The organism is Kitasatospora sp. NPDC057692 (assembly GCF_042799475.1).
Classification (GTDB): domain Bacteria; phylum Actinomycetota; class Actinomycetes; order Streptomycetales; family Streptomycetaceae; genus Kitasatospora.
In genome coordinates this window covers 1-55073 of record NZ_JBHVIV010000046.1, presented here as the reverse complement: position 1 = coordinate 55073, position 55073 = coordinate 1, and the positions used below count along the sequence as shown (strand labels likewise).

Here is a 55073-nt window from a genome sequence, read left to right as displayed (position 1 = left end):
GCCCGCCGGCGATCCAGCCGAGCCGCCGGTTGACCAGGAAGAGCGCCACCGCGATGCCCATCGACATCGTGGAGTGGTCGCTGACGAAGGAGTGCGTGCCGGCCTTGCCCTCGACCAGCACCTCCAGGCCGGAGTGGTCCACGAAGGGCCGGGGGCGGTCCACGATGGCCGAGATCGGCAGGTTGGCCAGCTCGGCGATGCCGACCGCGAGCGGGGCCCAGAGCAGCCCGGCGACCGCCACCGGGGCGTCCGGACGCCGCCGGGCCCGCAGCCAGCCCACCAGGCCCAGCAGGGCGAGGCCGATCAGGATGCCGTACTCGCCGGTCCAGGAGACCACCCGGTCCAGCGAGGCCGGGGCGTGTCGGGCCAGGCCGTTGACGGCGTAGAGCAGGCCGAGGTCGGGGTTGGTCGTGTCGGCAAGCGGCGTCGACACGCCGCACCTCCTTCTGGGTCCGCTGCACCTGGTCGTTGCGCCGTGGCCCCGCACGCCGCTGCCCGGCGCGGGGCGGTTGACGGGGGACCAACGAACACAACGTCATCACCGGTGTACAGCGTTCCACGGGAACGCCCGGTTATCGAAACTTGACTCAGCGTCCACACCGCGCGCACACCCGGCGGTTGGGCGGGCTCAGTTCTTTGCGGGGAGTTGACCTGAACCTGCCGTCCCGGTGCCGGTCGCGGCGACGGCGGTGGGGCGGCCGGGCGGGGCGGCCTGGACCGCCGCCTGCGCGGCCGGGGCGGGCGGGTTCGGGGTCGGGGTCGGTGCGGGTGTCGGGGCCGGTTCGCCGGGGCGGCTCGGGGCGATCACCGTGCCGTTGTCGTTGCGGTCCGGCAGGGCCTGGGCGCCGTCCGAGGTGACCCGGGTGGCGCCGATGTACTCCCGGGTGTCGATCTTGTCGTAGCGGATCACCGCACCGGTGCGCGGTGCGTTGATCATGTACCCGCCGCCCACGTAGATGCCCACGTGGTGGATGCTGCGCGGATCGGTCAGGTCGGTCGCCCAGAACACCAGGTCCCCCGGGCGCAGCTGATCGCGCGACGGGTGCGGCCCGGCGTACCACTGGTCGTTGGCGACCCGCGGCAGGAGGATGCCCACACTCTCGAACGCGGCCTTGGTGAGCCCGGAGCAGTCGAAGCGCCCGTTCTGCCACGGCTTTCCGTCGCCGCCCCACATGTACGGGGTGCCGAGCTTGGTCTGGGCGAAGTAGATCGCGGCCGCCGACTGGGCCGAGACCTCCACCGGGGCTGCCGGATCGGCCGGGGCGGCGAAACTGCGGGCGGTCGCCAGGATGTTCCGGACGTACCCCTGGGTCTCCCGGTACGGCGGCACGCCCTGGTACTTCGCCACCGCGCCCGGCCCGGCGTTGTAGGCGGCCAGCATGTTGGACTGGCGGTCGCCCGGGACCTTGGCGACGTCCCGGGCGAGCGCACAGTCGAAGGTGGCGGCCGAGGCGATGGCGTCCAGCGGGTCCCAGGGGTCGCGCCGGCCGTCGTTGTTGCCGTCGGTGCCGTACGACGCCCAGGTGCCCGGCATGAACTGCGCCAGGCCCTCCGCCCCGACGCCGGAACGGGCCCGCGGGTCGAAACCGCTTTCCTGGTACAACTGCGCGGCGAGCAACGGGGGGGAGAGGTCGGGGCAGAGCCGGCCCCACTGTTCGATCGGCCCCTGGTACGCGGCCGGAACGGTTCCCGGCGAGAGTCCGGCGGCATTGCCCTGCTGCTGCGGCGTCCCGCTCGCCGCATACGTCCCGAACGTCACCAGGCCGACGAAGCCGGCGAGCACAACTCCCGCAGCAGCGGCGGCCGTACCGCCCTTCCGGAGTACCATCAGCACCATCCCGACGAATCGTCAGTCGAAGTGTCCCGGAAGGCGTTGCTCACCGCAATCATCAGAGATACAAAGAGTGAGCGCTATCCTTCGTACGGTGGACATCCTCGCGTACGTGTCCGATGCCTCACGACCAATCCGCGAGAAGTAGCCAAGTCGACATCAGATCTGGCCAAGAATAGGTACCGACCCTTCGCGCGGGCGGGGTCTGGGCCCTTGAATTTGCCTGATCGGGCGGTGAGATGGAAATGAACCAGAGCAGCGTGCACAGCATCGCGATCGGCCACCTGGCCGAGGACCCTCCAAAGAAGCCGAATATCGACACCATCATCGGCGGGATCGCCCCGGACTGGGGCCCGTTCGCGAGCCTCGGGTCGGAGGCCCGGGTGATGGTCCAGGTCGTCATGGCCGTGGCCATCCTGGCCTGCCTCGGCATCGCCGTCTGGGGCGCGGCCAAGCAGCGGATCGGCGCCACCGCGATGCGCGACAGCTTCGGCGCCGAACAGGGCAAGGGGCTGATCATCGCCGGGCTGACCGGCGTGTTCATCATTGGATCACTCGGCACTCTGTTCACCATTGTGTACGGCATGGCGATCTGACGGTCGAACAGTTCGGGCAGATCGGACGGATCGGGCTCTTCGGGCCCTTCCGGCCGCTGCGACGTGACGTGGGATTGCGGTGGACGGCGGGACGTCCGTGCCCGCGAGCCTGTCCGATCGCCTGACCTTCCGACCTCCTGTCCGGGCATCCGTGCATGTCCGGAGCCCCGCCGGGAATCCATCCACCACCCCTTCCCTCCGCGCCCGCCCACGGCCGGAGGGGCCCCCGGAGCCGCCAGCCGGCTCCCCGCACCAGGAGGGCCGCCGTGCCGTTGTCCGACGACCAGCCGCACACCCGTACGCGGCTGCCGGTCGGCGAACAGCCCGCCTCCCAGCCGAGCCTCCGTCAGGCGCGACCGCTGCGGACCCTGCTGACCGTCGTGCTGGTCATCGCCCTGCTCGTGCTGGCCATCTCGATCGCCAACCGGGGCAAACCCGACCCGGGCAGCGCCGGCGCCGGCCGCTCCGCCGACCGGGCCGCCGCCACCGCCGCCACCGGCGCGGGCCCCGCCCCCAGCGGCGACCAGCCCGTCACCACCACCGTCAACGGCATCGCCTCCGGCTTCCCGCACACCGACCAGGGCGCCCAGTCCGCCGCCGCCAACTACGCGGTGGCCATCGGCTCCGCGGACATGTTCCGCACCGACACCCGCCACACCATCGTCACCACCATCGCCGACCCCGCGGCGGCCCCGGCCCTCCAGTCCCGGCTGGACCAGGGGTTCTCGCCGGAGACGGCGGCCAGGTTCGGGGTGGACGCGCAGGGACGCGCCCCGAAGGGGATGACCTTCGTCAGCCGGACCGTGCCGGTGGGGACGAAGAGCAGTGCCTACACGGCCGAGAGCGTGAAGGTGGAGGTCTGGTGCACGGGCCTCTACGGGATCGCGGGTGAGCGCTCGGTCCGCCCCGTCTCGGAGGAGTGGTTCACCCTCACCCTCAGCCTGCGATGGGTGGGCGAGGACTGGAAACTCACCGACTACAGCCGGGCCTCGGGCCCGGCACCTGTCCCGCCGGACCAGCAGGCCGCGACCGCTGAGGAGATCACAGGTGCCGTCGAGCAGTTCGGAGGCTTCCGCTATGCGCGCTGACGGTGGCCGGACGATGATTCCGCGTGCGCTGGCGAGAATTTCCGGAGGAGCGGCTCTGGGCCTGCTGACGGTGCTCCTGACAGCACAGCAGGCACTCGCCGAGCCCTCGCCCACGGCGACCCCGACCCCGAATCCCAGCACCCCGAACTCGAACTGCCCGGGGATCCCCCTCCCCGGCAACGATGTCTACTGCGCCCCCGGCGGCGGCGGTGGGGCCTCGCTCCCCGGGAGTGGGACCGTGGGGACGGTGGCGGATCCGCTGGGGTCGTTGGCGAAGGGGTGTGCGCAGGCGGCGTCGTGGGTGGTGCGGAAGTTGTCGGGGGCGATCGACGGGACGACGGAGGTGGACTTCACCAATGCGTCGTTCCTGCAGCAGTACGCGGTGGTGTTCGCCGCGTCGACGATCATCACGCTGGTGCTCTGGCTGCTCGCGGTGACCAAGCGGGCGGTGCGCGGGGCGCCGTTGGCGACGGCGATCTCGGAGGCGATCGGGTTCCTGTGGCTGACGGTGATCGCGTCGGCGTTCACGCCGTTGATCCTGTACACGGTGGTGAGCGCGACCGACGGGCTGACCAAGGCGATCGCGGTGGGGACGAAGTCGGACACCGGGACGTACCTGGGCGGGTTCGCGGACACCCTGGAGAAGGGCGACATCGGCGGCGGGCCGCTGATCCTGATCATCACCTCGCTGGTGGCGGTGCTGGCGGCGGCGGTGCTCTGGATCGAGCTGCTGATCCGGGCGGCGATGCTGTACGTGGGCGCGCTGCTGGGGACGGCGGTGTACGCGGGGCTGGTGGACAAGCAGTTGTGGAAGCACGTGCGCCGCTGGGCGGGGGTGATGGTGGCGGTGGACCTGGCGAAGCCGATCATCGTGATCATCCTCGGGCTGGCCGGTGCGGTGTCGGCCGGGGCGGGGGCGAGCGACGACTTCGCCCGGGTGCTCTCGGGGCTGGCGATCCTCTTCCTGTCGATCTTCGCGAGCGCCGCCGTGTACCGGTTCGTGCCGGGCTTCGGCGACGAGATCATGAACATGCGCAGCGCCCGGGCGAGTGCGGTCTCGGCCGGACAGGCGATGATCAACGGGACCGCGAACTTCATGCGGCAGGGCATCAGCACGCACGGCGACCGCGGCCCGCAGCCGGGCGGCGGGGGCGGGGGCGGTGCGGGCGGCGGCTCGGTCGCCCCGGGCATCGCCGCCCACGCGGCGCGCACGCCCGCGCCGCCGCCGCAGGCCGGGCCGCCGGCCCAGGCCGCGGCTCCGATCCGCGACAGCAATCCAGCGAAGGGAGGGTGACGGGTAAGTGAGCAGCGAACCACTCGGCCAGTACGGCGGCCCGTACGCCCAGCCGTACGTGCACCAGCGCCGTACCTATCTGATCGGCAAGGCCCGCCCGAACGCGCCGATCGGCCGGAACCGGGAGTCCGGCGAGATCGTGCTGATCATCTTCGGGGCCTTCCTCGGCATGGCCTGGGGCCTGATGATGCCGATCCTGCCGTTGCGCCTCGCCGGCCTGGTCGGTCTGCCCGCGCTGGCGATCGCGGCGGTGTACGTGCCGTACCGGCGCCGGACGTTCTACAAGTGGGTGGAGATCAACCGGACCTACCGCCGGACGGTGCGCAGCGGCCGGGCGGTGTGGAAGTCGGACGCGATGGACGCCGGGACGCGGCTGGACGGCCGCGAGGTGGAGATCGGTCCGCCGCCCGGGGTGGGGCGGCTGCGCTGGCTGTCCGCGCCGTTCGGGCCGGACGAGGTCGGGGTGCTGATGCACCTGGAGCGGCGCACGGTGACGGCGGCGATCGAGATCGAGGGCCCGGGCGTCGGGCTGCGCGACTCGGAGGACCAGGAGGCGCTGGTCGACCGGTTCGGGACGCTGCTGAAGCACGTCGCGAACGGGGACGGCTTCGTGACCCGGCTGCAGATCCTGGCCCGCACCCTGCCGGCCGATCCGGACGCGCACGCCAAGGACGTGGAGCGGCGCGGGGACCCGCAGGCGCCGCGCTGGCTGATGGAGTCGTACGACCAGCTGCAGTCGATGGTGTCGACCTCGTCGGAGCAGCACCGGGCGTACCTGGTGGCGTGCATGCACTACACCCGGGACCTCGCGGCCGAGGCGCACGCGATGGGCCGCACCGCGACCGACCGGCGGGCCCGGGACGACGAGGGGCTGGCCGCGGTGATGGCCCGTGAGCTGACGGACATCTGCGCGCGGCTGGCCGAGGCGGACATCCGGGTGCGGCAGCCGCTGGGCCAGGCCCGGCTCTCCTCGCTGCTGCACTCGATGTACGACCCGGACCACCCGATCGACCACATCCAGGCGATGTCGAAGCGGAACGCCTGGCCGGCCGAGCTGGACGCCACCAACCCGCAGTACTTGGAGGCGAAGACCCGGGAGTCGGCGACCCGGGAGCCGTGGTGCCACGCCACCGCGTGGATCAAGGAGTGGCCGCTGACCCCGGTCGGCGTCAACTTCCTGGCGCCGCTGCTGGTGCACACCCCGGACGTGATCCGGACGGTGGCGGTGACGATGGACCTGGAGCCCACCGACGTCGCCATCGAGCGGATGCTCACCGAGAAGACCAACGACGACGCGGAGGCCAGCCGCGCGGCCAAGATGAACCGCACGGTCGACCCGCGCGACCTGGCGCACAGCGGCCGGGTGGACCAGCGCGGTGACGACCTGGCGTCCGGTGCGGCTGGCGTCAACCTGGTCGGGTACATCACGGTCTCCTCGCGCAACCCCGACGCGCTGGCCCGGGACAAGCGGACCATCCGGGCGTCGGCGGGCAAGAGCTACCTGAAGCTGGAGTGGTGCGACCGCGAGCACCACCGCGCGTTCGTCAACACCCTGCCGTTCGCCACCGGTATCCGCCGCTGAGCGGGCACCGGCCGAGCGACTGATCTGGAGGCCCCCGTATGGCGATCGGCAACCTCACCGACGCGTTCACCGCGCTGATGTTCGGCAAGGTGGAGACCACCCGGCTGCCGGTGCGCACGTCCACCGGCCAGGCGCAGGCGGTGTACCTGCCGACGGCCGCGCCGGGGCTGGGCGACTCCGGGGTGATCATCGGGCGGGAGGTGTACAGCGGGAAGGGGTACGTGTACGACCCGTTCCAGCTGTACGGCCAGCAGCTGCCGGCCCCGCACTGGCTGGTGCTGGGGGAGTCCGGCAACGGCAAGTCGGCGCTGGAGAAGACCTATGTGCTGCGCCAGCTGCGGTTCCGGGACCGGCAGGTGGTGGTGCTGGACGCGCAGGGCGAGGACGGGGTCGGCGAGTGGAACCTGATCGCCAACGCCCTGGGCATAAAGTCGATCCGGCTGGACCCGATGGCGGCCCGGGACGGCGGGGTGAAGCTCAACCCGCTGGACCCGGCGATCACCCAGACCGGGCAGCTGTCGCTGCTGCGCACCATCGTCGAGGTGGCGATGGGGCGCGGGCTGGAGGAGCGGGCCGGCTTCGCGCTGAAGGCCGCGCACGCGCACGTGGTGGCGACGGTCCGGGACCGCCAGCCGGTGCTGGACGACATCATCGACACCCTGCGCAGTCCCGAGCTGTCCTCGGTGGAGTCGCTCGGGGTCGCGGTGGACGAGGTGCAGTCCTGGGGCCTGGACGTCGCCCTGGTGCTGGACCGGCTGGTCGACGGTGACCTGCGGGGCATGTTCGACGGGTCGACCACCGAGGGCATCGACCTGGACGCGCCGCTGATCGTCTTCGACCTGTCGCACATCGACCGCAACTCGATCGCGATGCCGATCCTGATGGCGATCGTCGGGGTCTGGCTGGAGCACACCTGGATCAGGCCGGACCGCAAGAAGCGGATCTTCCTGGTCGAGGAGGCCTGGCACATCATCAACAGCCCCTTCGTGGCGCAGCTGTTCCAGCGGCTGCTGAAGTTCGGCCGCCGGCTGGGCCTGTCCTTCGTCGCGGTGGTGCACCACCTGTCGGACGTGGTGGACGGGGCGGCGGCCAAGGAGGCGTCGGCGATCCTCAAGATGGCCTCCACCCGGACGATCTACATGCAGAAGGCCGAGGAGGCGCGGGCCACCGGGCGGGTGCTCGGCCTGCCGCGCTGGGCGGTGGAGATCATCCCCACACTTTCGCCGGGCATCGCGGTGTGGGACGTCAACGGCAACGTGCAGGTGGTGAAGCACATCATCACCGAGGCGGAGCGTCCGCTGGTCTACACCGACCGCGCGATGACCGAGGACGCGGTGGCGGAACGGGCGCGGGCCGAACGGCAGTTGGCGGCCGAGCCGGGGGTCTGAGGGCGGCCCCGGGGCGGGGGCGGGGCGAGGCCGCGGGCGGCCGTCCCGGCGGGCGGCGGGCCGTGCCCCGGGAGCGGTCCGGCGGAGAAAGTCCGACGACGATTCGTCAGTAGGTAACCCTGTCGTTACGTCCGGGGGCCTGACAGCTACGCGCGTTGACTCTAGGCTGCACTCGCGCAACGACACTCGTCTCGCGCGCCCGGGCCTGTCCACAGCTGGGCGCTCTCACAGGTGCAGGGGACCCCCTACATGCTCTCCGTCAGAACCCGACGGTCGGCGCTGGCCGTCGTCGCCGCGGCCGGCCTCGTCGGCACGGTGGCCATGCCGTCCGCGGCCCAGGCCGCGACCGCGAAGAAGCCCAAGACCGTCAACCTCCAGTTGCTGGCCATCAACGACCTGCACGGCAACCTGGAGCCCCCGGCCGGCTCGTCCGGCACCATCCGGGAGATCGACCCGGCCACCGGTCAGCCGGTCAGCACCCCGGCCGGCGGTGTCGAGTACCTCGCCACCGCGCTGCGCCAGGCCCGCATCCCCGCCGACGACTCGATCACCGTCGCGGCCGGCGACCTGGTCGGCGCCTCCCCGCTGACCTCGGCGCTCTTCCACGACGAGCCCACCATCGAGGCGCTGGACAAGCTCGGCCTGGACGTCAGCTCGGTCGGCAACCACGAGTTCGACGAGGGTTCGGCCGAGCTGCTCCGCCTCCAGAACGGCGGCTGCCACCCGACCGACGGCTGCTACGAGGAGGGGCGCACGTTCAAGGGCGCCAACTTCAACTACCTGTCGGCCAACGTCACCAGCGAGAAGACCGGCAAGCCGGTGCTGGCCCCGTACTGGGTGACCAAGTCCCAGGGCGTGAAGATCGGCTTCATCGGCGTCACCCTGGAGGGCACGCCGAACATCGTCACCGCCGAGGGCGTCAAGGGCCTCAAGTTCGCCAACGAGGTCAGCACGATCAACAAGTACGCCGCCGAGCTGAAGGCCAAGGGCGTCAACTCGATCGTCGCGCTGATCCACGAGGGCGGCCTGCCGGCCAGCAGCACCTACAACTACGACTGCGGCGCGGCCGGCCAGGGCATCTCCGGCCCGATCGTCGACATCGCCAAGAACGTCGACCCGGCGGTCGGCGCCATCGTCACCGGCCACACCCACAACGCGTACGCCTGCACCATCCCGGACCCGCAGGGCGTGCCGCGCTCGGTGACCAGCGCCGCCTCCTTCGGCCGGCTCTACACCGAGATCGACCTGAAGCTCGACAAGACCACCGGCGCCATCGTGCGCCCGTCGGTCAAGGCCGAGAACCACATCGTGCGCCGGACGGTCGAGAAGGCCCCGGACATGACCCAGCTGATCGACCGCTACTCGAAGCTGGCCGCGCCGATCGCCAACCGTCCGATCGGCTACATCGCCTCGGACATCAACGGCCGCGGCAACAGCGACCCCGAGAAGCCGCTGGGCGACGTCATCGCCGACGCCCAGCAGGCCGGTCTCGCGCCCGCCGACAAGGGCGGCGCGCAGGTCGCCTTCATGAACCCCGGCGGCATCCGCTCCGACCTCGTCTACAAGGCGAGCGGCGCCGAGGGCGACGGCGTGGTGACCTACGGCGAGGCGTTCACCGTCCAGCCGTTCACCAACATGATGCAGGTCAAGACGCTGACCGGGGCCCAGCTGATCCAGCTGCTCCAGCAGCAGGTCAGCGGCTCCAACGAGGCCTCGCCGAAGATCCTCCAGCCGTCCAAGTCGCTCAGCTACACGCTGGACATGCGCAACAAGGGCGCGGACCGGATCGTCGTCGACTCGATCCGCCTCAACGGCGCGCCGGTCGACCCGGCCGCCAAGTACCGGGTCGCGGCCAATGAGTTCCTGGCCGGCGGCGGCGACGGCTTCCCGGCCTTCGCGGCCGGCACCGACAAGCTCGTCGGCGCCTCCGACCTGGACGTCTTCGCGGCCTACCTCGGCGCCAACAGCTCGGCCTCCGCGCCGCTGAAGGCTCCGGCGCAGGACCGGATCAAGGTCGTCACGGCGGGCGGCACCACCGGCTGAGCCGGGGGTCGCCGGCCGTGAGCCGGTCGGGGGGCGGGGCGCTGTCGGGGCGCCCCGCCCCTTCTCCTTTTTCCCCGGGGCGGGCCGTCCGGGAGGGCTTCCTAGGCGGGCGTGGGGCCGCCCGGCAGGCGGACGGTGGCCAGGGTGCCCGGGCCGCCGTCCGGGGCCGGGCCGAGCGAGACCTCGCCGCCGGCCTCCCGGACGCTCTGCGCGACGATCGACAACCCCAGGCCCGAGCCGGGGAGTTGGCGCGAGGACGGGGAGCGCCAGAAGCGGTCGAAGACGTACGGGAGCTCGTCCGGCGGAATGCCCGGGCCGTGGTCGCGGACGGTCAGCACGCCCCCGTCGAGCCGGACGCCGATGGTGCCGCCGGGCGGGCTGTACTTCACCGCGTTGTCCAGCAGGTTGATCACCGCGCGCTCCAGGGCGGCGGCGTCGGCGTGCACGTACCAGGGCGCGGCGGCGGTCTCGAAGACCAGCCCCGGGCCGCGCAGCTTGGCGCGCTCCACGGCCCGCTCGGCGATCTCGTGCAGGGCGACCACGGCGAGCGTGCGGACCGGCTTGGGGGAGTCCGGGCGGGAGAGCTGGAGCAGGTCGCCGATCAGCACGGTGAGCTCCTGCATCTGGGCCTTCATGTTGCCGAGCAGCTTGGTGCGGGTGGCGGGCGGGAGCGGGCGGCCGGTGTCGTCGCTGCGGATCAGCAGGTCGACGTTGGTGCGCAGCGAGGTGAGCGGGGTGCGGAGCTCGTGGCCGGCGTCGGCGATCAGCCGGGTCTGCCGCTCGCGGGAGTTGGCGAGCGCGGTGCTCATGGAGTTGAACGAGGTGGAGAGCCGGGCGATCTCGTCCTCGCCCTGGACGGGGATGGTGGTGCCGACCTCCTCGGTGCGGGCGATGTGCTCGACGGCGTCGGTCAGCTGGTCGACGGGCTTGAGCGCGGACCGGGCGACCAGCCGGCCGGTGACACCGGCGAGGGCGATGCCGCCGAGGGCGACCCCGCCGAGGAGGAAGGCGAGCCGGTTGAGGGACTCGTCGACGGCCTTCGTGGAGGTGGCGACCATGACGAGGGTGGGCGGGAGCGCCTTCGGCTTGGTCCAGGAGACCCGGACCAGGGCGGGCTCACCGTTGGTGTAGTGGCCTTCCCGGATGATGAACTCGGTCGGCTTGAGGGTGAGGACGGCGGTGTCGCCGGGATCCGGGACGATGGCTTTGGTGGCCGTGGGCGGCAGGCAGTACAGCGGTGCCTGCCCGGTGATCACGTACTGCGTGTCCCGTGGGGCGGAAGCACCGGCCGGCGGTAGCGGGATCGTGCCCTGCACCGCCTTGAGCGCGCTCTGGAGGCTCGGGGAGCAGTCGTCGATCTGAGCCGGCGGACCGCCCCCCTGCGGCACGTTCTGCAGGTCGCTGCGGACCACTCCGTAGAGCTGCTTCTCCACGATGAACCAGCACGCCAGCGCCGACAGCGCGATCGCCACCGCCACCGCCGCCGCCGCCAGGAAGGTGAGCCGGGAGCGCAGCGAGCGGGCGCGGTACCAGGTGGTGAGGCGGCCGCGGCGCGGGATGCGGGGCGGGGTCAGCGGGGGCGGCGGGACGGTGGGGCTCACGCGGTGGTGCCGGCGGCGGGGCGGAGCGCGTAGCCGACTCCGCGGACGGTCTGGATGAGCCGGGGCAGGCCGCCCTGCTCGGTCTTGCGGCGCAGGTACATCACGTACACGTCCAGCGAGTTGGACGAGGGCTCGAAGTCGAAGCCCCAGACCGCCTTGAGGATCTGCTCGCGGGTGAGCACCTGGCGGGGGTGGGCGAGGAACATCTCCAGCAGCATGAACTCGGTGCGGGTCAGTTCGACCGTCCGGCCGGCCCGGGCGACCTCGCGGGTGGCGGTGTTCATCCGGAGGTCGGCGAAGGCGAGGACGTCGGTCTCCTCCTCGACGGCGGCCGCCCGGGCGGCGGCCTCGGAGGCGAGCGCGCTGCGCCGCAGCAGGGCGCGCACCCGGGCGAGCAGCTCGTCGAGTTCGAAGGGCTTGGCGAGGTAGTCGTCGGCGCCGACGTCGAGGCCGGTGACCCGGTCGCCGACGGCGTCCCGGGCGGTGAGCATCAGCACCGGGACGGTGTCGCCGCGCGAGCGCATCCGGCGGACGGCGGTGAGGCCGTCCATCCGGGGCATCATGACGTCGAGCAGGACGAGGTCCGGCCGGTCGCGTTCGACCGACTCCAGGGCCTCGTAGCCGTCGGTGGCGGTGGCGACCTCGTAGCCCTCGAAGGCGAGGCTGCTCTCCAGGGCGTCCCGGAGCGCGGGTTCGTCGTCGACCACGAGGAGCCGGGCGGCGGTCTGCTGCCCGGGCTCGGCGGGGGTGCGGTCGTCGGCGGACGGGGTCATCGGCGGTTGCCCTTTCTGGTGGCGGGAGGGCCTGCTCGGGTCAATTGTCGGACGTGGTCAGACGTTCTGGCCGGACTGCAGCTTCGGCAGCACCTGCTTGATGTCGTCGATCGGGATGGCGAAGCCGAGGCCGACGCTGCCGGCTCCGCTGCCGCCGGCGGTGGCGCTGGACCCGCTCGGCGAGTACATGGCCGAGTTGATGCCGATGACCTGCCCGCCGGCGTTGATCAGCGGGCCGCCGGAGTTGCCGGGGTTGAGCGCGGCGTCGGTCTGGAAGGCCTGGTAGGTGGCCGTCTCGCCGCCGCTCCGCGGGGCGGTTCCGGTGCTGCCGCGCAGCCCGGGCAGGTCGGGGAAGCCGAAGCCGCCGTTGCCGCTGGTGGTGCCCTCGTCGAGCCGGACGGTGACCTCGCGGTGCTCGGCGCTGATGATGCCGGAGGTGACGGTGCCGGTGAGGCCCTCGGGGTTGCCGATGGCGACGACCGGGTCGCCGACCGCGACGGCGGAGGAGTCGCCGAGGACGGCGGGGGTGAGGCCCTTGGCGCCGGTCGCGGTGATCACGGCGGCGTCCAGGGCCTTGTCGGTGCCGGTGAGGGTGGCCCCGGCGGTGGAGCCGTCGTGGAAGGTGACGGTGATCCGGCCGCCGCCGGCCGCGCCGGAGACCACGTGGTAGTTGGTGAGGATCTGCCCGCCCGCGGTGAGCACCACGCCGGTGCCGGTGGCGGTGCCGTTGGCGGTCTGCACGGTGATCTGGACGGCGCTGGGCGCCACGGCGGCCGCGACGGCGGCGACGTCGGCGCTGCCGTCCGTGCGGGCGGCGACCGGGCTGGCGACGGTGCCGGTGCGGCTGGCGGAGCCGTGGTCCCGGGCGGCGACGGCACCGCCGGTGACCCCGCCGAGGACGGCGGCGATCGCGGCGACGGCGGTGACCAGGGCGAGCCGGCCGCGCAGCAGGCCGTTGCGGGCGCGGTGGCCGGGACCGCCGGGGGCGGCCGGTGTGTCCGGTGTGCCAGCCTCGGGCGGGAACGGCGGGGCCGGGGGAGGGGGCGGGGTCCCGGCGGCGGGGTGGGCGGCGCTTCCGTACCCGGGGCTCCCGTGGCCGGCGCCGTCGTACCCGGTGTCGCCGCCGCCTTCGTACCCGGCGCGGTCCCGCGGGCCGCGGTCCCGGGTGGTGCTGTCGAGGACCGTGCCCGGGATGATCCGGGCCTGCGGGTACCCGTACGGGCCGTCGTCCTGCCCGTCGTCGGCGGGGTGCTGCCACTGCTGGTGATCGCTCATGGCGACCAACGTCCGCCCGGCGGGTGAGAATCCGATGAGAGCCCGCTCAGAAGGCCCCGAGAAGCCCGTTGACTTCTCATAAAGCCTGGTCAGGCTACGATCCGGCGCCGTCCGGCGAGCAGCCGCAGGAACGCCGCACGACCAGGCGCGACGGGAAGACGCGGACCCGTTCGGTGTCCGAGCCGGGCACCATCAGCGAGTCGTCCAGCACCAGGTCCACCGCGGCCCGGGCCATCGCGTCGCGGTCGGAGGCGACGGTGGTCAGCGGCGGGTCGGCGAGCGCGGCCTCCGGCACGTCGTCGAAGCCGGCCACCGCGAGGTCCTCCGGCACCTGCAGACCCAGCTCGCGGGCGGCCCGCAGCACGCCGATGGCCTGGTCGTCGGTGGAGCAGAAGATCGCCGGCGGGCGGTTCTCCGAGCGCAGCAGGTCGAGCGCGACGTCGTAGGCGCCGTAGCGGTGGAAGGGCGCGTCCACGAGGTACGGCGCGGTGGGCAGGCCGTGCGCGTCCATCGCGCGCTGCCAGCCCTCGACGTGGTCGATGACCGGGTCGCCGGGCGCGGGGGACTCGACCGGGCCGCCGAAGCAGGCCACGTACGGGTGCCCGTGCACCTCCAGCAGGTGGCGGACGACCGTCTCGGCGCCGGCCACGTCGTCGGTGACCACCGCGACGTCGTCGATCGCCTCGGGCCGGCGGTGCAGCAGCACCACCTTCGCGCCCTCCATGGCGGCGAACTCCTCGGCGGCCCGCTGCGAGGGGCCCTGGCTGACCAGGATCAGGCCGGAGACCCGCATGCCGAGGAAGGCGCGGACGTAGTGGACCTCGCGGTCGTCGACGTAGTCGGAGTTGCCGATCAGCACGAGCTTGCCGCGCTCGGAGGCGGCCCGTTCCACGGCGTGCGCCATCTCGGCGAAGAAGGGCTGGCGGGCGTCCGGGACGACCATGCCGATCAGGTTGGTGCGGCGGGAGGCCATCGCCTGCGCGACGCTGTTCGGCCGGTAGCCGAGCTGCTCGATCGCGGCGAGCACCTTCTCCCGGGTGGCGGGCGCGACCGGGCGCGGCCCGTTGTTGATCACGTAGCTGACGACCGCGGTCGAGGTACCAGCCAGTCGGGCTACATCGTCGCGCGTCACTTTGGCCACGGGGGGAGTCTACGCGTGTGGCGTGCGCCCGGGCAGTGGGGGACCCGCGCCCGGGGGGCGCGGCGCGCGGGCCCGGGGCGCGCGGCCGGGGCGAATCCGGGCAGACCGGACGGGGTGGCGCGGCGGCGGCCCCGCCCGGTCGGCCGGTCAGGTGTCCAGGACGGCCGGGGAGCGCCGGGCGGGCGGCTCGGTCCGCTCGGCGCGCTCGCCCTTGTCCCCCTTGTCGGGGATGACGAAGCGGTAGCCGACGTTGCGCACGGTGCCGATCAGGCCCTCGTGCTCGACGCCGAGCTTGGCGCGCAGCCGCCGGACGTGCACGTCGACCGTCCGGGTGCCGCCGAAGTAGTCGTAGCCCCAGACCTCCTGCAGCAGCTGCGCCCGGGTGAAGACCCGGCCGGGGTGCTGGGCGAGGTACTTCAGCAGTTCGAACTCCTTGAAGGTGAGGTCGAGCACCCGGCCCTTGAGCCTGGCCGAGTAGGTGGCCTCGTCGACCGAGAGGTCGCCGCTGCGGATCTCCATCGGACTGTCGTCGGTGGTGACCTGGAGCCGGCCCAGGGCGAGCCGCAGCCGGGCCTCGACCTCGGCGGGGCCGGCGGTGTCGAGCAGGACGTCGTCGATGCCCCAGTCGGCGGTGACGGCGGCCAGGCCGCCCTCGGTCACCACCAGGATCAGCGGGCAGCCGATGCCGGTGGAGCGCAGCAGCTGGCAGAGGCTGCGGATCTGCGGCAGGTCGCGCCTGCCGTCCACCAGGATGACGTCGGCACTGGGCGTGTCGACCAGGGCGGCACCCTCGGCGGGGGCCACCCGGACGTTGTGCAGCAGCAGGCCGAGTGCGGGCAGGACCTCCGCGGAGGGCTGCAGCGCGTTGGTGAGGAGGAGCAGAGAACTCATACCCGGTAGTCCCCTTTCCGGGTCGTCGCGGTCGCGTTCCGGCTGCCGCCACAGCCGGATGGCGCTCGTGCTGGTAGGGGGGAGGAGACGGACGTCCGAAGGGAGGCGGGGGACCCGGCGGCGCGCGCGGGCGAACGGGGCACGCCCTGGGGGTCCCGCAACCCCCGGTGCACCGTTTCTGCCCTGCTCATCCGCGAACCTTCCGGTCCTGGCCCGGCCCGGGCGGCGGCCCGGAGCCGGGGGTGTCCGACGCCCCGGCCCGGTCCCGGCACCTCGTCGTGCCGTGTCTGGCGGGGCGGTCCCTGCGACCCGCCGGGGGTGGGCCGACGATTCGCAAGGACGTCCGTACTGGCGTCCTGAAAGCACAAAAGGATCCGGGGGCGACTCTGCCCGGATCCCTCGGGGATCGAGGATAACCGACCGGCCCCCGCACCGGGAGGGCTCGAATCCGGCGGTTCGGCCTTTTCGGGCGCGCCCCGGGTGAGCCCCGCCACAGCTTCGCGACGGCGCCGCCGGGCGTCGGGCCAGGGCGATTGCCGCTCGCGCGGGCGAACACGCCATCATGGGGGACGCATCGGCGGCACCGTGCGCGTACCCCTTTCGGGGGAGGCGCGGGCGCTCCGGTGGTGGACCCGGCCGGGACACCCGGGCCCGGGCGAGGACGAGGAGAAGGGGTTGCCATGGGCGCGACCACCGGGCACGACCCGGCGGCCGCCGTTCGGGTGAGCGGGACGATCCGCTACTGGGCGGCGGCGAAGTCGGAGGCCGGGCTGGCCGAGGAGCCGTACCTGGCGGTGACCCTGGCCGAGGCGCTGGCGCAGGCCGCGGAGCGGCACGCGGACCGGCCGGCGCTGGTCCGGCTGCTCGGCCACTGCTCCTACCTGGTGGACGGCTCGCCGGCGGGTGGCCGTGACCACGCGACCGTGGCCCTCACCGAGGGCGGGACGGTCGAGGTCCTTCCCCCGTTCGCGGGCGGGTGATCGGGATGACCGGGATGAACGGAACCCCCGAGGGGCAGCAGCCCCAGCAGCAGCCGCAGCCGCCGTACCAGCCGCAGTACCCGTACGGGCAGCCGCAGCCGCAGCCGCAGCAGGGACCGCAGCAAGGGCAGCCGCAGCAGGTACCGCAGGGCTACCAGCCCGGGCAGGCGCCCTATCCGTACGCCCCGCCGCAGGCGTACGCGCCGGATCCCTATGCGCAGCAGGGGCACGCGGCGCAGCCGCACGCCCCCGGCATGAGCCATGCGCCCTACGGTCAGCAGCCGTACGGCCAGCAGTTCCACCCGCAGCCGCCGTACGGGGCCGGGCCGGGCGTGGACGACGCCGCGACGGCGCTGCTCCCGCCGGTACCTCCGATGGACGACGCGGCGACGGCGCTGCTGCCCCCGGTTCCGGCGCTGGACGACGCGGCGGCCACCACGCTGCTCCCGCCCGTTCCGGCGTCGGGCCCGATGCCGCCGGTCGCACCGGGGCAGCCTTCGGCCCAGCCGCCGGCCCAGCCGCCGGCCCAGGGACCGACCCGCCCCTACACCGAGCCGCGGCGCGGCCGCTCGCACCGCCGGGCGCAGCCCGCCGCGCCCGCCGAGGCTCCCGCCCAGGCCTTCGCCCCGGCCCCCGTGTCGGCCCCGGACCAGGGACAGGGCCTCGACCAGCCGACCATGACGCTGAAGCGCCCGGAGCCCCCGGCCCCCGTGCTGACCGACCCGGCCGCCGCCCGCGCCGCGCGGGCCGCCCGGGCCGCGCAGAACGCCCACGCCGCGCCCGCCCGCCCGGCCGCGCCGTTCCCCGGCCCGGCCCCGTCACTGGGCGCGCAGCCGTTCCCGGCCGCGGCCCCGGCCGCCCAGCCGTCGCCGGTGCAGGCGCCGACCGCGCCCGTCCGGACCGGTTCGCCGATCAACGACCCGGGCCTCCAGCCCGCCCTGATCACCGCCGGCGCCGCCGCCCTGCTGGCCGGCGGCGCGGCGCTCGGCCAGCCGGCGCTCGCCCTGGTGCTCGTCCTGCTCCAGGGCCTGACGGCGGCCGGCTGGTTCCGGCTGAACGGCATGTGGCCCGCCCGCCAGGGCATCGCGCTGGCCGCGCTGTCCGGTGTGGTGGCCGACGTGTCGGTGCTGCTGGCCGACGAGGACGGCGGCACGGCGGCCGTGGTGGGCACCCTCGGCGGGTTCTTCCTGCTGGTCCTGGTGCTGCAGACGTTCCGGCCGGCCGATCCGAAGGAGCGGTTCTACGCGCTCACCGTGCTCGGCTCCGCCACCGTGGTGACGGCGCTGTGCACCACGCTGCTGCTGGCCGACTGGGTGCCGGCGGCGGTCGGCGCGGTCGCCCTGGCGACCCTGCTGGCGGCCGCGCCGCTGCCCGGACCGCGCTGGGCGGGCCCGCTGCTGGGCCTGCTCGCGGCGGTCGGCCTGGGCTTCGCGGTCGGCGCGCCGCCGTTCCTGGGCCTGGCGGCCGGCCTCGGCGCGCTGATCGGCCGCCGGGTGGCGGGGTACGACTTCCCGTCCCGGTTCGTGCACATGACGGCGGGCGTGGCCCTGCCGCTCGCGGTGTCCGCGCCGCTGGTCTGGATGGCCACCGCGCTGCTCGGCTGACCGCTGTGCCGCCCCGCTCCGTCCCGCCCCGGAACCATGCTCCGGGGCGGGACGTCGTACGGTCGTGCGGAAGCGGCCGCACCGGAAGGCCAGGCCCCCGCGGCGACGGCCGACCGGGACCGGCGAGGACGGACGACGGCGACCGGCGACGACGGGGGAGAGCGATGCGCGGCTGGCTGAAGGCGACGATCGGCGTGGTGGTGCTCTCGGGAGTGCTGGTGGGCGCCGACCGGATCGCCGTCGGCGTCGCCGAGGACGAGGCGGCCGAGCAGATCCTGAAGAGCGGCAGGATGGGCGGGAAGCCGGACGTCTCGATCGAGGGCTTCCCGTTCCTCACCCAGGTCGTCTCGCAGAAGCTGGACGACGTGCGGATCTCCTCGGACGGGCTGACCGTCGGCGAGGGCAAGGACAAGGTGGCCCTGCACGCGTTCCGGGCCACGCTGTCCGGGGTCGAGGTGAGCGGCAACATGAGCAGCGCCGTCGTGGACCACGGCAGCGGATCCGCGCTGATCACCTACGAGGACCTCTCCCGGCTGCTGCCGCCGGCCTCGGAGCTGGTGCCGAACGCGGGCCGGCTCTCGCTCGGCTCCGGCACCCGGCTGAGCCTCTCCTACGGCGGTCCGGGCAAGATCAAGGCCTCGATGGGGCCGTTCCCGGTCGGCGACGCGGCCGTGCACAGCCAGGGCAACACGGTGACGGTGGACGGCCTCAAGCTGAGCTCGATGGCCTCGCTGCTGGCCGGGGTGTCCGACCAGAGCCTGGCCCCGATCAGCTTCACCCTCTCCACCCTGCCCGCCGGCCTGAACCTGTCCTCGGTCACCCCGCAGGAGAACGGCCTCCAGCTGGCCTTCGACGGCAGGGACGTCAAGCTCATCGGCTGAGGCCGCCGCCCTTCCGCGGCCCTTCCCGCCGTCGGTCCCCCCGTTCCGCTCCGCGAGACGCGCTGTCCAGCGCCGGCCGCGGAGCGGTGCCGTTCCCGCCCCGGGCCGTCGTCCGGGCCCCCGCCGCCCGGCCCCCGGCCGGTTCCCGACGCCCATGAAATGGTCAAATCCCACAATGCGAGCCATCTGGTCTCGCCATTCGATACGCTGATGACAGCGGGCGCCGGGTGTCCCTAGCATCGTCCGCATGAAGCGACAGACGGACCTCACCAAGCGGCGGGCGGTAGACCTGTGCCGCGTGGCCGCCTGTCTGTGTCGAATGCGTTAACTCGGCGCTTAGGCAGGGCAGTTGCCCCCACCGCCGATTTCCTCCGGTGACCGCCGAGGGCCCTTCGGGCCAGGCGTCGCCGCCGTACTCCGCCACCTCTCGCCCGGTCGCTCCGCGCACCGCCGTCCGTCCCACTATTCGGACAGGAATTCGGACCGGTGGCCGACGGGCACCCGCACCACCGCTGAGCAGCAGCACCCGAAGCAGCGAGCACCTTCCGCCAACCGCCCCCGGATGGAGAACATCACCATGAGCCGCAGCGACGTCCTGGTCGACGCCGACTGGGTCCAGGCCCACCTGGACGACCCGAAGGTCGTCATCGTCGAGGTCGACGAGGACACCTCCGCCTACGAGAAGAACCACATCCGCAACGCGGTCCGGATCGACTGGAAGACCGACCTCCAGGACCCGGTCCGCCGCGACTTCATCGACCAGGCCGGCTTCGAGGCGCTGCTCAGCGCCAAGGGCATCGCCAACGACCACACCGTGGTGCTCTACGGCGGCAACAACAACTGGTTCGCCTCCTACGCCTACTGGTACTTCAAGCTGTACGGCCACGGCGACGTCCGCCTGCTCGACGGCGGCCGCAAGAAGTGGGAGCTCGACTCCCGCGACCTGGTCGTCGAGGTGCCGCAGCGCGCCGCGACCGAGTACAAGGCGCAGGCCGCCGACTCCTCGATCCGCGCCTTCCGCGACGACGTGGTCGCCGCCATCGGCACCCTCAACCTGGTCGACGTCCGCTCGCCCGACGAGTTCTCCGGCAAGCTGCTCGCCCCGGCCCACCTCCCGCAGGAGCAGTCGCAGCGCCCCGGCCACGTGCCGACCGCGCGCAACATCCCGTGGGCGAAGAACGCCAACGACGACGGCACCTTCAAGAGCGACGACGAGCTCAAGGCCCTGTACGAGGCCGAGGGCGTCGACCTGGCGACGGACACCATCGCCTACTGCCGCATCGGCGAGCGCTCCGCGCTCACCTGGTTCGTGCTGCACGAGCTGCTCGGCCAGGAGAACGTGAAGAACTACGACGGTTCCTGGACCGAGTACGGCAGCCTCGTCGGCGTGCCGATCGAGCTCGGCAACTGAGCACCGGCTCCACCCGTAAGGCAGAAGGGAAACAAGACAATGTGCGGTGCGAAGGCCGGCGGCCCGGACCTGGCAGGAGTTGACGTGGCGAACGAGACGATCATCCAGGGTTCGGTGACCCGCGACGGCGAGCCGGTCAACGGCTACGTCCGACTGCTCGACGAGAACAACGAGTTCACGGCCGAGGTGCCCACCTCGGCGACCGGCCAGTTCCGGTTCTTCGCCCGCCCGGGCAAGTGGACCCTGCGCGCGCTCATCCCGGGCCAGACCGTGGACCGCCAGGTGGTCGCCTCCCAGGGCAACCTGACCGAGGTCGCCATCGCCGTCTGACCGGCGGCGACCGACAGCAGTACCGACAGCAGTACCGGGGGCCCCTGCCGCGCGGGGGCCCTCGGGCATACCGTGGAGGGGTGCAGTCCCGACGGCGGCGCCGCTACTACTACGCCATGATGGGCGTCTGCCTGGGCCTCTTCGTGGTGGCCTGGGGAGCGGTGCGGTTCGTCTCCGTCCCGGCGGCGGTGGCGCTGTGCGTGGTCGCGATGGTCATCCCGCCGGCGGCGGCGGTGTTCGCCAACCGGCGCGACCCCGAGGACGACTGGTGGAACGACCCGCGCTGGGAGGACCCGAAGTGGGACGACCCCGGTCACGACCGGGACCGTCCCGACCACGAACCCCGTCAGTAGGCACGGACCCGGTCAGTAGACGAGCGCCTGCACGCCGTCGGCCACGATCTCGCTGACGAACACCTGCGCGCCCGCGATCCGGGCGCCCTCGATGAGGTCCTTCTCCTCGATCCCGCGCCGGGCCGCGCACTGGGTGCAGACGGTGATGACGCCGCCGCCCGCCAGGATCCCGTCGATGAGGTCCGGCAGCGGCGCGGCGTGCGGCAGCTCGAACTCCGCAGCCCGCCCCGGCAGGCCGAACCAGGACGACTCCCCGGTCAGCCAGAGCGAGACCTCGACCCCGCTGGCGACGGCCACCGCCGCCACCGTGAACGCCTGCGAGCACCGCTCGGGGGCGTCCGCCCCGGCGGTGACCTTGATGACGAGCTTCTTCGAAGACATGCCGACACCCTAGATCGCCGACGTGGCGGGGTCACCGAGACCCGTCCCCACCCGCCGGATAGAGTGAGCGGCAGCAAAATCCACCACACTGTCGCCGCAATGGGAGCCACCCGTGTCCGGTCTGGAAATCTTCTTCGACGGTCTGCTGGCCCTCATGGCCGTGCTGATCACCTGGTTCGCCATCTTCTCCGTGATGAAGCTCTACCAGGGCCAGCGCTGAGCACTGCCGTACGGTTGAAGTACTCCCGCACCGACGACAGCGACCAGGAACATGATCGAGATCCCCTCTGACCTCCACAAGGACGTCGTCCCGCTCGCCTTCCTCCTCGGCACCTGGGAGGGCGCGGGCGTCTATGCCCCTCTGCCGGGTGAGGGGGGTCCCGGCACCGAGAAGTGCAACTTCGGCCAGGAGATCGTCATCCGCCACGACGGACGGCCCTTCCTGGAGTTCCGCTCCCGCACCTGGGTGCTGAACGCCGAGGGCGAGAAGGTCCGCCCGCTGGAGAACGAGCACGCCTTCTGGCGCATCACCAGCAACCAGCACGGCACCAGCGGTGCCCGCGGGGTCGAGATCTCGTCGGTCCGCGACGACGGCACGGTGGAGATCTGGTACGGCGAGCTGGCCGACGGCAAGCCGCAGATCGACGTCTCCACCGACGCGGTGGCCCGGATCGAGGGCTCGCCGGAGTACTCGGGCGGCAAGCGGCTCTACGGCTTCGTCAACGAGGAGCTGCTCTGGGTGGGTGAGAAGGCCGCCCCGAACGTCCCGCTGCGTCCGTACATGTCGGCCCAGCTGAGGAAGGTGCTCTCGCCGGCCCAGCTGATCAAGGACATCAACGACCTGCCGGACGACGGCATCGCCTTCTTCAAGTAGGCCTCCGGACGGGCACCGCCGCCCGCAGGGGCGCGCACAGGGTAGGGACCGGCCCCCGGCCGGTCCCTACACTTGGTCCAGGACCCCCGACGTATGGCAGGGACAGGACCGTGGCGGACACCGGCACCACCGACTGGCAGCTCTCCGGCGACTGGAAGGCCGACCTGCGCGAGCGCGGGTACCGGCTGACCCCGCAGCGGCAGCTCGTGCTGGAGGCGGTCGACGCGCTCGACCACGCCACCCCGGACGACATCCTCTGCCACGTCCGGCAGACCGCCAGCGGCGTCAACATCTCCACCGTCTACCGGACCCTGGAGCTGCTGGAGGAGCTGGGCCTGGTCTCGCACGCCCACCTCGGCCACGGCGCCCCGACCTACCACCTGGCCGGCCGCCACCACCATCTGCACCTGGTCTGCCGGGACTGCGAGAAGGTCACCGAGACCGGTACCGAGATCGCCCAGCCGCTGATCGACAGCCTCCGCGCCCGGCACGGTTTCGACACCGACCTCAAGCATTTCGCCATCTTCGGCCGCTGCGCCGACTGCACCGCCGAGCGCGCCGCGGGGCGGTCGTAAGCTTGCCGGTATGACCGGTCTGAAGAGTCCGCTGCTTGCCCTGCCCGGAGCCGTCCCCGCCGAGGGGGCCGACGAGGGCGTGGCCGCCCACTACGGCGACCTGTTCCGCGAGCAACGGAACCTCGCGCAGGGGACCGGCTTCGTGGACCTCTCGCACCGCGGCGTGCTCACCGTCACCGGCGAGGACCGGCTGAGCTGGCTGCACCTGCTGGTCACCCAGCACGTCAGCGCGCTGGCGCCGCAGCAGGCCACCGAGGCGCTGGTGCTCTCCCCGAACGGGCACGTCGAGCACGCCCTCTACCTGGTCGACGACGGCACCACCACCTGGGCGCACGTCGAGCCGGGCACTCAGCAGGCGCTGGTCGGCTACCTGGAGAGCATGAAGTTCTTCTACCGGGTCGAGGTGGCCGACGCGACCGCCGACTACGCGGTGGTCCACCTGCCGGCCGGCTCCACGGCCTCCGCCGAGGGCGCGGCGGCCGTCCGCGAACTGCCGTACGGCCGGGACCTCTTCCTGCCGCGCGCCGAGCTGGCGGAGCGGACGGCGGGCTACGGCCCGGCGGCCGGCGTCTGGGCGTACGAGGCGCTGCGGATCGAGGGGCACCGGCCGCGGCTCGGCTTCGAGACCGACCACCGGACCATCCCGCACGAGGTGGACTGGCTGACCAGCGCCGTCCACCTGCAGAAGGGCTGCTACCGGGGACAGGAGACGGTGGCCCGGGTGCACAACCTGGGGCGGCCGCCGCGCCGGCTGGTCTTCCTGCACCTGGACGGCACCGAGGAGGTGCTGCCCCCGCACGGCGCGGAGGTGCGGCTCGCCTCGGACCCGGAGGGGCGGGCGCTCGGCTTCGTCACCTCCTCGGCGCGCCACCACGAGCTGGGGCCGATCGCGCTGGCCGTCGTGAAGCGCAACGTCCCGGTGGACGCGGTGCTGCTGGCCGGCACGGTGCCGGGGACCCAGGACGTGATCGTCCCGCAGTGAAGCAGGGCTCCTAGACCTCGACGATCACGGTGAACGGGCCGTCGTTCACCAGGGCGACCTTCATGTCCGCGCCGAAGCGGCCGGTCTCGACCTTGGCGCCGAGTTCGCGCAGCCGGGCGACCACCTCGTCCACCAGCGGCTCGGCGACCGGGCCGGGCGCGGCGGCGTTCCAGGTGGGGCGGCGGCCCTTGCGGGCGTCGCCGTAGAGCGTGAACTGGCTGATCACCAGGAGCGGGGCACCGATGTCCGAGCAGGACCGCTCAACACCGTCGGTGTCCGCGGGCAGCAGTCGCAGCGTCCAGAGCTTGCGGGCCAGCTGGGCGGCCTTGGCGGGGGTGTCGTCGTGGGTGACGCCGACCAGGACGCAGAGTCCGGGCTCCTCGATCGCGCCGACGGTCTCCCCGGCCACCGTCACCCGGGCCTCGGTCACTCGCTGCACCACTGCTCGCATGCGGCCATTCTGCCGGAGCCGGCCGGGGACGTGAGCAGGGCCCTGGGGCGCGCAGAGCAGTAGCGCACGCTGGGTAGCGTGCGCCTGCGTGCGACATGGCGGCGTTCTCCCGGCGAAAAGCTTCGGTCGTATCAACCACCCCTCTTCGCCAGGGGGCCGTTCGGGTGCACGGGCGGTGCGGCGGCGCCGGGCGGGGTGGCACGCTGGGGGACCGTACGAGGGCGGGCCCGCCGCTCCGCCGCACAGGGCGGGGGCGGTCGGACGCGTCCGAGGTCCGGGGCGCCGAGGTCCGCCGCGCCGGGCCCGGTTCGGCCGGGCGGCCGAGCCGGTAGGGCAGGCGTTCTGGTCGTGTCGCCCCGGCGGGTGGCCACGGCCGGGGGCGGGAACCTTCGCGGGCGTCCGGGCGTGCCTCCGGACGGGAACGCGCCACCGGCGCGCGCGGCGGTTGACGGGCCGGACCGGCGGCAGGCGACGGGGCGCCGCGAGTGGGCGGGATCGGGACGACGGCAGGTGGGTTGGTTGATGGACGCGATCAGCGCGGCGCAGGACCGGTACGGGCGGCCGCCCGAGGGGCCCGGGGCCGGCCCGGGGCCGGACCTCGGACGGCTGGGCCTGGAGCAGCTGCGGACCCTGCGCCGGGACACCCTGGAGCAGGAGGCCGACCTCTCCTACCTGCGGCGGCTGCTGCACGGCCGGATGGACATCCTGCTGGCCGAGCTGGACCGCAGGCCGGGAGCCGGGGCCGCCCGCCCGGCGGACGCCGCGGAGCCAGGCGGCGCCCTGCTGGAGCGGCTGCCGGCCATCCTGACGGACGCGCCGTCCACCGTCCGCCGCTCGGCCCGGCACGTCACGCTGGGGCCGCCGCGCGGGCAGCAGTCCCAGCTGGAGGCGGACGCGCTGATGGGCGACGTCCAGCTGGCCGACCTCGCGGCGCATCCGGCCGAGGAGCTGCTGGCGGCCCTGGAGCGACTGCGGGCGCACGAGCGCGAGGTCTCCGGCCGGCGGCAGCGACTGCTGAGGACGGCGGACGGCTGCAATGCCGAAATCACCCGCAGGTACCGTGATGGGGAAGCACGGGTCGACGACCTGCTCGCAGGCGGCCCGCTCTGACAGGTGCGAGGGCCGCCGGGGGCGGGGGACGGGCCCGGCTCGCCCCCCGGTTCACCCTCACCTCCGGAAGGCTTTCGCCATGTCCAGTTCCGCCGCCCTGCCCGTGCTCGCCGAAGTCGTCCGCTCGGGATTCGTCGAGGGCCGCCACCACGGTTCCCTGGTGCTGCTGGCCGCCGACGGCTCGGTCGAGTTCGCGCTCGGCGCGCCGGACGCCCCGGTCTTCCCGCGGTCCTGCGCCAAGCCCTTCCAGGCGGTGGCCACGCTGCGGGCCGGGCTGGCGATCGAGGGGGAGCTGCTGGCCCTGGCGGCCTCCAGCCACTCCGCTGAATCGTTTCACCTCGACGGCGTGCGGCGGATCCTCGCCGGTGCGGGGCTGGACGAGTCCGCCCTGCGGACCCCGGCCGACCTTCCGCTCGACGACCTGGAGGCCGAGCTGCACCTGCGCTGGGGCGGCGACCGCGAGCCGATCCTGATGGACTGCTCCGGCAAGCACGCCGGCTGGCTGGCCGCCTGCGCGGCCAACGGCTGGCCCACCGACAGCTACCTCGACCCGGAGCACCCGATCCAGCGGCTGGCCCGCGAGGCCCTGGAGGAGGCCGTCGGCGAGCCCGCCGCGCACGCCGGGGTGGACGGCTGCGGCGCGCCGCTGCTGGCCGTCGGCCTGACCGGCCTGGCCCGCGCCTACCGCTCCCTCGTGCTGGCCGGGCCCGGCACCCCGCAGCGCCGGGTCGCCGACGCGATGCGGGCGCACCCCGAGTACGTGGCCGGCACCCGCCGGGCCGACACCCGGCTGATGCGGGCGGTGCCCGGCGCGCTCGCCAAGATGGGCGCGGAGGCCGTCCAGGTGGTGGCGCTGCCGGACGGCCGGGCGCTCGCCTTCAAGATCGACGACGGTGCCGAGCGGGCCCGCGGCCCCGTCCTGGCGGCCGCGCTGCGCCGTCTGGGCGTGACCACCGGGGACGGCACGCTGGAGCGGATCGCGGCCGCGCCGCTGTTCGGCGGCGGCGTCCCGGTCGGCGAGGTCCGCGCGGCGTTCTAGCACGCCCGGCGGGCGGCTGCCCGTTACTCGCGCGCCCGTCTCCGCATGCGGACGGACGGCCCCCGGTGCACGGTGGACCGGGGGCCGTCGCACAGCTGAGGGAGTCCGCCATGAGCGAGCACGTGTACCGGGTGACCGAGATCGTCGGGTCCTCGACCGAGAGCATCGACGCCGCGATCCGCAACGGCGTCGAGCGCGCCTCCCGGACGCTGCGCCACCTCGACTGGTTCGAGGTCTCGCAGGTCCGGGGCCACCTCGCGGACGGGCAGATCAAGCACTTCCAGGTGTGCATGAAGGTCGGGTTCCGGCTGGAGGACGAGGGTTAGCCGCGCTCCGGCAGCACCAGCGGCAGCCCCGTGCGCGGGTGCGGCAGCACCTCCACCGGGTGCCCGTACACCTCGCTGAGCAGCGGCCCGCGCAGCACCTCGGCGACCGGTCCGTCGGCCACGGTCGCGCCGTCGGTCAGCAGCACCACCCGGTCCGCGTAGGCCGCCGCGAGCGACAGGTCGTGCAGCACGACGACCACGCCGTCCCCGGCGGCGGCCCGGGTGCGGGCCAGCCGCAGCACCAGTTCCTGGTGGCGCAGGTCGAGCGCGGCGGTGGGTTCGTCGAGCAGCAGCAGGGCGGTGCGCTGGGCGAGCACCCGGGCCAGCGCCACCCGGGCCCGTTCACCGCCGGAGAGCGCGGTGAACGGCCGTCCGGTGAAGGCGGCGGACTCGGTCGCGGCCATCGCCTCGGCGACCACCCCCTCGTCCTCGGCGGCGGCCGCGGTGCCGGCCCAGGGGGCGCGGCCCATCCGGACCACCTCGTCGGCCGGGAACGGGAAGGACAGCGCGGCCGCCTGCGGCAGCAGTGCCCGGCGCCGGGCGAGGTCGGCGGGCCGGTAGCCGGCCAGCGGGCGGCCGTCCAGCCGGACCTCGCCGGAGGTCGGCAGGAGGTCGCCGGCCAGCACCGAGAGCAGAGTGGACTTGCCCGCGCCGTTCGGTCCGAGCAGGGCGACCACCTCGCCGGCGGTGACCCGGACGTCCGCGCCGGCCAGCAGGTCGCGCCCGCCGACGGTCAGTCGGACGGCCTCGGCGGTGAGCAGCTCGGTGCCCGGGGCGGGCCGTTCGGGCACCTCGGGGCGGCCGCGCAGCGTACGGAGCCTCATGCCCAGCCTCCCTGCTTGGTCCTGGTGCGGCGCAGCAGCCAGAAGAAGAACGGACTGCCGATCAGCGCGGTGAGCACGCCGAGCGGGAGCTCGGCCGGTTCGGCCAGGGTGCGCGCGGCGAGGTCGGCGGCGACCAGGACGAGCGCTCCGCCGAGCGCGGAGGCGGGCAGCAGGAAGCGGTGGCCGGGGCCGGCGACCATCCGCAGCAGGTGCGGGACGACCAGGCCGACGAAGCCGATGATGCCGCTGACCGCGACGGCGGCGGCGGTGAGCAGGGCGACCACGGTGATCAGTACCAGCCGCATCCGCTCGACGTCCACGCCGAGGTGGCGGGCGGGCCGTTCGCCGAGCGCCAGCAGGTCCAGCGAGCGGGCGTAGCGGGGGGCCACGGCGAGGCCGACGAGGGCGAACGGGAGGACGGCGAGCACCTTGCCCCAGGTGGCCTGGGAGAGCGAGCCGAGCTGCCAGAAGGTGACCTGGCTGATCGCCGCGGAGTCGGCGGTGAACAGGAACAGGCCGATCAGGGCGCCGCAGAAGGCGTTCACCGCGACGCCGGTGAGGATCAGGGTGACCACCTCGGTGCGGCCGCCGGAGCGTGACATCGCGTAGACCGCGAAGACCGTCAGCAGGCCGGTGGCGAAGGCGGCGGCGGTCACCGTCCAGGTGCCGAGCGCGTCCAGGCCGAGCACGATGCAGCCGACCGCGCCGACCGCGCCGCCGGAGGAGACGCCGATGACGGCGGGTTCGGCGAGCGGGTTGCCGAACACGCCCTGCATCAGCGCGCCCGCGCAGCCGAGCGAGGCGCCGACCAGCAGGGCGAGCACCACCCGGGGCAGCCGGACGTTCCAGAGCACCGACTCGGGGACGCGGTCCAGGGCGTGGCCGCCGAGGCCGAGCCGGTGGCCGACGGAGGCGAGGATGTCGCCGAGCGGGATGCGGTAGGCGCCGATGCCGGCCGCGAGCAGGGCGAAGAGCAGCAGGGCGGCGGCGAGGCCGGCGGTGAGCAGGGCGGTGCGGCTCGGCCGCCTGCCGAGCCGGACGCCCTTCTCCGTGGCGGCGGCGGTCACTCGGCGGCCTTCGGGTAGAGCTGTTCGGAGATCTCGCGGATCACCTGCGGGGTGCGCGGGCCGTAGCTGAGCAGCTGGCCGTCCTCGATGGAGACGATCCGGCGGTCGAGCCCGGCCGGGGTCTGGGCGACGCCGGGCAGCTTGAGCAGGCCGTCCACGCCGCCGACGGAGTCGAGTCCCTTGCTCATCACCAGGATCGCGTCGGGGGCGGCCTTGACCAGGGCCTCGCTGGTGAGCGGGGTGAAGTCGCCGCTGAGCCCGGCGGCGGTGCCGGCGTCCTCGCCGCCGACGGCCTCGATCAGCGAGCCCGCGCCGGAGGCCGGGCCGCCGAGCAGGTAGACCGAGGCGCTGCCGCGCAGGTAGAGGAAGGCGACCTTGGGGCGCTGTCCGGTGGCGGGCAGTGCGGCCTTGGCCTCGGTGATCCGCTGCTCGGTGCGCTCCGTCAACCGCCGTCCGGCCTCGGGGACCCCGAGGGCGGCGGCGACGGTGTCGATGCGGGGGCCGACGTCCTCCAGCCGCTTGGCGTCGTCCAGGACGAGCAGCGGGACGCCGGCCGAGCGGATCTGCGCGATCGCCTCGGCCGGGCCGGTGGAGCGGTCGGCGAGGACGACGGTCGGGTGCAGGGAGAGCACGCCCTCGGCGGAGACGTCGTGGGCCTGGGTGATCACCGGCAGGGCGGCGGCCTGCTCGAAGGTGGTGGAGACGTCCCGGGCGACCACCTTGGGGCCGAGCCCGAGGCTGAAGACGATCTCGGCCAGGCTGCCGTTGAGCGGGATGATCCGCTCGGCGCTGGTGACGGTGGCCGTGCGACCGTCGGCGGAGGTCGCGGTGGCGGGGAGCTGCGGGGTCGGCGGGTCGGGCAGTGGCTCGACCGCGTCCGGGGCGCGCGAGGTGCCGGTCCCGGAGGCCGCGCCGGTGGCGCCGGTGGCCGAGCCGCAGGCGGTCAGGGCGAGCAGCAGACCGAGGAGGAGCAGCAGGATCGCGGGGCCGCGGGTGGCCCGATGTCGGGTGGTACTGCTGCTCAACGTCGTTCCCTTCGTCGGGAGTTGTCGCCGCCGGTGGGTGGGGTGCGGGGTGCCCGGCGGGGCTCTTGACTCATATATTAGGTTAGCCTTACCTAAACCTTGCAAGGGGGTCGGCGATGTGTCGACCCCGCTTTCCCCTGTCGCGCCGAGGAGTGATCCGCGTGCCTCTGCCCCATCGGCTCCGCCGTCTGACCGCCGGCCTGGTGGCCGCCCTGGCGGCCCTGTTGACGGTCGCCCTGCTGCCCGGCCAGGCGGTGGCGGCCGAGGGGCGGGTGTCCGGCGGGCGGCTCGACTGGGGGATCAAGCAGTCCTTCCTGACGTACGTCACCGGGCCGATCGCCCAGGGGAGTTGGTCGCTGACCGGCGGCGCGGCCACGGCCGCCGGCAGCGGCTTCCGGTTCCACTCCGCCACCGGCACGTACGACCCGGCGAGCGGTGCGCTGAGCGCCGCGTTCTCCGGCGGGGTCCGGTTCACCGGGCACCAGGAGAACGGCGCCAACGCGCTGGACCTGAGCATCGGCCGGCTCACCTTCCGGGCCGCGGCGGGCGGCGGGGCCGGGCTCTACGCGGACGTCAGCAGCAAGTCCCGGGAGACCGGACAGGTCAGCAGCGCGAGCCAGGCCAAGATCGCCGACCTCTCGCTGTCCGGCGTCGACCTGCGCGGCGCGGCCGGCACCCTGACGCTCGGCAACGTCCCGGCGACGCTGACCGACGCGGGCGCCAAGGCCTTCGGCGGGTTCTACACGGCGGGGACGGCGCTCGACCCGGTCAACCTGTCGGTCAACCTCCCGGCGGCGCAGCCGACTCAGACCCCGGCCGCGCCGACCGCCCCGGCGCCCCCCGCCGCGCCGAGCGCGACGCCGAGCGCCGCCCCGTCGTCGACCGCTCCGGCGGCCCCGACCACCGCGCCGGCCGCACCGGAGACCCCGGCCGCACCGGAGACCCCGGCCGCACCGGAGTCGCCGGCCGCCACCCCGCAGGCCGCCGCCACCGGGTTCGGCAACGGCGCGCTCGACTGGGGCGTGCGCCGCACCTTCCGCGACTACGTCACCGGCGCCATCGCCCAGGGCCGTTGGGAGCCCGCCGGCGGCGCGGCGGACGGCGGCGCGTTCTTCCGCTGGACGCCCGCCCAGGGCACCTACGACCCGGCCACCGGCGCGCTCACCGCCGCCTTCACCGGCAGCGTCCGCTTCACCGGTCTGAAGAGCGGCGACAGCTACGGCCTGGACCTCACCCTGGCCAACCCGGGCGTCACCGTCGCCGACGGCAAGGGCGTGCTGCGCGCCGACGTCTCCGGCCGCACGCCGGACGGCGCCGCGCAGCAGCTCACCGGCGTCGAGCTGGCGACCTTCGACCCGGCCGGCCTCAAGTCCGAGGGCGGGCTGCTCAAGGCCGTCGAGCTCCCGCTCACGCTCACCGAGCCGGGCGGCAAGGCCTTCGGCGGCCTCTACCCGGCGGGCACCGGGATGGACCCGCTGAGCTTCGCCGTCGCCCTGGACCCGGCCGCCGCCCTCCCTCCGCTGCCCGACATCGGCAGTGCCCCGGCCGTCGCGCCGAGCCCGTCCACCACGCCGGTCGCCGCCACCACCGACGCCGGCGGCTCGGACGGCGTGCCGACGGCGGCCCTGGTGGGCGGTGCGCTGGCCGTCGCCGCGCTGGCCGTGACCGGTGGCCTGTTCGCCGTCCGCCGCCGTCGTGCCACCCCCGCCGACGCGGCCTGACCCCCTCCCCACCCGCTTCCCCCCGTTCATCGATCGGAGCCCCCCCATGTCCATGTCCCGCAACCGCACCCGGATGGCCGCCCTGGCCGCCGTCACCGCCGGTCTCGGTCTGACCGCCTTCGGCGCTCCGGCCCTGGCCTTCGGCGCCGGCGCGCCGAGCAGCGTCACGTACGACACCGGCGCGCTGGACTGGGGCGTGAAGGCCAGCTTCCGCACCTACATCGAGAGCCCGGCCTCCCAGGGCGGCGCGATCGAGCTGACCGGCGGCGCGACCCGCAACGCCGACGGCACTTTCCACTTCGGCCTGGCGAGTGCCAAGTACGACCTCACCACCCACACGCTCAGCTCCTCCTTCACCGGCGGCGTGCACTTCACGGCCCACCACGGGGCGCTGGACGTGGCGCTCAGCGACCTGAGGATCACCACTGCGGGAACGGCCGGCACGCTCACCGCCGACACCGCCTCCAAGGAGTCGATGGGCGCCAGTGAGGTGACCAAGCGGGACGACGTGCCGCTGGTGACCTTCACCGTGGGCCGGGACACCACCACGGGCGTACCGACGGCGGCGAAGCTGACGGAGGAGGGCGCCAAGGCGTTCGCGGGCTTCTACCAGGCCGGGGCGGACATGGACCCGCTGGCGCTGCTGCTCAAGCAGAGCCCGGCCACCCCGTCCCCGACCGCCACGCCGTCCACCACGGCCACGCCGTCGGCCACGGCCACGGCCACGGCCACGGCCACCGCCTCGCCGACGGCGACTGCCACTGCGACCGCCACTGCTTCGCCGACCGCGACGCAGTCCCCGACCGCGACCGCCTCGCCCACCGCCACGCAGTCGCCGACCGCCACCTCCTCCCCGAGCGCCACCGCCACCGCGACCACCACGCCGTCCGCGACCGGCAGCCCGTCCACCGCGCCGAGCGACAACGGTGAACTCGCCGTCGTCAACGGCACCCTGGACTGGTCGGTCAAGGAGAGCTTCCGCACGTACCTGCAGAGCCCGGTGGCCAACGGCAAGGTCGAGTTCGGCGGCGGCGCGGCCGGCTACCGCTTCGGCGGCGGCAACGGCAGCTACAACACCAAGAGCCACACCCTGTCGGCGGGCTTCGCCGGTTCGGTGCGCTTCCTCGGCCACCCGGCCGGCGGCGGCTACCAGCTGGACACCACCTTCTCCAAGCTCGGCCTGAGCATCGACAAGGACGGCGCCTACCTGACGGCCGACGTCAACGCCAAGTCCCTGGACGGGAAGACGACCTCGCTGTCCGGGGCCCGGATCGCCAAGCTGGACGTGTCGAAGGCGAGCCTCGCCCCGGTCAACGGCGTGGTGACGCTGAACGCCGTCCCGGCGACCCTGACCGCCGAGGGCGTCCCGGCCTTCGCCAACTACAAGGCGGGCGAGGCCCTCGACCCGGTCACCGTGTCGCTGGCCTTCGACAAGAACGCCCAGCTGCCCACCACCCAGCCGAGCACCGGCGGTACGACGGGCGGCACCACCACCGGCACGGCCGGAGGCGCCGGTTCGGCCGGGGGCGCCGGTACGGTCGGCGGCGCCTCCCTGACCACCACCGGCGGCGCTGCGGTAGGCGGCTCCGGCATGCTGGCCTCCACCGGCTCCTCCACCCCGGTGGCCCCGCTCCTGGCCACCGCGGGCGGCCTGCTCCTCCTCGGTGGCGGCGCCACCGCCCTGGCCCGCCACCGCAAGTCCACCACCGCCTGATCAAGTAAGCCGGAGTGGGGAGTCGGCCCGGCCGCCTTACCACACCGGCTTCTGGGCTAGGCGCCGCAGTCGAGTTCGCCGGCCTTGATGGCGCCGAGGAGTCCGGTGAAGGCGGCCGTGGTGGTGCGGAGGACGACGTCGCCGTCGTCGGACTCCCGGAGTTCGATCAGACCGGCTCCCGTGCGGATCTCGACACAGTTGGAATCATCTCCGCTGAAGCTGGACTTCTGCCAGTCGATCCGTGACATGTGCGCCTTCCTTAGAGGGTGTAGCGGAGGTGTTGAACCAGTCCCCAGGAGTCGGGTTCGACCCGAGATCGTAGAGGGCGGGATGCATCCAGCGCGGGGAGCGCAAGGGACGTGAGCCGCTCGAACTTTGAGTGGTAGGCCGTGATGTCCGCCGGCTCACTCAAGTACGAAGTGCCGCTCGGATGCTCCGTCAGCACGGTGTCCAGATCCCGGTGCGGACCATGCAGGATCATGAACGGCGTTCCCGTGGAGACGTAGTCGGTGCAGCGGAAGGGGAGGACCTGGATGGTGACGTGAGGGAGTTCGCTGACCTCGACCAGATGGTCCAGCTGATCCCTCATTGCGTCCCGGCCGCCGAATCGGGTGCGTAGAGCGGCCTCGTGGATCACTGCATGAAAGGGAACAGCTCCGGTTCCCTCCAGTGCCCGCTGGCGACCTTGGCGGAACGCCACCTTCTTCTGGTCGCTGCTGAGTATGACCTCGCTGTAGCTGGGAACCTGAAGCAGCCCAGGAATCAGCAAGGTCTCGTAGTTGGAAAGCAACGTAGCGGTCGACTCGGACTCGGCCAGATCGAGGGCTGGTTGGTTGACGACGCCCTTGAAGGCACTCCACCAGCCCTTCCCATTGCTGAGCCCCATCTGATGGAGAGCGCTCACATAGGTCTCATCCGTGAGACCGAAAGCTTCCAGCAGGATCGTCAACCGATCCGGATCCAGCCCGGTTCGTCCGGCCTCGATGTGGCTGAGCTGCGGGCCGCCCATGCCGACGAGCGCGCCGGCATCTTTGACCGCCAACCCGGCGCCCTCCCGCAGGCGCCTCAGTTCAGCGCCGAAGCGCCGCTGCCTCTCACTGATGTGGGTCCTGAGTGCCAAGGGATTCCCTTCCGTGTCCGAGCAGTCTCTCGCCGTAAGGGCTCGGGATGCCACTCGCGCGGGTGAGGCCCCTCACCCGCTGGGCCAATCTTCCCGGATCGTGTTGCACGCGTGGAACCTGATGACTTACCGTCAGTGTTGCCTCGATCACATAGCGGATCGTCAGTGGCGCTTGTTCCCAGGGCAGTAGGCGCATGCTGCCCGTTCGCGCCGCGGAGCAGCCAGGTCCGGGCTGGCCTCGTCCGCGGCGACGTTCCCTCTGCTCTCCCCTCCCACTCCCATGGAGGTCTGTCATGCGTGCCCTCAACCCGCCGGACTGCTCCATCGCCCGCACCGAACTCCGTGCCATCCTCCGGTCCGCCGGCTGGCCGCCCGACGTCATCGCCGACGCCGAACTCGCCTTCCACGAGCTCTACATCAATGCCTGGCAGCACGCGGGCTCCCCGTCCCCGGCGGTCCTGGTCTCCCTCCAGCCCGCCGTGCTCCGTGTCGCCGTCTGCGACGGGTGTCCCGACCTGCCCGAGTCCCGCGTGAGCGCCGATCCCTACGCCGTCTCCGGGCGAGGACTTGACCTCGTGCGCGCCCTCACCCACCGCTTCGGCGTCGAACCCGTCAAGACCGGCAAGGTCACCTGGTTCGAGCTGGACGCCGCCGCGTGAAGATCCCCCTCGAACCCCACGACCCGTACCTGCGCACCTACACCGAGCCGGAGGTCACCGCGCTCCTGCGCGAACTCCACGACCGCGGCAAGCCCTTCGGCGTCCAGTGGGCCTCCGCCCGCGTCAACGGCGCCACCGTTGACGGTCGTCTCCTCGTCGCCTTCGGGGACACCTCCGTCGCCACCCTCCTCAACCTCCTCGAACTCCTCCGTGAAGCGAGCCGGTGATGACCACCCTCTGCATCGGCGCCCTCGCCGTCCTCCTCGCCCTCGCCCTCGCCACCGTGATCACCGGCGTCCTCACCACCCTCAAGATCGGCCCGCCCCCGCCGCCCATCACCCGCCACGGCCGCTGGGAACTCCGTACCTCCCCCGAGGGCGCCCCCGAATACGCCTGGATCGCCCGCCAGGCCCGCCACTTCAGCCCCGAAACCAACCCCGACAACCGCCGCCGCGCGCGCCGGTGACAACGACGCCGGAGCAGGAAGTCGGAGCAGCCGACTTCCTGCTCCACGCCGCTTCGTGCCGGCGATATCCAGTGGTCCCGGGCGCGATGGATCGGGAGAATTGCCCTGCATGAGCCTGATGACGCACTGGCCGCTCGCCGGACTGCGGCTGACCACCCCGCGCCTGGAACTGCGGCTGCCGAACCCCGGCGAACTCTCCGCGTTGGCCTCGCTGGCGGCCGAGGGTGTGCACGACCCGGCCGTGCAGCCCTTCACCGTCGCCTGGACGGACGTCGAGCCCGAGCAGCGGGCCCGGAGCGTCCTGCAGTACCACTGGCGCTGCTGGGGGGTGTGGCAGCCGGAGGACTGGGAGTTGAACCTCGTGGTGCTGCGGGACGGCGTCGTCGTCGGCACCCAGGGCATCAGCGCCCGGGACTTCGCGATCCGTCGCGAAGTGCACACCGGGTCGTGGCTCGGCCGGAGCCACCACGGGCAGGGCCTGGGGACCGAGATGCGCGCCGCCGTCCTCCACCTGGCCTTCGCCGGGCTCGACGCGCGGCACGCAGTCTCGGGCGCCTACGCGGACAACGCGGCTTCGCTGGGGGTGTCGGGCAAGCTGGGGTACCGCGAGGACGGCATCGAGCACCACGTCGTCCGCGGGAAGTCCGTCGTCCTGCGCAGGCTCCGCCTCACCGCCGACCGGTGGCGGGAGAGCGAGCGGGTCGCGGTGAAGACCGAGGGACTGCGGGAGTGCCTTCCCTGGTTCGGCCTGGGCTGATACGCAAGGAGCAGGAAGTCGGCCGGTCCGACTTCCTGCTCCCGTTCAGTCGTTCAGGCGCTCAGCGGGTACCGGGTGTCCAGGTCGCGGAAGAGGGCGCCGTTCAGCTGGAAGGCGCGCTTGCACTCCTCGACCACCCGGCGGCGCTCGACCTCGTCCATGGCCAGGCCGGCGGCGTCCAGCTTGGCCCGGTAGTCGCGCTTGAAGGCGGCCGGGTTGTCCACGCCCTCGAAGACGTAGAACCGCACGCCGTCGCCCTTGCGCTCGAAGCCCCAGGTCTTCTCGGCGATGCCCCGGATGATCTGGCCCCCGGACAGGTCACCCAGGTAGCGGGTGTAGTGATGGGCGACGTAGCCCGCCGGCCACTGCGCCGCGAGCTCCTCCAGACGGGCGACGTACGCGGAGGTCGCGGGCAGCGGGGCGAGCCCCTCGCGCCAGTCCGGACCGCGCAGGTGGGCCAGGTCGCGCTCGATGGCCTCGGTCCGCAGCACCGCGGGATCGATGAACGGGCCGGCCACCGGGTGCTCCGACAGCTCGGCGGTCCGCTCCTCCAGCGCGCGGTAGACGAACCAGAGCTGGCCGGTGAGGTCGGCGTAGGCGTCGACGCCGAGGTGCCCGCCGAGCAGCCTGCTCATGAAGGACGACTGTTCCGCGGCCTCGTGCTCGGCACTGCTGGCGGTGCGCAGCACGGTGGAGAACGGGACGACGGGCTGCTCGGGTATGGGCATGCGGGCCTCCAGAGATCGAGTACACCCCCGATTGCTTTGGTTAGCCTAACCTAATCTCCTGTCATGCCGACAGGGTGTCGGGAAGAATCGCCCGCCCCCGGGAACGGCGAAGGCCGGGATCCGCGGAAAACTCCGCGAACCCCGGCCTCCGACTGCCTCGACCTACCTCGAAGCGCCCCGGCGGACGGACCGCCGGACGGACGAGATGGGCACGACGGCTCAGTGACCGCCCTGCTCCGCCAGGCGCTTGATCGACGCGGTGACCTCGGCCTCGGCCTCGGTGCGGCCGACCCAGTTGGCGCCCTCGACGGACTTGCCCGGCTCCAGGTCCTTGTAGACCTCGAAGAAGTGCTGGATCTCCAGGCGGTCGAACTCCGACACGTGGTGGATGTCCTGCAGGTGCTCCCAGCGCGGGTCCGTCGCCGGGACGCAGAGCAGCTTGTCGTCGCCGCCGGCCTCGTCCGTCATCTTGAACATGCCGATGACGCGGCACTTGATCAGGCAACCGGGGAAGGTCGGCTCGTCCAGGATGACCAGGGCGTCCAGCGGGTCACCGTCGTCCGCCAGGGTGCCCTCGACGTAGCCGTAGTCGGCCGGGTAGCGGGTCGAGGTGAAGAGCATCCGGTCGAGCCGCAGACGGCCGGTCTCGTGGTCGACCTCGTACTTGTTACGAGAGCCCTTCGGGATTTCGATAAGGACGTCGAACTCCAACGGTTCCTCCAAGGTAGGGACTGACAGAATCCAAGTGTCTCCTACGGGAGTGAGTGCTCAGGAAAGGGGCCGGGTCGGTGCGAGCAGGGGCTGGGTCGGGAGACCGACGCGGGGGGACGGCCGCCGGGCTGTTCGGGGCGGCGTTGCTGGTCGCCGGAACGGTGCTCGGCGCGGGCGGTGCGTACGCGCAGCCGTCCCCGACGCCGACCGGATCGGCCTCGCCGGGTGGCCGGACCGCCGGGAACGCCCAGGGGGACGAGGACGAGGGCAACGGCCGACGGGACGACGGCAAGGGCGGCAAGGGGGACAAGGGGGACCGGAACGGCACCGGGCCGGGACACCGGACCGGCGAGTCGCCCCACCCGTCCGCGAGCGCCACCGGCCCCGCCCCCGGTGCGCCGGCACCCGCCGGGACCGCCACCACCCCGCCCGCCGCCAAGTCCACCGGGGCCGACCGGCCGGCGCCCGCCGGGACGGTGCTGGCCGCCGCCGGGGCCGGACCGGACACCGGGCTGCCCACCGCCCAGGGACTCCAGCAGGCGCTCGCCGCCGTGCTCGCCGACAAGAACCTCGGCACCGTCGGCCTGGCCGTCGCGGACGCCGCCGACGGCCAACTCCTCTACGGGAACGGCGAGAACGCCGCCGTCACCCCGGCGTCCACCACCAAGCTGGCCACCTCGATCGCGGCCCTGTCGCTGATCCCCGGCGACACCCGGCTCGCCACCAGGGTCGTCAAGAACGCGGCCACCGGCGGGATCACCCTCGTGGGTGGCGGCGACCCGACGCTGACCGGCCTGCCTGCCGACCAGGTGCAGATCGGCGGCGTCCCCGCGGACCCGGACACCGCCCCCGCCTCGCTGGACGCGCTGGCCCGGCAGACCGCCGCCGCGCTGAAGACCGCGGGCACCACCGCCGTCGCGCTCGACTACGACGTCTCCCTCTACACCGGCGCCCCGCTGCACAAGAACCACGACAACGAGAACATCGCCGCGGTGACGCCGCTGATGGTCGACGAGGGCAAGGCCGACCCGAAGAGCCGCGAGGACGCGCCCGCCCGCGTCGGCGATCCGGCCTCGGCGGCCGCCGAGGCCTTCGCCAACCTGCTCAAGGCCCAGGGCATCACCGTCCAGGGCAAGCCGAAGCAGGCCACCGCGCCGGCCGCCGCCGACGCGCCCGTGCTCGGCCGGGTCGAGTCGCCGACCGTGGCCCGGCTGGTCGAGCGGCTGCTGACCACCTCCGACAACACCCTCGCCGAGGCGATCGCCCGGCAGGCCGCGATCGCCGCCCACCAGCCGGCCAGCTTCGAGGGCGCCGCCACCGCCGTGACCCAGGAACTCGCCCGGCTCGGGGTGCCGACGGCCGGCGTGGTGATCAACGACGGCAGCGGCCTGCACACCGGCAACGCGATCCCGCCGGTCGTCCTGGTGAAGCTGCTCGCGCTGGCCGCCTCCGCCCAACACCCCGCGCTGCGCCCGGTGCTGACCGGCCTGCCGATCGCCGGATTCACCGGCACCCTCGGCAAGCGCTTCGGCTCCACCTCGGGCGCCGCGGACGCGGCCGGCCTGGTCCGCGCCAAGACCGGCAGCCTGAGCGGCGTCAACACCCTGGCCGGCACCGTCGTGGACGCCGACGGCCGCCTGCTCTCCTTCGCCCTGATGACCCGCACCACCGCCCCCGCCGACACCGCCCGCACCGCGATGGACCGCGTGGTGGCCCGCCTCGCCGCCTGCGGCTGCCACTGACCCCCGCCGTGAGCCCCGGCCTCGTGGTTCCCGCCCCGGGGCGTTCCGCCCGGCCGGGCCCGTCCTTCGGGCGGGGCCGGGAGTCCCGAGTGACGTGCCCTGGCCCTTCGGCTTTCAGCGGGGAGGCCCGGCCTCGCGGTTCCCGCCCGGGGGGTCTACCCGAGGCGGGCCCGCGCTCCCGGTCGGCCGACCGGGAGCCCACGTGACGCGCCCCGGCCCCGGGTGGGCCTGGCACGGCCGGTGGGCCGCTCGTGCCGGGGTGATCGTCGGCGGTCGGGGCTGGGCCGGCGCTGTGGGTCGAGTGGTTGGTTGAGGTTCTGGTGGGTTTTTCGGGTGCGGGGTGACGCCGTTCTGGCGTGTGCGGTGCCGGGACGCTCGGGTGCGGTCGATGGTTGGGGCTGCGCGCGTGGTGGTGGCGCTGTGGGTCGAGTGGTTGGTCGAGGTCCGGGCGGGTCTTTCGGGCGCGAGGTGAGGCCGTTGTGGCGTGTGCGGGCGGTGGCTGCCGGAGTGTCCCGGGGAGGGGCGGCGGCTGCGGCCCGCAGGTCGTATGGGGGGCCGTCAGAGCCGGGTGGCCGTGCCCGGGGTTCCCCGGTGCGGCCGTGTCGGCAGGGGTGGGCGCCCTGCGGGTCGGGGCGGGGTGGCTCCGCCGAGGTGGCGGGGCGGCGTCCCGGTGCGGGTGGGTGCTTCGGGTGCCGGGCCGGGCCGGCACCGCCGCGGTGGGCCGGGGCTGCGGGGCTCCGGGCGTCGGCGGGCGGCCATCGACCGGCCATTGACCGGCCGTTCCGGCTCCCCCAGGCGGGCGGGAGCACGTACGGTGAGGGCATGACGAGCGCGAGCGGCGGTGCCGACATGGTCGACTGGAATCTCGCGGTCGCGACCGCGACCAGGTTGGTGCGGCCGGGGCCGGAGGTGAGCCGGGCCGAGGCGGCCGCGGTGGTCGCCGAGCTGCGCCGGCACGCGCTGGCGGCCGAGGAGCACGTCCGGGGGTTCACCGGCATGCGCTCCAGCAGCCTGGCCGAGGCGGCCGCGACCCCGGTGCTGATCGTGGACCGGCCCGGCTGGGTGCGGGCCAACGTGGCGGGCTTCCGCACCATCGTGCAGCCGCTGGTGGAGAAGCTCCAGGCGCGCCGGACGAACGGGTCGGCCTCCGCGGTGTTCGGCACGGTGGGGGAGAAGGCCACCGGAATCGAGGTCGGTGCGCTGCTGGCGTTCCTGGCCACCAAGGTGCTCGGCCAGTACGAGACCTTCGCCCCGGGCGAGCCCTCGCTGGAGGCGCCGGACAGCCCGGCCGCGCTGTTCGACAAGCCCCGGCTCGGCCCCGAGGGCCCCGGCCCCGGCCGGCTGCTGCTGGTGGCGCCCAACATCGTGCACGTGGAGCGGGAGTTGGACGTCGACCCGGCCGACTTCCGGCTCTGGGTCTGCCTGCACGAGGAGACCCACCGCACCCAGTTCACCGCGGTGCCCTGGCTGCGCGACCACATCCAGTCCGAGGTGCAGTCCTTCCTGGCCGAGACGGACGTCGACCCGGGCGCGCTGCTGGAGCGGCTGCGCGACGCCGCCGGCTCGCTGGGCGCCGGGCTGCCGGGCCTGGGCGGCGGCCGGGGCGACAACGCCGCGTCGTCGGCCGGGCTGCTGGAGATCGTCCAGTCGCCCGCCCAGCGGGAGATCCTCGGCCGGCTGACCGCCGTGATGTCCCTGCTGGAGGGACACGCGGACGTCGTGATGGACGGCGTGGGCCCGGCCGTGGTGCCGAGCGTCGCCGAGATCCGCGAGAAGTTCCAGCAGCGCCGGGACCGCGGCGCCAACCGGCTGGACCTGGTGCTGCGCCGACTGCTCGGCATGGACGCCAAGCTCCGCCAGTACCAGGACGGCGCGGTCTTCGTCCGGGGCGTCGTCGACCAGGTCGGCATGGAGGGCTTCAACCGGGTCTGGACGTCCCCGAACACCCTTCCGACCAAGGAGGAGATCCACGACCCCGCCGCCTGGGTGGCCCGCGTCGCGCGGTGACACCGGGGAGGCGTGCGCCCAAACCCGTTCGTACGGGTGGTCCAGCCGTGCACATGGTGGGTGAAGATACGTTTCTTCATTCACCCGAACGTGGGACGGTGGTCGTACCGGTGGCGCGGGTGGCGTAGCGGGTGCCTCCTTTCTGCCACCATCTGTGAGCGCCCGGTAACAGGGCGCGCACGGATGCGCGGTCCCCCGCCGCGTTCCCCGCCGTCCTGTCCCCCTCCGCGAGGAGTCGTCGCCGTGGGCCCTCACCCCGCCGTCGCCGCGATACGCCTGGCCGTTCGCCGCACCCTCACCGACCTCGCCGCCGAGGTCGGTTCCACCTTCACCGCGCCCGCCCGGGAGCCGCACGAGCGCACCGGCGGCGCGCCGCTGGCCGCCGCGCTGCCCGTCGCCGCCGTCGGCACCACGCTGATCGGCAACGCCCACCGCCACCCCTCCGGGCTGCCCCGCACCCCCGCCGCGCCCGGCTCCCCGCTGGTCCTGGTCGCCGTCAGCGGCGGTGCGGACTCCATGGCGCTCGCCATCGCGGCCGCCTTCGAGGCCCCCAAGATCGGTCTGCGGGTCGGCGCCGTCACCGTCGACCACGGCCTGCAGGCGGGCTCCGCCGACCGCGCCGCCCAGGTCGCCGGCCGGCTGCGCGAGCTGGGCCTGGACCCGGTCGAGGCGGTCGCCGTGCGGGTCGGCCGGGCCGGCGGTCCGGAGGCGGCCGCCCGGGACGCCCGCTACGCCGCGCTGGACGAGGCAGCCGAGCGGCACGGCGCGGTCGCCGTCCTGCTCGGCCACACCCGCGACGACCAGGCCGAGACCGTCCTGCTGGGCCTGGCCCGCGGCTCGGGCTCCCGCTCACTGGCCGGCATGCCGGCCCAGAAGGGCCGCTACCGCCGTCCGCTGCTGGAGCTGGACCGGGCCGCCACCCGGCAGGCCTGCTCCGCCCAGGCGATCCCGGTCTGGGACGACCCGCACAACTGCGACCCGGCCTACACCCGTTCCCGGGTCCGCCACGAGGTGCTGCCGGTGCTGGAGAAGCACCTGGGCGGCGGCGTGGTCGAGGCGCTGGCCCGCACCGCCCGGCTCTTCCGCGACGACGCCGACGCGCTCGACCAGTGGGCCGCGCTGGCCGAGCGCGACATCCGTGCGGGCGAGGGCGCCCTGGACGCCGTGAAGCTGGCCGAACTGCCGCCCGCCGTGCGCCGCCGGGTGCTGCGCCGGGCGGCGCTGCGGGCGGGCTGTCCGGCCGGCGACCTGTTCGCCCGGCACCTGGAAACGATCGACCTGCTGGTCACCGGATGGCGCGGCCAGGGGCCGCTGCACCTACCCGGGGGCGTCGAAGCGACCCGGCGGTGTGGCACGCTGGTCTTTCGGCGACAGGGCGACTGACGGGCGCGCATGCCCCGGGGGAGCCGGCCGCCGGCCATCCAGACCCCGACACGTTTGAGGACGTATCCCCGGTGGACCAGAACGACATGGGCGCTGACCTCGCGAAGGTGCTCATCAGCAAGGACGAGATCGACGCCAAGCTCCTGGAGCTGGCCGAGCGCATCGACCGGGACTACGCAGGCAAGGACCTGCTGATCGTCGGCGTCCTCAAGGGGGCCGTGATGGTCATGGCGGACCTCGCCCGCACCCTGCACTCGCAGGTCACCATGGACTGGATGGCCGTCTCCTCCTACGGGATGGGCACGAAGTCGTCCGGCGTCGTGCGGATCCTGAAGGACCTCGACACCGACATCGCCGGCCGCGACGTGCTGATCGTCGAGGACATCATCGACTCCGGCCTGACCCTGTCCTGGCTGCTCGGCAACCTGGGCTCGCGCGGCCCGGCCTCCCTGGAGGTCTGCGCCCTGCTGCGCAAGCCGGACGCCGCCAAGGTCGAGATCGACGTCAAGTACGTCGGCTTCGACATCCCCAACGAGTTCGTCGTCGGCTACGGCCTCGACTACGCGGAGAAGCTGCGCAACCTGCCGTTCATCGGCACCCTCGCCCCGCACGTCTACGGCGGCTGAGACCCGTTCGGGCGACGGGCGGGAACAGCAGCCTGTTCCCGCCCGTTGGATCCGGGGGACCATAGAAGAACGCCGTATCGCCGTGCTCCCGCCCTATGGCGGTCGTACTGCGGTACGGTCCAATCAACCGCTCTTCACATGAGCAGTGACCGAATGCGCCGGCGGCCCAGAGCCACGCGGCGCCGTTGAGTGGCAGGAGGGACGGGGCGGCAACGCCCCGCATGGATGGACGTCAAGCGATACTTCCGTGCGCCGATCATGTGGATCGTGCTGGCCGTCCTCGCCGTCATCGTGCTGATGCAGGTCGTTTCGGACTCGAACGGCTACAAGACGGTGGACACCGGTCAGGTCGTCGCAGCGATCGACGCGAAGCAGGTCAAGTCGGCGCAGATCACCACAGGTGATTCGAACACCATCAAGATCCAGCTGAAGGACGGGGCCAAGCTGCCCGCCGTGAGCAGCGGCAAGGCGCAGTCCGGCAGCAAGTTCCAGGCCTCGTACATCGGCGACCAGGGCGTCGCGATCGCCGACAAGCTGCAGGCCCAGATCAACGACAACGACCAGAGCACGCTCTCCGAGGGCTACACCGTCAGCCCGGAGAAGCAGAGCACCCTCGTCAGCCTGCTGCTGTCGATGCTGCCCATTGTGATCATCGTGCTGGTCTTCCTGTTCCTGATGAACCAGATGCAGGGCGGCGGCTCGCGCGTCATGCAGTTCGGCAAGTCCAAGGCGAAGCTGCTCACCAAGGACACCCCGAAGACCACCTTCGCCGACGTCGCCGGCGCGGACGAGGCGGTCGAGGAGCTCCACGAGATCAAGGAGTTCCTGCAGGAGCCGGCCAAGTTCCAGGCCGTCGGCGCCAAGATCCCCAAGGGCGTGCTGCTCTACGGCCCGCCCGGTACCGGCAAGACCCTGCTGGCGCGCGCCGTCGCGGGCGAGGCCGGCGTGCCGTTCTACTCGATCTCGGGTTCCGACTTCGTCGAGATGTTCGTCGGTGTCGGCGCCAGCCGCGTCCGCGACCTCTTCGAGCAGGCCAAGGCGAACGCCCCGGCGATCGTCTTCGTCGACGAGATCGACGCCGTCGGCCGGCACCGCGGCGCGGGCCTCGGCGGCGGTCACGACGAGCGCGAGCAGACCCTCAACCAGCTGCTGGTCGAGATGGACGGCTTCGACGTCAAGGGCGGCGTCATCCTGATCGCCGCCACCAACCGCCCGGACATCCTGGACCCGGCGCTGCTGCGCCCGGGCCGCTTCGACCGCCAGATCGCGGTCGAGCGCCCCGACCTCCAGGGCCGTCTGGACATCCTCAAGGTGCACCAGAAGGGCAAGCCGATCGCGCCCGACGTCGACCTCTCGGCCGTCGCCAAGCGCACCCCCGGCTTCACCGGTGCCGATCTGTCGAACGTCCTGAACGAGGCGGCGCTGCTGACCGCCCGCTCGGACAAGAAGCTGATCGACAACAACATCCTGGACGAGGCGATCGACCGCGTCGTGGCGGGTCCGCAGAAGCGCACGCGGATCATGTCCGACAAGGAGAAGAAGATCACCGCGTACCACGAGGGCGGCCACGCCCTGGTGGCGGCGGCCTGCCAGTACAGCGACCCGGTGCACAAGATCACCATCCTGTCCCGCGGCCGGGCCCTCGGCTACACCATGGTGCTGCCGGAGGAGGACAAGTACTCCACCACCCGCAACGAGATGCTGGACCAGCTGGCGTACATGCTGGGCGGGCGCGCGGCGGAGGAGCTGGTCTTCCACGACCCGACCACCGGTGCCTCGAACGACATCGAGAAGGCCACCGCCACCGCGCGGGCCATGGTCACCCAGTACGGCATGACCGAGCGGCTGGGCGCGATCAAGTTCGGCAGCGACAACGCGGAGCCGTTCCTGGGCCGTGAGATGGGCCACCAGCGCGACTACTCCGAGGAGGTCGCCGGGCTGGTCGACGAGGAGGTCAAGAAGCTCATCGAGGCCGCGCACAACGAGGCCTGGGAGATCCTGGTCGAGAACCGCGACGTGCTCGACAACCTGGTCCTGGAGCTCCTGGAGAAGGAGACCCTCAACAAGGAGCAGATCGCCGAGATCTTCGCGCCGATCGTCAAGCGCCCGGCCCGTCCGGCCTGGACCGGCTCCGCCCGCCGGACGCCGTCCACCCGCCCGCCGGTGCAGTCCCCGAAGGAGCTGGCGCTCACCAACGGTGCCGCCGCCGCCGTCGAGGCCGCCCCGGCCGACGTGGTGAAGCTGCCGCCGCTGCCGGTCGAACCGCCGACCGAGGACTGACGGGAGCTCCGGCACCCGACGGAATGGATGCCGCGTCACCGGGGTTTGTACCCTGGAGGCGCGGCATCCGTGCTGTTCAACCCTTGTTCGTCAACCAGTAAGCGAGGCCCGCATGATCGACCCGGTGACGCTCGACGGTCCGCCCGCCGTCGGCACCTTCGACCAGAAGCGCGCCGAGAACGCGATCCGCGAGCTGCTGCTGGCCGTCGGGGAGGACCCGGACCGCGAGGGCCTGCTGGAGACCCCGGCCCGGGTGGCGCGGGCCTACAAGGAGATATTCGCGGGCCTCTGGCAGGAGCCCGAGGACGTCCTGACCACCACCTTCGACCTGGGCCACGACGAGATGGTGCTGGTCAAGGACATCGAGCTGACCTCCGTCTGCGAGCACCACCTGGTGCCGTTCCGGGGCGTCGCGCACGTCGGGTACATCCCGTCCACCAGCGGCAAGATCACCGGCCTGTCCAAGCTGGCCCGGCTGGTCGACGTCTACGCCCGCCGGCCGCAGGTGCAGGAGCGGCTCACCAGCCAGGTCGCCGACGCGCTGATGCGGATCCTGGAGCCGCGCGGGGCGATCGTCGTGGTCGAGTGCGAGCACATGTGCATGTCGATGCGCGGCATCCGCAAGCCCGGCGCCAAGACCATCACCTCCTGCGTGCGCGGGCAGCTGCGCGACCCGGCCACCCGGGCCGAGGCGATGAGCCTCATCATCGGGCGCTGACCGGGTCGCGGCGGCCCCGTCGGGCCGGACGGGCGCGGGCCGATCAGATCGGCTCGCGCTCGTGCTCGTGCTCGGTGTGCGGCGGCGCCGGGGTGCCCAGCGCGTTGCGGCGCGCGGGCATCCGCAGCCGCACCATCCGCCGCCAGCCGTACAGCAGGTCGTACAGGTAGAGCGCCCGCACCCCGGCCGCGACCACGGCCAGCTGCCAGCGCGGCCACCCGAGGATCCCCGCCATCCGGGACGTCACCGCGAGGCCGACGTCCCGGTGGGTGCGGATCTCGCCGCGGGCGCTGGTCTCCAGCACGTGCCGGATGTACGGCCCGTGGCCCGCGGAGGCCAGCCGCAGCAGCTCCTCGTGGCAGTAGGCGAGGTGGTTGTCCTCGTCCGCCGAGATCATCCGCATCGCCCGTCCGAGGTCGGGGTTGTCCCCGTAGACCTTGACGAGCTGGCGCATCTGCTCGGCCGCGCGCTGCTCGGTGACCCGGCTGTGCGCCAGGTAGGTGATGATCTCGCGGTCGGTCAGCGGGACGGCGGTGGTGAGCCGCTCATGGGCGAGGCCGACGCCCTGGCGCTCCAGCAGCATGCAGTAGTCGGCCTCGGCGGGCACGTCGACCTTCGGCAGGCCGCGCTTGTGGAGCAGTTGGGCGAAGATCCGGCCGTGCTTGCGCTCGTCGGCGCCGTGCCGGGCGATCTTCGGGGCGAGCACCGGGTCGCGCGTGAGCTCGGTGATCCGTTCGTTCTCCCACCCGCCCTGGTCCTCGCCGCCGGCGGCGATGCTGCAGAACAGCTGGTAGGCCTCGTCGTTCCGGTAGATCTCGTCGAAGAGCGATCGGGTGCTGAGCATGGGGCCTCCTGCCCGGATCCGGGGCGGCCCCGGCCGTCGTTCGGCCGGGGCGGTCGAGATACCTCCCCCCGCGGCGGCGGACCCTGTGCCCGACCGGCCGGTATTCACCCTCCTGGGGGTGTTCGGGGTCAGCCGAGGTGGTGGCCCATCCACTCCAGCGAGGCGGGCAGCTCGCGCACCCAGCTCTCGAAGTTGTGGCCGCCGTCGTCCAGGTACATCGACTCCACCTGGAACTGCGGGTTGGCGGCGGCGACCTGCTGGGCCAGCTCGACGAACTGGACGGTCTGCGGGTAGTCGCCCTCCTTGCGGGTGGAGACCACCAGCATCGACAGGGCGGGTGCGGGCAGGTTCTGCAGCCGCCAGGCGAGGTCGCTCTGCTCGGCCGGCGCCCGGTCCCCGCCGAACAGGCTGCCGCCGGTGAACTGGTCCTCGTTGACCTTGAAGTCGGCGTGCAGCCCGCCCGCGCTGCCGAAGACGCCGGGGAAGCGCATCGCCAGCCGCAGCGCGCAGCTGCCGCCGGTCGAGTAGCCGAAGACGCCCCAGGAGGCGGGGGAGCGGCCGATCCGGTAGGCGGAGTGCAGCGCCTCGGGGACGTCCTTGGTGAACCAGGTCTCGGTGCGCGGCCCGCCGACGACGTCCACGCACTCGGTGTTGCGCGGCGGGGTGAGGGTCGGGCGGGCCAGCACCACGACGGCCGGCTGCATCCTTCCGGAGCGCTGGAGCTCCGCGGCGGTCTGGATGACCGGCAGGTCCTTCAGCAGGTTGAGGGTGGTGCCGGGGTAGCCGGCGACGGCCAGCAGCACCGGGAAGCGGGTCAGGCCGAGCTTCGGGTCGAAGTACTCCGGCGGCAGGTAGACGAACATCTGGTCGGACAGTCCGGTCTCCTTGCCGGTGATCCGGACCGACTCGACCTTTCCGACCTCCTCGGGTGCCCCTCTGGGCAGGTCCCCGACGGTCTCCATGCCCCCCTCGGCGGTCGGCTCCAGCAGGGTGTCGTCGGCCGGGGCGCCGCCCTGGTGGTTCTCGTTGCCGGCGAGGGCGAGCTTGGTGCCGCCGGGGCTGAGCAGGTCGTCCCATGAGGTGTAGAACCCGAACGAGTTGTTGACGCTGAGCGCCAGCACCGCGAGCACCGAGGCCTGAGTCACCGTCAGCAGCCCCATCCGGCCGAGCACCGGCAGCGGCCGCTGCCGCGCCAGTCTGGGCCAGACCCAGAGGGTGGTGACGAGTGCCGCCGCACCCAGGGCGAGCAGCGAGTTCATCAGTGCGTCGCTGGTCAGTTCCATACCGTCGGCCTTCCGGTGGGACACTGTCGGTGCAGGCTTCATCGTCTGGCGGTCCGTCAGCCCGGGCCAGCGCGGCTAGGCTGTCCGGGCGCCGGGAGAGCCCGGGAGGCCGACTGCGCTCGTGCGCAACCGACGCCCTAAAATGCGGCGTCCACCGTACGTAGGACGCAAGCGGGGGTCCGTCGCGCCACGCGGTGAGGGGCTCCGGCACCCACCCCTCGGCTCAGTTCTCAGTGCTCCAAGGGCGCCGGTTTACCCTTCTTTTCCGGTTCCTTGGTGTGCGTATTGCTCGATGAAGGAAAAGGAATGAAGGTCCATCACGGCTCCCGTCCCGGAGTGGCCGGACACGCCGCCACAGCCTCTACGCTGAACCCCCATGAGCGTCCCCGTGTCCGTTGAGCCGAGCCCCGAGCAGCCGCCGCGCCGCCGCGGCCTGCAGTCGCTGCGCACCCAGGCGGCCGCCGTTCCGAGGGCCTGGCTCCCCGGCGCGGTCGGCTACGCCTGTCTGCTGATCGGGCTGGTGGACATCGCGAGCGCGGTGTTCCCCAAGCTCCGGCACACCAAGGTGCACACCTTCGCCGGACAGCTGCCCGGCGGCACCACCACCCTGGCCGCCGCCGGAACCCTGATGATCGGCCTGCTGCTGGTGCTGCTCGCGCACGCCCTGCGCCGGCGCAAGCGGCGCGCCTGGCGCGCGGTGTGCGTGCTGCTGCCGGTCGGCGCGGCGCTGCACCTGCTGCGCTGGCACCAGTACGGTCCGGCGGTCGTCTCGCTGGTGCTGTTCGCGGTCATGCTGGTGCACCGGCGCGAGTTCTACGCCAAGGCGGACCCGCGCACCCGCTGGCGCGCCGTGGTCAACCTGGTCGTGCTGGGGGCCTTCAGCGTCCTGCTCGGCCTGCTGATCGTCAGCACCAGGACCAAGTACGAGCTGGGCCACCCCGGGCTGTACCAGCGGCTGGAGCACGTGGTCTACGGGCTCTTCGGCTTCGAGGGCCCGGTGCACTACAACTCGGACCGGATCGAGGACCTGGTCGGCTACCTGCTCGGCGGGATGGGCCTGATCACCGCCTTCACCACCACCTACCTGGCGCTGCGGCCGGAGAAGCCCAAGCCGGAGCTGACCGCCGAGGACGAGGAGAAGGTCAGGGCGCTGCTGGACCGGCACGGCGCGCGCGACTCGCTCGGCTACTTCGCGCTGCGCCGGGACAAGAGCGTGCTGTTCTCGCCCACCGGCAAGGCGGCGATCTCCTACCGGGTGGTCTCCGGCGTGATGCTCGCCTCCGGCGACCCGGTCGGCGACGTCGAGGCCTGGCCGGGCGCGATCAAGGTGTTCATGGCCGAGGCCCGCGAGCACGCCTGGGTGCCGGCCGTGATGGGCTGCAGCGAGGTCGGCGGCGAGGTCTGGACCCGCGAGGCGGGGCTGGACGCGCTGGAGCTGGGCGACGAGGCGATCGTCGACACCGCGACCTTCTCGCTCGCCGGCCGGGCCATGCGCAACGTCCGCCAGATGGTCAAGCGGATCGAGCGCAACGGCTACTCCTGCCAGGTCCGCCGGGTGGCCGAGCTGACCCCGGAGGAGAAGCTGCGGATCGCCGACGCCGCGGCCCGCTGGCGCGGCACCGACACCGAGCGCGGCTTCTCGATGGCGCTCGGCCGCTTCGGCGACCCGGGCGACGACGACTGCGTGGTGGTCACCGCCCACAAGGCGCCCGAGGAGGGCGAGGCCGACGACGACCTCAAGGCCGTGCTGCACTTCGTGCCCTGGGGCCGGGACGGCATCTCGCTGGAGCTGATGCGCCGCGACCGGGCGGCCGACCCGGGCCTGAACGAGCTGCTGATCGTCGCCGCGCTGCAGGCCGTCCCGGCGATGGGGGTTCGCCGGGTCTCGCTGAACTTCGCGATGTTCCGCTCCGCGCTGGCCCGCGGCGAGCGGATCGGCGCCGGGCCGGTGCTGCGCGCCTGGCGCGGACTGCTGGTGTTCCTGTCGCGCTGGTTCCAGATCGAGTCGCTGTACAAGTTCAACGCGAAGTTCCAGCCGGAGTGGGAGCCCCGCTTCCTGGTCTTCCCGAACACCCGCGACCTGCCCCGGATCGGCTTCGCGGCGATGCAGGCCGAGGCCTTCATCACCCTGGGCATGCCCCGCTTCGGCCGCAAGCCGCAGCGCCAGGGGCTGCTGCCGGGCGAGGCGCGGCCGGCGGTCACCGAGGCCGCCTGACCCCCGCCACCGCGCGGCCGGCCCCCGTCGAGGACGCTCCTCGGCGGGGGCCGGCCGCGTCTGCGCGCTCCGCGGCGGACGCCTCCGGGAACGTGTCCCGGACGTGTCGCCAGGGGTGGCCCGGGTGGCCGGAAGCGGACGGTCAGATAATGGGGGTATGAGCGATTCGGTGCCCTTCCCGCTGCCGCCCGGACTGCCGCGGCTGGACCGCTGCGCCGTCATGGGCGTGGTCAACGTGACCCCGGACTCCTTCTCGGACGGCGGGCTGTGGCACGACCCCGCCAAGGCGATCGCCCACGGGCTCGCGCTGCGGGCCCGGGGCGCCGACCTGGTCGACGTCGGCGGCGAGTCCACCCGCCCCGGCTCGGAGCGCGTCCCCGAGGAGGAGGAGCTGCGCCGGGTCGTCCCCGTGGTGCGCGAGCTGGCCGCCGCCGGGGTGGCGGTCTCCGTCGACACCATGCGGGCCTCGGTGGCCGAGCGGGCCGTCGAGGCCGGCGCACTGGTCGTCAACGACGTCTCCGGCGGCCTGGCCGACCCGGCGATGGCCCGGGTGGTGGCCGGGACCGGCGCGCCGTTCGTGGTGATGCACTGGCGCGGGCAGTCCGCCGACATGGACCGGCTGGCCGTCTACGACGACGTGGTCGCCGACGTGGTCGGCGAGCTCACCGCCCGGGTCGACGCGCTGCTCGCCGCCGGGGTCAAGGAGGACCAGCTGATCCTCGACCCGGGGCTCGGCTTCGCCAAGACCGCCGAGCACAACTGGGCGCTGCTCGGGCGGCTCGACGCGCTCACCGCGCTCGGCCGGCCCGTCCTGGTCGCCGCATCGCGCAAGCGGTTCCTGGGTACGCTGCTGGCCGACCCGGAAACCGGGGAGCTGCGCCCGGCCCGGGAGCGCGACGACGCCACCGCCGCGGTGTCGGTGCTGTCGGCGCAGGCCGGCGCCTGGGCGGTGCGGGTGCACGACGTGTCCGGCACGGCGGACGCCGTCCGGGTGGTCGCGGCCTGGCAGCGCGCGGCCCGGCAGTGAAGCGGTTGGCGAAGACGGGAGGGTCATGGCGGGTGACGGCAGGTTGAGCGGGGAGACGGCGGGCCGACGGGCCGGCGGGGCGGATCGCGAGGCGGTCCTGGCCGCCAACCGGGCGCTCTACGAGGCGCTGGAGACCGGCGACCTCGCGGCGGTGGAGGACGCCTGGCTGGGCGCCGACGAGGCGGACGACAAGGGGGGCGTGGTCTGCGTCCACCCGGGGTGGCCGGTGCTGCGCGGGCGGGCCCAGGTGACCCGCTCCTACATGCTGATCATGGCGAACACCGAGTACATCCAGTTCATCCTCACCGACGAGGAGGCGGAGGTGCACGGCGATGTGGCCCTTGTCACGTGCACCGAGAACATCCTTTCCGGCGGCGAGGCCGAACAGGAGGGGGAGCTCGGACCGCTGGTCGGCGGAAAGGTCGTGTCCACGAATCTCTTCCGGCGCACTCCGGCCGGGTGGAAACTGTGGTCCCACCACGGTTCACCCGTTCTGACCAGCGCCGACGAGGACGACGAGGACTGATTCCGGGCCGCGGCGGGAAATCGCGGGAAAACGTCGCCGGACGGTGGCCGGAGAATTCCCGGCAGGTCACCGAACGTTCACGTCAATCGCCATTCCGGTGCGCGTGGCGACGGTTCGTGCCGGGTAGGACGGTCGGGTGTTGTCGGCCCACGCGGGTAGATTCGAAAAGGTCAGCGGCGGGCGCGACGCCCGTCTCCGTCCTGCCCGCGGCCCTGCTCCGGGCGGGGCCCGTCCGACTGGGAGCAGTGATTCGTTTGCTGGACCGCGTCACCCTGCGAGGCCTGCGCGCCCGCGGCCACCACGGCGTCTTCGAGCGCGAGCGGGCCGAGGGCCAGACCTTCGTGGTGGACCTGGTGCTGTACCTGGACACCCGCCCCGCCGCCGCCGACGACGACCTGACCCGCACGGCGCACTACGGGATCGTGGCCGAGGAGGTCACCGCGATCATCGCCGGCGAGCCGGTCGAGCTGATCGAGACGCTGGCCCAGCGGATCGCGGACCAGTGCCTGAAGCACGATCCGGTGGAGGAGGTCGAGGTGACCGTGCACAAGCCGGACGCCCCGATCACCGTGCCGTTCGACGACGTGACCGTGACCATCCACCGGACCCGCGGATGACCCGTACCGTCCGTCCGGTGCCCGCCGTAGGGCCCGTCTCAGCCATAGGGGAAGTCCGATGACCACAAGTGACCCGACCGCCGCCCCGAGCGCCTTCGACCTGGAGCAGCGGGTGGACTCGGTCGACACCACCCTGCACAGCCAGCGGTTCGCCGTGATCGCCCTCGGCTCCAACCTCGGCAACCGCCTGGACACCCTCCAGGGGGCCGTGGACGCCCTCGCGGACACGCCCGGGCTCAAGATCAAGGCCGTCTCCGCGGTGTACGAGACGGAGGCTGTGGGCGGCCCCGCCGAGCAGCCCGCCTACTACAACGCGGTGGTCGTGCTCCGCACCACGCTGCCGCCGCACGACCTGCTGGAGCGCGGCAACGCGATCGAGGACGCCTTCGGCCGGGTCCGCACCGTCCACTGGGGCCCGCGCACCCTGGACGTCGACATCCTGGCCTACGAGGGCGTCGTCAGCGAGGACCCGCGGCTGCTGCTGCCGCACCCGCGCTCGCACGAGCGGGCCTTCGTGCTCGCCCCGTGGCTGGACGCCCAGCCGGACGCCGAGGTGCCCGGGCACGGGCCGGTGGCCGGGCTGCTGGCGGCGCTCGGCGGCCCGGACGCCCAGGGCGTGCGGCGGCGCGAGGACATCCGGCTGACGCTGCCGGAGTAGGCCGCCGCTCCGGGACGGCCCGGAGCGCGCCCGGCCGGTCCGCGCGGGCCGGGGAACTCGTGCGGGGCCGCCGGCCGTACCCATAGGTGTCCGCCCCGGTCCGGGACCCCCCGGGCCGGGGCCCGGTACGGTGGCTGGACGCCGTCGTACCCCGCCGCCCGGGAAAGGACCCCGTCCGAGTGAAGCTGCTCCGCCTCCGCCTGTTGATCGGCATCACCGCCGCCACGACGGCGCTGTCCTGGGCCGGCGCCAAGCTGTGGGCCGCGCTGGACACGCTGCCCGCGGTCCCGGGCGCGGCGCCGGTGGTGCTGGCCGCGGTGGCGGTGATCCTGCTCGCGACCGCGCTCTCGCTGCGCTCGCGGCTGAAGGCGGCGCGCGAGCGGCAGCCCGGGGCGAAGCGGGTGGACCCGCTGGGCGCGGCCCGGGCGGTGGTGCTCGGGCAGGCCAGCGCGCTGGTCTCGGCGGTGGTCACCGGGGTCTACGCGGGCGCCGGGATCTACCTGCTGGGCGAGCTGGACGTGCCGGCCCGCAAGGACCAGGCGATCACCGCGGGCTTCGCGGTGCTGGCCGGCGTGGCGGTGATCGCGGCGGCGCTCTGGCTGCAGCACGTCTGTCGGCTGCCGGAGAACCACGACGACCCGGGCGGGCACGGGCCGGCGGCCACCCATCGCTGACCAGGGCATTTCCGGTGATCTTGAGTGATTTCCCGGATGCGTCCGGTAAAACCGGCGCGCTGTCAAGGGCCGAACCGGACCCTGGGCTGACACGGCCCCAATTCGCACGCTAGTTTCTTGGCATGTCTCGCGGACGCCACCGTCATTCCTCCGTCCTCGGCCGGGTCTTTCCCCCCACCGCCGCCGGCGTGCTCATCGTCGCCGCACTGGGGGCGCTGCTTTTCAGTCAGGACACCGTGCTGGTCCGCTCGGTGGGGGCGGCCGCGGTGCTCGCCACCCTCGGGTTCGCCGTGCTGCTGCGGCAGCGCGACCGGGCCGCGCGGGCGGCGGCCGAGGTCTCCGCCGCGCAGCGGCTGCGGGCCGAGGAGCGGTTCGAGGAGCAGCTCGCCGAGGCCGAGTACGCGGCCGAGGTGGCCGAGGAGCGGGCGACCCGCTTCGGGCGGCGGCTGACCGCCGAGAAGTCGCGGCTGGCGAAGGCCGAGACGGAGATCGCCCGGCTGCTCAAGGAGCGGGCCGTGATGGTCGCCGAGCAGGCCCTCAAGGAGGCCGAGGCGGCCCAGCGGGCGCTCGCCGCGAGCCGGCCCCGGAACCCGGCCAGCCCGGCCGCCTTCGTCCGCGCCTCGGCCGTCCTGCGGCAGCTGGAGCGGCGGGCGGCGCAGGCCGAGGAGCGGCGGGAGCAGGAGGCCCGGCGGGAGGCTGAGCGCGCGGCGGGCGCGGAGGTCGCGCTGCGCGCCCGGACGACCCCCGCGACGACGTCCGCCCCGTCCGCCCCGGCTCCCCAGCGGGTCGTGCCGGCGGTTCCGGCGCCGGCCGCCCCCTCGGTGCCCGCGCCCGGTACGGCGCCCTCCGCGGGCGCTCCCGCGGCGCCCGCGGCCCCGGCC

56 protein-coding genes and 1 pseudogene (1 of these 57 running past the window's edge) are annotated in these 55073 nt (G+C 73.3%); 38 read left to right on the top strand and 19 right to left on the bottom strand.

Features of this window, described 5'->3' with window-relative positions; genetic code table 11:
- Together ACFVFS_RS24510 and ACFVFS_RS24505 are read right to left on the bottom strand one after the other, a co-directional pair.
- Positions 1–433 carry the 5' portion of a phosphatase PAP2 family protein gene (locus tag ACFVFS_RS24510; protein WP_380626825.1) on the bottom strand. The gene continues 314 nt to the left of window position 1, outside the view, so the window shows 433 of its 747 coding nt (coding positions 1–433); the start codon lies at positions 431–433; its stop codon lies beyond the left edge, outside the window.
- A gap of 387 nt (positions 434–820) precedes the next feature.
- Positions 821–1828: pseudogene (locus ACFVFS_RS24505) on the bottom strand (NlpC/P60 family protein); the annotation flags it as partial.
- A 248-nt stretch (positions 1829–2076) separates the two neighbouring features.
- Here ACFVFS_RS24505 and ACFVFS_RS24500 point away from each other — a divergent pair.
- Together ACFVFS_RS24500 and ACFVFS_RS24495 are read left to right on the top strand one after the other, a co-directional pair.
- On the top strand, positions 2077–2427 hold the full coding sequence (locus ACFVFS_RS24500) for a hypothetical protein (protein ID WP_380626824.1): 351 nt from the start codon (positions 2077–2079) through the stop codon (positions 2425–2427).
- A 266-nt stretch (positions 2428–2693) separates the two neighbouring features.
- Positions 2694–3515 carry a hypothetical protein gene (locus ACFVFS_RS24495; RefSeq protein ID WP_380626823.1) on the top strand — a complete coding sequence of 274 codons (822 nt, stop codon included), beginning with the start codon at positions 2694–2696 and terminating at the stop codon, positions 3513–3515.
- A gap of 186 nt (positions 3516–3701) precedes the next feature.
- On the opposite strand, the gene ACFVFS_RS24490 is transcribed toward ACFVFS_RS24495, so the two are convergent.
- Positions 3702–3869: a hypothetical protein gene (locus ACFVFS_RS24490; protein ID WP_380626820.1), complete on the bottom strand. Its 168-nt coding sequence runs from the start codon at positions 3867–3869 to the stop codon at positions 3702–3704.
- On the opposite strand from ACFVFS_RS24490, the gene ACFVFS_RS24485 reads away from it, so the two are divergent.
- The 4 genes from ACFVFS_RS24485 (at position 3859) to ACFVFS_RS24470 (ending at position 9822) form a co-directional block, all read left to right on the top strand.
- Entirely contained in the window at positions 3859–4809 is a 951-nt protein-coding gene (locus tag ACFVFS_RS24485; RefSeq protein ID WP_380626819.1) for a hypothetical protein, read from the top strand. The two genes, ACFVFS_RS24490 and ACFVFS_RS24485, sit on opposite strands and share 11 nt — an antisense overlap.
- 7 nt (positions 4810–4816) lie before the next feature.
- Positions 4817–6391, top strand: a complete 1575-nt coding sequence (locus ACFVFS_RS24480; protein WP_380626818.1) for an SCO6880 family protein — start codon at positions 4817–4819, stop codon at positions 6389–6391.
- A 38-nt stretch (positions 6392–6429) separates the two neighbouring features.
- Positions 6430–7779: an ATP-binding protein gene (locus tag ACFVFS_RS24475; RefSeq protein ID WP_380626817.1), complete on the top strand. Its 1350-nt coding sequence runs from the start codon at positions 6430–6432 to the stop codon at positions 7777–7779.
- 249 nt (positions 7780–8028) lie between these two features.
- A complete protein-coding gene (locus ACFVFS_RS24470; RefSeq protein ID WP_380626816.1) occupies positions 8029–9822 on the top strand; it encodes a bifunctional metallophosphatase/5'-nucleotidase in 1794 nt (597 codons plus the stop codon).
- A 101-nt stretch (positions 9823–9923) separates the two neighbouring features.
- On the opposite strand, the gene ACFVFS_RS24465 is transcribed toward ACFVFS_RS24470, so the two are convergent.
- The 5 genes from ACFVFS_RS24465 to ACFVFS_RS24445 form a co-directional block, all read right to left on the bottom strand.
- The gene (locus ACFVFS_RS24465) at positions 9924–11423 is read right to left on the bottom strand and encodes a sensor histidine kinase (RefSeq protein WP_380626815.1); all 1500 of its coding nucleotides are present in this window, start codon (positions 11421–11423) and stop codon (positions 9924–9926) included.
- Positions 11420–12196, bottom strand: a complete 777-nt coding sequence (locus ACFVFS_RS24460; protein ID WP_380626814.1) for a response regulator transcription factor — start codon at positions 12194–12196, stop codon at positions 11420–11422. The genes ACFVFS_RS24465 and ACFVFS_RS24460 overlap by 4 nt, the downstream gene beginning before the upstream one ends.
- A gap of 57 nt (positions 12197–12253) precedes the next feature.
- Positions 12254–13471, bottom strand: a complete 1218-nt coding sequence (locus tag ACFVFS_RS24455) for a S1C family serine protease (protein ID WP_380626813.1) — start codon at positions 13469–13471, stop codon at positions 12254–12256.
- Positions 13472–13565: 94 nt separating this feature from the next.
- Positions 13566–14612, bottom strand: a complete 1047-nt coding sequence (locus ACFVFS_RS24450) for a LacI family DNA-binding transcriptional regulator (protein ID WP_380626811.1) — start codon at positions 14610–14612, stop codon at positions 13566–13568.
- Positions 14613–14759: 147 nt separating this feature from the next.
- Positions 14760–15503, bottom strand: coding sequence for a response regulator transcription factor (locus tag ACFVFS_RS24445; protein WP_380626810.1), 744 nt, complete (start codon positions 15501–15503; stop codon positions 14760–14762).
- A gap of 680 nt (positions 15504–16183) precedes the next feature.
- Between ACFVFS_RS24445 and ACFVFS_RS24440 the strand changes: the two genes are divergently transcribed.
- From ACFVFS_RS24440 to ACFVFS_RS24410, 7 genes are all read left to right on the top strand, one after another.
- Positions 16184–16483: a MoaD/ThiS family protein gene (locus ACFVFS_RS24440; protein ID WP_380626809.1), complete on the top strand. Its 300-nt coding sequence runs from the start codon at positions 16184–16186 to the stop codon at positions 16481–16483.
- Between the two features lie 14 nt (positions 16484–16497).
- Positions 16498–18087 (top strand): hypothetical protein, encoded by a 1590-nt coding sequence (locus ACFVFS_RS24435; RefSeq protein WP_380626808.1) that lies wholly within the window; start codon positions 16498–16500, stop codon positions 18085–18087.
- 164 nt (positions 18088–18251) lie between these two features.
- Complete coding sequence (locus ACFVFS_RS24430; protein ID WP_380626807.1) at positions 18252–18968, top strand: DUF2993 domain-containing protein; 717 nt, start codon at positions 18252–18254, stop codon at positions 18966–18968.
- Positions 18969–19215: 247 nt separating this feature from the next.
- Positions 19216–19296 carry an Ms5788A family Cys-rich leader peptide gene (locus tag ACFVFS_RS24425; protein ID WP_350517234.1) on the top strand — a complete coding sequence of 27 codons (81 nt, stop codon included), beginning with the start codon at positions 19216–19218 and terminating at the stop codon, positions 19294–19296.
- A 249-nt stretch (positions 19297–19545) separates the two neighbouring features.
- Positions 19546–20379 (top strand): sulfurtransferase, encoded by an 834-nt coding sequence (locus ACFVFS_RS24420; protein ID WP_380626806.1) that lies wholly within the window; start codon positions 19546–19548, stop codon positions 20377–20379.
- Positions 20380–20418: 39 nt separating this feature from the next.
- Positions 20419–20709: a DUF1416 domain-containing protein gene (locus ACFVFS_RS24415; protein WP_344343425.1), complete on the top strand. Its 291-nt coding sequence runs from the start codon at positions 20419–20421 to the stop codon at positions 20707–20709.
- 80 nt (positions 20710–20789) lie between these two features.
- Positions 20790–21062: a DUF3099 domain-containing protein gene (locus ACFVFS_RS24410; protein ID WP_380626804.1), complete on the top strand. Its 273-nt coding sequence runs from the start codon at positions 20790–20792 to the stop codon at positions 21060–21062.
- Positions 21063–21074: 12 nt separating this feature from the next.
- Here ACFVFS_RS24410 and ACFVFS_RS24405 read toward each other — a convergent pair whose 3' ends face one another.
- Positions 21075–21443: a DsrE family protein gene (locus tag ACFVFS_RS24405; RefSeq protein ID WP_380626803.1), complete on the bottom strand. Its 369-nt coding sequence runs from the start codon at positions 21441–21443 to the stop codon at positions 21075–21077.
- A 271-nt stretch (positions 21444–21714) separates the two neighbouring features.
- On the opposite strand from ACFVFS_RS24405, the gene ACFVFS_RS24400 reads away from it, so the two are divergent.
- From ACFVFS_RS24400 to ACFVFS_RS24390, 3 genes are all read left to right on the top strand, one after another.
- Positions 21715–22317, top strand: coding sequence for an FABP family protein (locus ACFVFS_RS24400; protein WP_380626802.1), 603 nt, complete (start codon positions 21715–21717; stop codon positions 22315–22317).
- A gap of 110 nt (positions 22318–22427) precedes the next feature.
- Entirely contained in the window at positions 22428–22892 is a 465-nt protein-coding gene (locus tag ACFVFS_RS24395) for a Fur family transcriptional regulator (protein WP_380626801.1), read from the top strand.
- Between the two features lie 19 nt (positions 22893–22911).
- The gene (locus tag ACFVFS_RS24390; protein WP_380626840.1) at positions 22912–23874 is read left to right on the top strand and encodes a YgfZ/GcvT domain-containing protein; all 963 of its coding nucleotides are present in this window, start codon (positions 22912–22914) and stop codon (positions 23872–23874) included.
- Between the two features lie 10 nt (positions 23875–23884).
- On the opposite strand, the gene dtd is transcribed toward ACFVFS_RS24390, so the two are convergent.
- Positions 23885–24325, bottom strand: coding sequence for a D-aminoacyl-tRNA deacylase (dtd, locus tag ACFVFS_RS24385; RefSeq protein ID WP_380626800.1), 441 nt, complete (start codon positions 24323–24325; stop codon positions 23885–23887).
- A gap of 522 nt (positions 24326–24847) precedes the next feature.
- On the opposite strand from dtd, the gene ACFVFS_RS24380 reads away from it, so the two are divergent.
- The 3 genes from ACFVFS_RS24380 to ACFVFS_RS24370 all read left to right on the top strand — a co-directional run bounded on the left by ACFVFS_RS24380 (position 24848) and on the right by ACFVFS_RS24370 (position 26800).
- Positions 24848–25435 carry an ABC transporter substrate-binding protein gene (locus tag ACFVFS_RS24380; protein ID WP_380626798.1) on the top strand — a complete coding sequence of 196 codons (588 nt, stop codon included), beginning with the start codon at positions 24848–24850 and terminating at the stop codon, positions 25433–25435.
- Positions 25436–25514: 79 nt separating this feature from the next.
- On the top strand, positions 25515–26474 hold the full coding sequence (locus tag ACFVFS_RS24375; protein WP_380626797.1) for an asparaginase: 960 nt from the start codon (positions 25515–25517) through the stop codon (positions 26472–26474).
- Between the two features lie 110 nt (positions 26475–26584).
- Positions 26585–26800: a dodecin gene (locus tag ACFVFS_RS24370; protein ID WP_380626796.1), complete on the top strand. Its 216-nt coding sequence runs from the start codon at positions 26585–26587 to the stop codon at positions 26798–26800.
- Here ACFVFS_RS24370 and ACFVFS_RS24365 read toward each other — a convergent pair.
- Genes ACFVFS_RS24365 through ACFVFS_RS24355 form a run of 3 tightly spaced genes read right to left on the bottom strand, consistent with a single transcriptional unit; the run spans position 26797 to position 29716 of the window.
- Entirely contained in the window at positions 26797–27624 is an 828-nt protein-coding gene (locus ACFVFS_RS24365; RefSeq protein WP_380626795.1) for a heme ABC transporter ATP-binding protein, read from the bottom strand. The genes ACFVFS_RS24370 and ACFVFS_RS24365 overlap by 4 nt on opposite strands.
- Entirely contained in the window at positions 27621–28691 is a 1071-nt protein-coding gene (locus ACFVFS_RS24360; protein ID WP_380626794.1) for a FecCD family ABC transporter permease, read from the bottom strand. Before ACFVFS_RS24360 ends, ACFVFS_RS24365 begins: the two co-directional genes overlap by 4 nt.
- The gene (locus tag ACFVFS_RS24355) at positions 28688–29716 is read right to left on the bottom strand and encodes a hemin ABC transporter substrate-binding protein (protein WP_380626793.1); all 1029 of its coding nucleotides are present in this window, start codon (positions 29714–29716) and stop codon (positions 28688–28690) included. The genes ACFVFS_RS24360 and ACFVFS_RS24355 overlap by 4 nt, the downstream gene beginning before the upstream one ends.
- Before the next feature lie 161 nt (positions 29717–29877).
- On the opposite strand from ACFVFS_RS24355, the gene ACFVFS_RS24350 reads away from it, so the two are divergent.
- Both ACFVFS_RS24350 and ACFVFS_RS24345 read left to right on the top strand, forming a co-directional pair.
- Entirely contained in the window at positions 29878–31437 is a 1560-nt protein-coding gene (locus tag ACFVFS_RS24350) for an HtaA domain-containing protein (protein ID WP_380626791.1), read from the top strand.
- A 46-nt stretch (positions 31438–31483) separates the two neighbouring features.
- Entirely contained in the window at positions 31484–33151 is a 1668-nt protein-coding gene (locus ACFVFS_RS24345; protein WP_380626789.1) for an HtaA domain-containing protein, read from the top strand.
- A gap of 56 nt (positions 33152–33207) precedes the next feature.
- On the opposite strand, the gene ACFVFS_RS24340 is transcribed toward ACFVFS_RS24345, so the two are convergent.
- Both ACFVFS_RS24340 and ACFVFS_RS24335 read right to left on the bottom strand, forming a co-directional pair.
- Positions 33208–33399 (bottom strand): DUF397 domain-containing protein, encoded by a 192-nt coding sequence (locus tag ACFVFS_RS24340; protein ID WP_380626788.1) that lies wholly within the window; start codon positions 33397–33399, stop codon positions 33208–33210.
- 11 nt (positions 33400–33410) lie between these two features.
- A complete protein-coding gene (locus tag ACFVFS_RS24335; protein WP_380626787.1) occupies positions 33411–34271 on the bottom strand; it encodes a helix-turn-helix domain-containing protein in 861 nt (286 codons plus the stop codon).
- A gap of 293 nt (positions 34272–34564) precedes the next feature.
- Here ACFVFS_RS24335 and ACFVFS_RS24330 point away from each other — a divergent pair, with 293 nt between their 5' ends.
- The 4 genes from ACFVFS_RS24330 to ACFVFS_RS24315 all read left to right on the top strand — a co-directional run bounded on the left by ACFVFS_RS24330 (position 34565) and on the right by ACFVFS_RS24315 (position 36153).
- Positions 34565–34930 (top strand): ATP-binding protein, encoded by a 366-nt coding sequence (locus ACFVFS_RS24330; RefSeq protein WP_380626785.1) that lies wholly within the window; start codon positions 34565–34567, stop codon positions 34928–34930.
- Positions 34927–35157 (top strand): hypothetical protein, encoded by a 231-nt coding sequence (locus ACFVFS_RS24325; protein WP_380626784.1) that lies wholly within the window; start codon positions 34927–34929, stop codon positions 35155–35157. The genes ACFVFS_RS24330 and ACFVFS_RS24325 overlap by 4 nt, the downstream gene beginning before the upstream one ends.
- Entirely contained in the window at positions 35157–35396 is a 240-nt protein-coding gene (locus ACFVFS_RS24320) for a hypothetical protein (protein WP_380626783.1), read from the top strand. Before ACFVFS_RS24325 ends, ACFVFS_RS24320 begins: the two co-directional genes overlap by 1 nt.
- A gap of 109 nt (positions 35397–35505) precedes the next feature.
- Positions 35506–36153 carry a GNAT family N-acetyltransferase gene (locus ACFVFS_RS24315; RefSeq protein ID WP_380626782.1) on the top strand — a complete coding sequence of 216 codons (648 nt, stop codon included), beginning with the start codon at positions 35506–35508 and terminating at the stop codon, positions 36151–36153.
- A 53-nt stretch (positions 36154–36206) separates the two neighbouring features.
- Here the strand turns inward: ACFVFS_RS24315 and ACFVFS_RS24310 are convergent, their stop codons facing one another.
- Complete coding sequence (locus ACFVFS_RS24310; protein WP_380626781.1) at positions 36207–36881, bottom strand: heme oxygenase (biliverdin-producing); 675 nt, start codon at positions 36879–36881, stop codon at positions 36207–36209.
- Between the two features lie 219 nt (positions 36882–37100).
- A complete protein-coding gene (locus ACFVFS_RS24305; RefSeq protein WP_344344657.1) occupies positions 37101–37592 on the bottom strand; it encodes an inorganic diphosphatase in 492 nt (163 codons plus the stop codon).
- A gap of 143 nt (positions 37593–37735) precedes the next feature.
- Here ACFVFS_RS24305 and dacB point away from each other — a divergent pair, with 143 nt between their 5' ends.
- From dacB to folE, 6 genes are all read left to right on the top strand, one after another.
- The gene (dacB, locus tag ACFVFS_RS24300; protein WP_380626780.1) at positions 37736–39334 is read left to right on the top strand and encodes a D-alanyl-D-alanine carboxypeptidase/D-alanyl-D-alanine-endopeptidase; all 1599 of its coding nucleotides are present in this window, start codon (positions 37736–37738) and stop codon (positions 39332–39334) included.
- Positions 39335–40156: 822 nt separating this feature from the next.
- Positions 40157–41341, top strand: coding sequence for a zinc-dependent metalloprotease (locus ACFVFS_RS24295; protein WP_380626779.1), 1185 nt, complete (start codon positions 40157–40159; stop codon positions 41339–41341).
- 243 nt (positions 41342–41584) lie between these two features.
- Positions 41585–42724: a tRNA lysidine(34) synthetase TilS gene (gene tilS / locus ACFVFS_RS24290; protein ID WP_380626778.1), complete on the top strand. Its 1140-nt coding sequence runs from the start codon at positions 41585–41587 to the stop codon at positions 42722–42724.
- A 71-nt stretch (positions 42725–42795) separates the two neighbouring features.
- Positions 42796–43350 carry a hypoxanthine phosphoribosyltransferase gene (gene hpt, locus ACFVFS_RS24285; RefSeq protein WP_049654051.1) on the top strand — a complete coding sequence of 185 codons (555 nt, stop codon included), beginning with the start codon at positions 42796–42798 and terminating at the stop codon, positions 43348–43350.
- A 225-nt stretch (positions 43351–43575) separates the two neighbouring features.
- A complete protein-coding gene (gene ftsH / locus ACFVFS_RS24280) occupies positions 43576–45630 on the top strand; it encodes an ATP-dependent zinc metalloprotease FtsH (protein ID WP_380626776.1) in 2055 nt (684 codons plus the stop codon).
- A gap of 112 nt (positions 45631–45742) precedes the next feature.
- Positions 45743–46348 carry a GTP cyclohydrolase I FolE gene (gene folE, locus ACFVFS_RS24275; RefSeq protein WP_030309924.1) on the top strand — a complete coding sequence of 202 codons (606 nt, stop codon included), beginning with the start codon at positions 45743–45745 and terminating at the stop codon, positions 46346–46348.
- A gap of 43 nt (positions 46349–46391) precedes the next feature.
- On the opposite strand, the gene ACFVFS_RS24270 is transcribed toward folE, so the two are convergent.
- Together ACFVFS_RS24270 and ACFVFS_RS24265 are read right to left on the bottom strand one after the other, a co-directional pair.
- Positions 46392–47192 carry a ferritin-like domain-containing protein gene (locus tag ACFVFS_RS24270; protein WP_380626774.1) on the bottom strand — a complete coding sequence of 267 codons (801 nt, stop codon included), beginning with the start codon at positions 47190–47192 and terminating at the stop codon, positions 46392–46394.
- A gap of 128 nt (positions 47193–47320) precedes the next feature.
- Positions 47321–48475 carry an alpha/beta hydrolase gene (locus ACFVFS_RS24265; protein ID WP_380626773.1) on the bottom strand — a complete coding sequence of 385 codons (1155 nt, stop codon included), beginning with the start codon at positions 48473–48475 and terminating at the stop codon, positions 47321–47323.
- A 376-nt stretch (positions 48476–48851) separates the two neighbouring features.
- Here ACFVFS_RS24265 and ACFVFS_RS24260 point away from each other — a divergent pair, with 376 nt between their 5' ends.
- The 7 genes from ACFVFS_RS24260 to ACFVFS_RS24230 form a co-directional block, all read left to right on the top strand.
- A complete protein-coding gene (locus ACFVFS_RS24260) occupies positions 48852–50690 on the top strand; it encodes a phosphatidylglycerol lysyltransferase domain-containing protein (protein ID WP_380626771.1) in 1839 nt (612 codons plus the stop codon).
- 157 nt (positions 50691–50847) lie between these two features.
- The gene (gene folP, locus ACFVFS_RS24255) at positions 50848–51717 is read left to right on the top strand and encodes a dihydropteroate synthase (protein ID WP_380626769.1); all 870 of its coding nucleotides are present in this window, start codon (positions 50848–50850) and stop codon (positions 51715–51717) included.
- A 25-nt stretch (positions 51718–51742) separates the two neighbouring features.
- On the top strand, positions 51743–52243 hold the full coding sequence (locus tag ACFVFS_RS24250) for a nuclear transport factor 2 family protein (protein WP_380626768.1): 501 nt from the start codon (positions 51743–51745) through the stop codon (positions 52241–52243).
- Between the two features lie 257 nt (positions 52244–52500).
- On the top strand, positions 52501–52860 hold the full coding sequence (gene folB / locus ACFVFS_RS24245) for a dihydroneopterin aldolase (RefSeq protein WP_380626838.1): 360 nt from the start codon (positions 52501–52503) through the stop codon (positions 52858–52860).
- 58 nt (positions 52861–52918) lie between these two features.
- Positions 52919–53518 carry a 2-amino-4-hydroxy-6-hydroxymethyldihydropteridine diphosphokinase gene (gene folK / locus ACFVFS_RS24240; RefSeq protein WP_380626767.1) on the top strand — a complete coding sequence of 200 codons (600 nt, stop codon included), beginning with the start codon at positions 52919–52921 and terminating at the stop codon, positions 53516–53518.
- 179 nt (positions 53519–53697) lie between these two features.
- The gene (locus tag ACFVFS_RS24235) at positions 53698–54192 is read left to right on the top strand and encodes a DUF3180 domain-containing protein (RefSeq protein WP_380626766.1); all 495 of its coding nucleotides are present in this window, start codon (positions 53698–53700) and stop codon (positions 54190–54192) included.
- 122 nt (positions 54193–54314) lie between these two features.
- The coding region (locus ACFVFS_RS24230; protein WP_380626765.1) for a hypothetical protein at positions 54315–55073 on the top strand (759 nt) is incomplete at its 3' end.

Coding starts and splice junctions, on each gene's coding strand:
- ACFVFS_RS24500 (WP_380626824.1), top strand. CDS start 2,077: ATGAACCAGAGCAGCGTGCACAGCATCGCGATCGGCCACCTGGCCGAG.
- ACFVFS_RS24475 (WP_380626817.1), top strand. CDS start 6,430: ATGGCGATCGGCAACCTCACCGACGCGTTCACCGCGCTGATGTTCGGC.
- ACFVFS_RS24470 (WP_380626816.1), top strand. CDS start 8,029: ATGCTCTCCGTCAGAACCCGACGGTCGGCGCTGGCCGTCGTCGCCGCG.
- ACFVFS_RS24460 (WP_380626814.1), bottom strand. CDS start 12,196: ATGACCCCGTCCGCCGACGACCGCACCCCCGCCGAGCCCGGGCAGCAG.
- ACFVFS_RS24455 (WP_380626813.1), bottom strand. CDS start 13,471: ATGAGCGATCACCAGCAGTGGCAGCACCCCGCCGACGACGGGCAGGAC.
- ACFVFS_RS24445 (WP_380626810.1), bottom strand. CDS start 15,503: ATGAGTTCTCTGCTCCTCCTCACCAACGCGCTGCAGCCCTCCGCGGAG.
- ACFVFS_RS24440 (WP_380626809.1), top strand. CDS start 16,184: ATGGGCGCGACCACCGGGCACGACCCGGCGGCCGCCGTTCGGGTGAGC.
- ACFVFS_RS24435 (WP_380626808.1), top strand. CDS start 16,498: ATGAACGGAACCCCCGAGGGGCAGCAGCCCCAGCAGCAGCCGCAGCCG.
- ACFVFS_RS24430 (WP_380626807.1), top strand. CDS start 18,252: ATGCGCGGCTGGCTGAAGGCGACGATCGGCGTGGTGGTGCTCTCGGGA.
- ACFVFS_RS24425 (WP_350517234.1), top strand. CDS start 19,216: ATGAAGCGACAGACGGACCTCACCAAGCGGCGGGCGGTAGACCTGTGC.
- ACFVFS_RS24420 (WP_380626806.1), top strand. CDS start 19,546: ATGAGCCGCAGCGACGTCCTGGTCGACGCCGACTGGGTCCAGGCCCAC.
- ACFVFS_RS24415 (WP_344343425.1), top strand. CDS start 20,419: ATGTGCGGTGCGAAGGCCGGCGGCCCGGACCTGGCAGGAGTTGACGTG.
- ACFVFS_RS24405 (WP_380626803.1), bottom strand. CDS start 21,443: ATGTCTTCGAAGAAGCTCGTCATCAAGGTCACCGCCGGGGCGGACGCC.
- ACFVFS_RS24400 (WP_380626802.1), top strand. CDS start 21,715: ATGATCGAGATCCCCTCTGACCTCCACAAGGACGTCGTCCCGCTCGCC.
- dtd (WP_380626800.1), bottom strand. CDS start 24,325: ATGCGAGCAGTGGTGCAGCGAGTGACCGAGGCCCGGGTGACGGTGGCC.
- ACFVFS_RS24380 (WP_380626798.1), top strand. CDS start 24,848: ATGGACGCGATCAGCGCGGCGCAGGACCGGTACGGGCGGCCGCCCGAG.
- ACFVFS_RS24375 (WP_380626797.1), top strand. CDS start 25,515: ATGTCCAGTTCCGCCGCCCTGCCCGTGCTCGCCGAAGTCGTCCGCTCG.
- ACFVFS_RS24370 (WP_380626796.1), top strand. CDS start 26,585: ATGAGCGAGCACGTGTACCGGGTGACCGAGATCGTCGGGTCCTCGACC.
- ACFVFS_RS24365 (WP_380626795.1), bottom strand. CDS start 27,624: ATGAGGCTCCGTACGCTGCGCGGCCGCCCCGAGGTGCCCGAACGGCCC.
- ACFVFS_RS24345 (WP_380626789.1), top strand. CDS start 31,484: ATGTCCATGTCCCGCAACCGCACCCGGATGGCCGCCCTGGCCGCCGTC.
- ACFVFS_RS24340 (WP_380626788.1), bottom strand. CDS start 33,399: ATGTCACGGATCGACTGGCAGAAGTCCAGCTTCAGCGGAGATGATTCC.
- ACFVFS_RS24330 (WP_380626785.1), top strand. CDS start 34,565: ATGCGTGCCCTCAACCCGCCGGACTGCTCCATCGCCCGCACCGAACTC.
- ACFVFS_RS24320 (WP_380626783.1), top strand. CDS start 35,157: ATGACCACCCTCTGCATCGGCGCCCTCGCCGTCCTCCTCGCCCTCGCC.
- ACFVFS_RS24315 (WP_380626782.1), top strand. CDS start 35,506: ATGAGCCTGATGACGCACTGGCCGCTCGCCGGACTGCGGCTGACCACC.
- ACFVFS_RS24310 (WP_380626781.1), bottom strand. CDS start 36,881: ATGCCCATACCCGAGCAGCCCGTCGTCCCGTTCTCCACCGTGCTGCGC.
- ACFVFS_RS24295 (WP_380626779.1), top strand. CDS start 40,157: ATGACGAGCGCGAGCGGCGGTGCCGACATGGTCGACTGGAATCTCGCG.
- ftsH (WP_380626776.1), top strand. CDS start 43,576: ATGGACGTCAAGCGATACTTCCGTGCGCCGATCATGTGGATCGTGCTG.
- folE (WP_030309924.1), top strand. CDS start 45,743: ATGATCGACCCGGTGACGCTCGACGGTCCGCCCGCCGTCGGCACCTTC.
- ACFVFS_RS24270 (WP_380626774.1), bottom strand. CDS start 47,192: ATGCTCAGCACCCGATCGCTCTTCGACGAGATCTACCGGAACGACGAG.
- ACFVFS_RS24265 (WP_380626773.1), bottom strand. CDS start 48,475: ATGGAACTGACCAGCGACGCACTGATGAACTCGCTGCTCGCCCTGGGT.
- ACFVFS_RS24260 (WP_380626771.1), top strand. CDS start 48,852: ATGAGCGTCCCCGTGTCCGTTGAGCCGAGCCCCGAGCAGCCGCCGCGC.
- folP (WP_380626769.1), top strand. CDS start 50,848: ATGAGCGATTCGGTGCCCTTCCCGCTGCCGCCCGGACTGCCGCGGCTG.
- ACFVFS_RS24250 (WP_380626768.1), top strand. CDS start 51,743: ATGGCGGGTGACGGCAGGTTGAGCGGGGAGACGGCGGGCCGACGGGCC.
- folK (WP_380626767.1), top strand. CDS start 52,919: ATGACCACAAGTGACCCGACCGCCGCCCCGAGCGCCTTCGACCTGGAG.